Annotated in this window: 55 protein-coding genes and 1 pseudogene (1 of these 56 cut by a window edge); 28 read left to right on the top strand and 28 right to left on the bottom strand. The window is 61.5% G+C overall.

From position 1 onward, the window contains the following. The 6 genes from ACW9IN_RS22140 to ACW9IN_RS22115 form a co-directional block, all read left to right on the top strand. Positions 1 to 761, top strand: partial view of a FecR domain-containing protein gene (locus tag ACW9IN_RS22140; protein WP_457367801.1) — the 3' portion only. Its footprint begins 184 nt before the window's first position; 761 of the gene's 945 nt are visible here — the last part of the coding sequence; its start codon lies off the left edge, out of view; its stop codon occupies positions 759 to 761. Positions 762 to 996: 235 nt separating this feature from the next. After that, complete coding sequence (locus ACW9IN_RS22135; protein ID WP_457367800.1) at positions 997 to 3,639, top strand: TonB-dependent receptor domain-containing protein; 2,643 nt, start codon at positions 997 to 999, stop codon at positions 3,637 to 3,639. A 135-nt stretch (positions 3,640 to 3,774) separates the two neighbouring features. After that, the gene (locus ACW9IN_RS22130) at positions 3,775 to 4,788 is read left to right on the top strand and encodes an ABC transporter substrate-binding protein (protein WP_457367799.1); all 1,014 of its coding nucleotides are present in this window, start codon (positions 3,775 to 3,777) and stop codon (positions 4,786 to 4,788) included. Positions 4,789 to 4,860: 72 nt separating this feature from the next. Beyond that, a complete protein-coding gene (locus ACW9IN_RS22125) occupies positions 4,861 to 5,790 on the top strand; it encodes an aliphatic sulfonate ABC transporter substrate-binding protein (RefSeq protein ID WP_457367798.1) in 930 nt (309 codons plus the stop codon). A 99-nt stretch (positions 5,791 to 5,889) separates the two neighbouring features. Beyond that, positions 5,890 to 6,894: an ornithine cyclodeaminase family protein gene (locus tag ACW9IN_RS22120; RefSeq protein WP_457367797.1), complete on the top strand. Its 1,005-nt coding sequence runs from the start codon at positions 5,890 to 5,892 to the stop codon at positions 6,892 to 6,894. Next, positions 6,891 to 8,285: an aromatic amino acid lyase gene (locus tag ACW9IN_RS22115; protein WP_457367796.1), complete on the top strand. Its 1,395-nt coding sequence runs from the start codon at positions 6,891 to 6,893 to the stop codon at positions 8,283 to 8,285. The genes ACW9IN_RS22120 and ACW9IN_RS22115 overlap by 4 nt, the downstream gene beginning before the upstream one ends. Before the next feature lie 58 nt (positions 8,286 to 8,343). Here ACW9IN_RS22115 and gstA read toward each other — a convergent pair whose 3' ends face one another. Further along, a complete protein-coding gene (gene gstA / locus ACW9IN_RS22110; RefSeq protein WP_457367795.1) occupies positions 8,344 to 8,946 on the bottom strand; it encodes a glutathione transferase GstA in 603 nt (200 codons plus the stop codon). Between the two features lie 96 nt (positions 8,947 to 9,042). Between gstA and ACW9IN_RS22105 the strand changes: the two genes are divergently transcribed. The 3 genes and pseudogenes from ACW9IN_RS22105 to ACW9IN_RS22095 all read left to right on the top strand — a co-directional run bounded on the left by ACW9IN_RS22105 (position 9,043) and on the right by ACW9IN_RS22095 (position 11,396). Next, entirely contained in the window at positions 9,043 to 9,912 is an 870-nt protein-coding gene (locus ACW9IN_RS22105) for a LysR family transcriptional regulator (protein ID WP_457367794.1), read from the top strand. Between the two features lie 74 nt (positions 9,913 to 9,986). Further along, a pseudogene (locus ACW9IN_RS22100) lies at positions 9,987 to 10,805 on the top strand (PAS domain-containing protein); the annotation flags it as partial. Positions 10,806 to 10,823: 18 nt separating this feature from the next. After that, complete coding sequence (locus tag ACW9IN_RS22095) at positions 10,824 to 11,396, top strand: methyl-accepting chemotaxis protein (protein ID WP_457367809.1); 573 nt, start codon at positions 10,824 to 10,826, stop codon at positions 11,394 to 11,396. 70 nt (positions 11,397 to 11,466) lie between these two features. On the opposite strand, the gene ACW9IN_RS22090 is transcribed toward ACW9IN_RS22095, so the two are convergent. The 4 genes from ACW9IN_RS22090 to gntR form a co-directional block, all read right to left on the bottom strand. Next, positions 11,467 to 11,976, bottom strand: a complete 510-nt coding sequence (locus ACW9IN_RS22090) for a hypothetical protein (protein ID WP_457367793.1) — start codon at positions 11,974 to 11,976, stop codon at positions 11,467 to 11,469. 133 nt (positions 11,977 to 12,109) lie between these two features. After that, positions 12,110 to 13,435 (bottom strand): MFS transporter, encoded by a 1,326-nt coding sequence (locus ACW9IN_RS22085; protein WP_457367792.1) that lies wholly within the window; start codon positions 13,433 to 13,435, stop codon positions 12,110 to 12,112. Between the two features lie 33 nt (positions 13,436 to 13,468). Then, on the bottom strand, positions 13,469 to 14,101 hold the full coding sequence (locus ACW9IN_RS22080) for a glutathione S-transferase family protein (RefSeq protein WP_457367791.1): 633 nt from the start codon (positions 14,099 to 14,101) through the stop codon (positions 13,469 to 13,471). Between the two features lie 366 nt (positions 14,102 to 14,467). Beyond that, a complete protein-coding gene (gene gntR, locus ACW9IN_RS22075) occupies positions 14,468 to 15,499 on the bottom strand; it encodes an HTH-type transcriptional regulator GntR (RefSeq protein ID WP_457367808.1) in 1,032 nt (343 codons plus the stop codon). Between the two features lie 213 nt (positions 15,500 to 15,712). Here gntR and ACW9IN_RS22070 point away from each other — a divergent pair, with 213 nt between their 5' ends. Together ACW9IN_RS22070 and ACW9IN_RS22065 are read left to right on the top strand one after the other, a co-directional pair. Then, a complete protein-coding gene (locus ACW9IN_RS22070) occupies positions 15,713 to 16,246 on the top strand; it encodes a gluconokinase (RefSeq protein ID WP_457367790.1) in 534 nt (177 codons plus the stop codon). An 83-nt stretch (positions 16,247 to 16,329) separates the two neighbouring features. Continuing rightward, the gene (locus ACW9IN_RS22065; protein ID WP_457367789.1) at positions 16,330 to 17,682 is read left to right on the top strand and encodes a GntP family permease; all 1,353 of its coding nucleotides are present in this window, start codon (positions 16,330 to 16,332) and stop codon (positions 17,680 to 17,682) included. A gap of 95 nt (positions 17,683 to 17,777) precedes the next feature. On the opposite strand, the gene alaC is transcribed toward ACW9IN_RS22065, so the two are convergent. Then, positions 17,778 to 18,989, bottom strand: a complete 1,212-nt coding sequence (gene alaC / locus ACW9IN_RS22060) for an alanine transaminase (protein ID WP_457367788.1) — start codon at positions 18,987 to 18,989, stop codon at positions 17,778 to 17,780. 195 nt (positions 18,990 to 19,184) lie between these two features. Here alaC and ACW9IN_RS22055 point away from each other — a divergent pair, with 195 nt between their 5' ends. After that, entirely contained in the window at positions 19,185 to 19,667 is a 483-nt protein-coding gene (locus ACW9IN_RS22055; RefSeq protein WP_457367787.1) for a GyrI-like domain-containing protein, read from the top strand. Positions 19,668 to 19,719: 52 nt separating this feature from the next. Here ACW9IN_RS22055 and ACW9IN_RS22050 read toward each other — a convergent pair whose 3' ends face one another. Next, a complete protein-coding gene (locus tag ACW9IN_RS22050) occupies positions 19,720 to 20,220 on the bottom strand; it encodes a GNAT family N-acetyltransferase (RefSeq protein WP_457367807.1) in 501 nt (166 codons plus the stop codon). A gap of 147 nt (positions 20,221 to 20,367) precedes the next feature. Between ACW9IN_RS22050 and ACW9IN_RS22045 the strand changes: the two genes are divergently transcribed. From ACW9IN_RS22045 to ACW9IN_RS22030, 4 genes are read left to right on the top strand one after another with little or no spacing between them, the layout of a single operon-like run. Further along, entirely contained in the window at positions 20,368 to 20,787 is a 420-nt protein-coding gene (locus ACW9IN_RS22045; RefSeq protein WP_457367786.1) for a YybH family protein, read from the top strand. A gap of 42 nt (positions 20,788 to 20,829) precedes the next feature. Further along, on the top strand, positions 20,830 to 21,174 hold the full coding sequence (locus tag ACW9IN_RS22040) for a YciI family protein (RefSeq protein WP_457367785.1): 345 nt from the start codon (positions 20,830 to 20,832) through the stop codon (positions 21,172 to 21,174). Between the two features lie 34 nt (positions 21,175 to 21,208). Next, positions 21,209 to 21,688, top strand: a complete 480-nt coding sequence (locus ACW9IN_RS22035; protein WP_457367784.1) for an SRPBCC family protein — start codon at positions 21,209 to 21,211, stop codon at positions 21,686 to 21,688. Next, on the top strand, positions 21,685 to 22,908 hold the full coding sequence (locus ACW9IN_RS22030) for an RNA polymerase sigma factor (protein WP_457367783.1): 1,224 nt from the start codon (positions 21,685 to 21,687) through the stop codon (positions 22,906 to 22,908). Before ACW9IN_RS22035 ends, ACW9IN_RS22030 begins: the two co-directional genes overlap by 4 nt. A gap of 197 nt (positions 22,909 to 23,105) precedes the next feature. Here the strand turns inward: ACW9IN_RS22030 and ACW9IN_RS22025 are convergent, their stop codons facing one another. Beyond that, a complete protein-coding gene (locus ACW9IN_RS22025; protein ID WP_457367782.1) occupies positions 23,106 to 23,831 on the bottom strand; it encodes an SDR family oxidoreductase in 726 nt (241 codons plus the stop codon). A gap of 111 nt (positions 23,832 to 23,942) precedes the next feature. Between ACW9IN_RS22025 and ACW9IN_RS22020 the strand changes: the two genes are divergently transcribed. After that, positions 23,943 to 24,785 carry a LysR family transcriptional regulator gene (locus ACW9IN_RS22020; protein WP_457367781.1) on the top strand — a complete coding sequence of 281 codons (843 nt, stop codon included), beginning with the start codon at positions 23,943 to 23,945 and terminating at the stop codon, positions 24,783 to 24,785. 36 nt (positions 24,786 to 24,821) lie between these two features. Here the strand turns inward: ACW9IN_RS22020 and ACW9IN_RS22015 are convergent, their stop codons facing one another. Then, entirely contained in the window at positions 24,822 to 25,676 is an 855-nt protein-coding gene (locus ACW9IN_RS22015) for a LysR family transcriptional regulator (protein WP_457367780.1), read from the bottom strand. A gap of 89 nt (positions 25,677 to 25,765) precedes the next feature. Here ACW9IN_RS22015 and ACW9IN_RS22010 point away from each other — a divergent pair, with 89 nt between their 5' ends. Then, the gene (locus ACW9IN_RS22010) at positions 25,766 to 26,206 is read left to right on the top strand and encodes a multidrug/biocide efflux PACE transporter (protein ID WP_457367779.1); all 441 of its coding nucleotides are present in this window, start codon (positions 25,766 to 25,768) and stop codon (positions 26,204 to 26,206) included. Here the strand turns inward: ACW9IN_RS22010 and ACW9IN_RS22005 are convergent. Together ACW9IN_RS22005 and ACW9IN_RS22000 are read right to left on the bottom strand one after the other, a co-directional pair. After that, entirely contained in the window at positions 26,193 to 27,098 is a 906-nt protein-coding gene (locus ACW9IN_RS22005; protein WP_457367778.1) for a LysR family transcriptional regulator, read from the bottom strand. The two genes, ACW9IN_RS22010 and ACW9IN_RS22005, sit on opposite strands and share 14 nt — an antisense overlap. Positions 27,099 to 27,149: 51 nt before the next feature. Next, positions 27,150 to 27,908, bottom strand: a complete 759-nt coding sequence (locus ACW9IN_RS22000; protein WP_457367777.1) for an SDR family NAD(P)-dependent oxidoreductase — start codon at positions 27,906 to 27,908, stop codon at positions 27,150 to 27,152. A gap of 103 nt (positions 27,909 to 28,011) precedes the next feature. Between ACW9IN_RS22000 and ACW9IN_RS21995 the strand changes: the two genes are divergently transcribed. Beyond that, positions 28,012 to 28,908: a LysR family transcriptional regulator gene (locus tag ACW9IN_RS21995; RefSeq protein ID WP_457367776.1), complete on the top strand. Its 897-nt coding sequence runs from the start codon at positions 28,012 to 28,014 to the stop codon at positions 28,906 to 28,908. Positions 28,909 to 28,944: 36 nt separating this feature from the next. Here ACW9IN_RS21995 and ACW9IN_RS21990 read toward each other — a convergent pair whose 3' ends face one another. Both ACW9IN_RS21990 and ACW9IN_RS21985 read right to left on the bottom strand, forming a co-directional pair. Then, a complete protein-coding gene (locus tag ACW9IN_RS21990) occupies positions 28,945 to 30,561 on the bottom strand; it encodes an inorganic phosphate transporter (protein ID WP_457367775.1) in 1,617 nt (538 codons plus the stop codon). A 339-nt stretch (positions 30,562 to 30,900) separates the two neighbouring features. Then, positions 30,901 to 31,923, bottom strand: coding sequence for a transporter (locus ACW9IN_RS21985; protein ID WP_457367774.1), 1,023 nt, complete (start codon positions 31,921 to 31,923; stop codon positions 30,901 to 30,903). 264 nt (positions 31,924 to 32,187) lie between these two features. Between ACW9IN_RS21985 and ACW9IN_RS21980 the strand changes: the two genes are divergently transcribed. Next, entirely contained in the window at positions 32,188 to 33,816 is a 1,629-nt protein-coding gene (locus ACW9IN_RS21980) for a methyl-accepting chemotaxis protein (RefSeq protein ID WP_457367773.1), read from the top strand. A 49-nt stretch (positions 33,817 to 33,865) separates the two neighbouring features. Here ACW9IN_RS21980 and ACW9IN_RS21975 read toward each other — a convergent pair whose 3' ends face one another. Next, the gene (locus ACW9IN_RS21975) at positions 33,866 to 34,171 is read right to left on the bottom strand and encodes a PepSY domain-containing protein (protein WP_457367772.1); all 306 of its coding nucleotides are present in this window, start codon (positions 34,169 to 34,171) and stop codon (positions 33,866 to 33,868) included. 148 nt (positions 34,172 to 34,319) lie between these two features. Next, positions 34,320 to 35,447: a glycerophosphodiester phosphodiesterase family protein gene (locus ACW9IN_RS21970; protein WP_457367771.1), complete on the bottom strand. Its 1,128-nt coding sequence runs from the start codon at positions 35,445 to 35,447 to the stop codon at positions 34,320 to 34,322. Between the two features lie 232 nt (positions 35,448 to 35,679). On the opposite strand from ACW9IN_RS21970, the gene ACW9IN_RS21965 reads away from it, so the two are divergent. Further along, positions 35,680 to 36,003, top strand: a complete 324-nt coding sequence (locus ACW9IN_RS21965) for a DUF2025 family protein (RefSeq protein ID WP_457367770.1) — start codon at positions 35,680 to 35,682, stop codon at positions 36,001 to 36,003. A 265-nt stretch (positions 36,004 to 36,268) separates the two neighbouring features. Here the strand turns inward: ACW9IN_RS21965 and ACW9IN_RS21960 are convergent, their stop codons facing one another. Continuing rightward, positions 36,269 to 36,973 carry a CTP synthase C-terminal region-related (seleno)protein gene (locus tag ACW9IN_RS21960; protein WP_457367769.1) on the bottom strand — a complete coding sequence of 235 codons (705 nt, stop codon included), beginning with the start codon at positions 36,971 to 36,973 and terminating at the stop codon, positions 36,269 to 36,271. Positions 36,974 to 37,053: 80 nt separating this feature from the next. On the opposite strand from ACW9IN_RS21960, the gene ACW9IN_RS21955 reads away from it, so the two are divergent. Continuing rightward, positions 37,054 to 37,944 carry a LysR family transcriptional regulator gene (locus tag ACW9IN_RS21955; protein WP_457367768.1) on the top strand — a complete coding sequence of 297 codons (891 nt, stop codon included), beginning with the start codon at positions 37,054 to 37,056 and terminating at the stop codon, positions 37,942 to 37,944. On the opposite strand, the gene ACW9IN_RS21950 is transcribed toward ACW9IN_RS21955, so the two are convergent. After that, a complete protein-coding gene (locus ACW9IN_RS21950; RefSeq protein ID WP_457367767.1) occupies positions 37,941 to 38,999 on the bottom strand; it encodes a diguanylate cyclase in 1,059 nt (352 codons plus the stop codon). The genes ACW9IN_RS21955 and ACW9IN_RS21950 overlap by 4 nt on opposite strands. A gap of 188 nt (positions 39,000 to 39,187) precedes the next feature. Then, positions 39,188 to 39,814 carry a TetR/AcrR family transcriptional regulator gene (locus ACW9IN_RS21945; RefSeq protein WP_457367766.1) on the bottom strand — a complete coding sequence of 209 codons (627 nt, stop codon included), beginning with the start codon at positions 39,812 to 39,814 and terminating at the stop codon, positions 39,188 to 39,190. Between the two features lie 124 nt (positions 39,815 to 39,938). Here ACW9IN_RS21945 and ACW9IN_RS21940 point away from each other — a divergent pair, with 124 nt between their 5' ends. The 3 genes from ACW9IN_RS21940 to ACW9IN_RS21930 all read left to right on the top strand — a co-directional run bounded on the left by ACW9IN_RS21940 (position 39,939) and on the right by ACW9IN_RS21930 (position 43,482). Beyond that, positions 39,939 to 40,997 carry an MBL fold metallo-hydrolase gene (locus ACW9IN_RS21940; RefSeq protein WP_457367765.1) on the top strand — a complete coding sequence of 353 codons (1,059 nt, stop codon included), beginning with the start codon at positions 39,939 to 39,941 and terminating at the stop codon, positions 40,995 to 40,997. A 109-nt stretch (positions 40,998 to 41,106) separates the two neighbouring features. Further along, positions 41,107 to 41,835, top strand: coding sequence for a hypothetical protein (locus tag ACW9IN_RS21935; RefSeq protein WP_457367764.1), 729 nt, complete (start codon positions 41,107 to 41,109; stop codon positions 41,833 to 41,835). A gap of 141 nt (positions 41,836 to 41,976) precedes the next feature. Beyond that, complete coding sequence (locus ACW9IN_RS21930) at positions 41,977 to 43,482, top strand: amidase family protein (protein ID WP_457367763.1); 1,506 nt, start codon at positions 41,977 to 41,979, stop codon at positions 43,480 to 43,482. 5 nt (positions 43,483 to 43,487) lie between these two features. On the opposite strand, the gene ACW9IN_RS21925 is transcribed toward ACW9IN_RS21930, so the two are convergent. Then, positions 43,488 to 44,288 carry an SDR family NAD(P)-dependent oxidoreductase gene (locus ACW9IN_RS21925; protein WP_457367762.1) on the bottom strand — a complete coding sequence of 267 codons (801 nt, stop codon included), beginning with the start codon at positions 44,286 to 44,288 and terminating at the stop codon, positions 43,488 to 43,490. 113 nt (positions 44,289 to 44,401) lie between these two features. On the opposite strand from ACW9IN_RS21925, the gene ACW9IN_RS21920 reads away from it, so the two are divergent. Then, the gene (locus ACW9IN_RS21920) at positions 44,402 to 45,340 is read left to right on the top strand and encodes a GlxA family transcriptional regulator (RefSeq protein ID WP_457367761.1); all 939 of its coding nucleotides are present in this window, start codon (positions 44,402 to 44,404) and stop codon (positions 45,338 to 45,340) included. A 26-nt stretch (positions 45,341 to 45,366) separates the two neighbouring features. Here the strand turns inward: ACW9IN_RS21920 and ACW9IN_RS21915 are convergent, their stop codons facing one another. The 7 genes from ACW9IN_RS21915 to argH all read right to left on the bottom strand — a co-directional run bounded on the left by ACW9IN_RS21915 (position 45,367) and on the right by argH (position 52,253). Further along, positions 45,367 to 45,747 carry a helix-turn-helix domain-containing protein gene (locus ACW9IN_RS21915; RefSeq protein ID WP_457367760.1) on the bottom strand — a complete coding sequence of 127 codons (381 nt, stop codon included), beginning with the start codon at positions 45,745 to 45,747 and terminating at the stop codon, positions 45,367 to 45,369. Positions 45,748 to 45,840: 93 nt separating this feature from the next. Continuing rightward, positions 45,841 to 46,788: a hypothetical protein gene (locus ACW9IN_RS21910; protein ID WP_457367759.1), complete on the bottom strand. Its 948-nt coding sequence runs from the start codon at positions 46,786 to 46,788 to the stop codon at positions 45,841 to 45,843. 54 nt (positions 46,789 to 46,842) lie between these two features. After that, positions 46,843 to 48,012: an MFS transporter gene (locus ACW9IN_RS21905; protein ID WP_457367758.1), complete on the bottom strand. Its 1,170-nt coding sequence runs from the start codon at positions 48,010 to 48,012 to the stop codon at positions 46,843 to 46,845. 180 nt (positions 48,013 to 48,192) lie between these two features. Further along, entirely contained in the window at positions 48,193 to 49,014 is an 822-nt protein-coding gene (locus tag ACW9IN_RS21900; RefSeq protein ID WP_457367757.1) for an ABC transporter substrate-binding protein, read from the bottom strand. Positions 49,015 to 49,039: 25 nt separating this feature from the next. After that, positions 49,040 to 49,804, bottom strand: coding sequence for an amino acid ABC transporter ATP-binding protein (locus ACW9IN_RS21895; RefSeq protein WP_457367756.1), 765 nt, complete (start codon positions 49,802 to 49,804; stop codon positions 49,040 to 49,042). 24 nt (positions 49,805 to 49,828) lie between these two features. Further along, positions 49,829 to 50,707 (bottom strand): amino acid ABC transporter permease, encoded by an 879-nt coding sequence (locus ACW9IN_RS21890; protein ID WP_016974698.1) that lies wholly within the window; start codon positions 50,705 to 50,707, stop codon positions 49,829 to 49,831. A 118-nt stretch (positions 50,708 to 50,825) separates the two neighbouring features. Further along, a complete protein-coding gene (argH, locus tag ACW9IN_RS21885) occupies positions 50,826 to 52,253 on the bottom strand; it encodes an argininosuccinate lyase (protein ID WP_457367755.1) in 1,428 nt (475 codons plus the stop codon). A gap of 193 nt (positions 52,254 to 52,446) precedes the next feature. Here argH and ACW9IN_RS21880 point away from each other — a divergent pair, with 193 nt between their 5' ends. Together ACW9IN_RS21880 and vapB are read left to right on the top strand one after the other, a co-directional pair. After that, the gene (locus ACW9IN_RS21880) at positions 52,447 to 53,406 is read left to right on the top strand and encodes a LysR family transcriptional regulator (protein WP_457367754.1); all 960 of its coding nucleotides are present in this window, start codon (positions 52,447 to 52,449) and stop codon (positions 53,404 to 53,406) included. A gap of 170 nt (positions 53,407 to 53,576) precedes the next feature. Beyond that, entirely contained in the window at positions 53,577 to 53,816 is a 240-nt protein-coding gene (vapB, locus tag ACW9IN_RS21875; protein ID WP_457367753.1) for a type II toxin-antitoxin system VapB family antitoxin, read from the top strand. Between the two features lie 93 nt (positions 53,817 to 53,909). On the opposite strand, the gene ACW9IN_RS21870 is transcribed toward vapB, so the two are convergent. Both ACW9IN_RS21870 and ACW9IN_RS21865 read right to left on the bottom strand, forming a co-directional pair. Next, a complete protein-coding gene (locus ACW9IN_RS21870) occupies positions 53,910 to 54,554 on the bottom strand; it encodes an HAD-IB family hydrolase (RefSeq protein WP_457367752.1) in 645 nt (214 codons plus the stop codon). Between the two features lie 186 nt (positions 54,555 to 54,740). Beyond that, the coding region (locus ACW9IN_RS21865) for a hypothetical protein (protein ID WP_235369420.1) at positions 54,741 to 54,859 on the bottom strand (119 nt) is incomplete at its 5' end.

The following is a 54,859-nucleotide window of genomic DNA, read 5'->3' as shown; positions in this document are numbered from 1 at the left end:
GCGGCAAAGTCTTGCAGCAGGCGCTGGAAGCCCCGTCCAGCCGGCGGCAGGTGCTGCAAATCGCCCTGGCCGGTGCGGGTGTGGCCCTGGGGGCGACGCTGTTGGCCCGGCCCCTCGGCATGCCCCTGGCCGACCTGACCGCTGATGTGCGCACCGGCACCGGCGAGCGTCGCAGCGTTACGCTGGATGACGGCAGTGAGCTGCTGCTCAATGCCCAGAGCGCTGCGGACATCCAGTTCGACCTGCAACGGCGCCTGGTGCGTTTGCGTGAGGGCGAGTTGCTGGCCAGGGTCGCCAGTGACCGCCAACGGCCCTTCCTGATCCACACCGACCAGGCCCGTCTGCGCGCTTATGGCAACCGCTTGCTGGTGCGTGAGCGCGAAGGGCAGGGCCAGGTTGTCGCCCTCAACGGCGCCGTGGAAATCGACAGTCAGAACGGCGCGCGCCTGCAGCTGGCCGCCGGTCATGAGGTGCATTACGACCGCGCGGGCTTCGGTCCGGTGCAGCTCAGTTCGTCCGGCGCCACAGCGTGGATCGACGGCTTCCTGCAAGTGCGCGACCGCCCGTTGGCCGAGGTTATCGAGACATTGCGGCCCTATCACAACGGCATCCTGCGCCTGGACCCCGCCGTGGCCGGGTTGCGCGTAAGCGGCCTGTATCGGCTGGACAATCCCCAGCAAATCCTCGACACCCTGGCGCGCACCTTGCCGATCCACATCACCCGCCATACCGGCCTGTGGGTGAGCATCCATGCCGCGTGATCTTCTGTGGGAGCTGGCTTACCTGCGATGGCATCGCCGCGGTGTTCCTGGACAATCCGGTTGTCTGCATCGCAGGCAAGCCAGCTCCCACAAAAGATTGGTGTTCAGTTCAGGAATCGGGATGGGTTCTAAGAACATAACCAAACGATCTGCAAGTTTTCCCCCCGCCAACCCACATCACTCCCGTAAGCGCTGCGGGGAGCAGCGTTATGGAGTTTCCTTGGGGGGAGCCAAAGTGAGTCAGTTCAACCGTGTGCCGCTTCGAACCTTTGCCCTGGTGCCGTTGGCCAGCCTGGTTTTCTCGTTTGCCGCCAGTGCCGAAGAGGCGCGTCAGGTCTACCACATCGCACCCGGTCCGCTGGATGAAGTGCTGCTGGACATCAGTCGCCAAAGTGGCCAGGTGATCTCGTTCACTCCGCAACTCGGTCATTATTCCTCGGCCCGTGTCGACGGTTCGCTGTCGGCGCACCAGGCGGTCGACGCTGCGCTCCAGGGCACCGGCCTGCAAGTGCAGGTCAGCCCGGACGGTGCGTTCATCATCAAGGAAGGCGCGGCCAAAAGCGCCCAGGCCAGCAACAACGTCAAGGCGCAGACCAGCGCGGCGCAGGCGCCGACCCTGGATCGCGTAGTCGCCATCGGAACCCGTCGCAGCGATGCCACAGCCCTCACCAGCGCCGTACCGGTGGACGTAATCAACGCCGAAGAACTCAAGCAGACCGGCGCCACCAGCCTCAACCAGGCGCTGTTCCAACTGTTGCCCTCGTTCAATTTTCCGCAGAACCAGAGCGCCACCCGTGGCCAGAACCCCAAGGGCGCGTCCCTGCGCGGGCTGTCGCCGGACCAGACGCTGGTGCTGATCAACGGCAAGCGCCGCCATGCCTCGGCGGTGGTGAATATCTCCGGTGGCGTGCCGTTCATTGGCGCACAACCGGTGGACCTGGACATGATCCCCATCAGCAGCATCGACCATGTCGAAGTGCTGCGCGATGGCGCCTCGGCCCAGTACGGGTCGGACGCGGTGGCCGGGGTGGTCAACATCGTGCTCAAGGAGCGTGACAGCGGTGGTCAGGTCAACACGCAACTGGGCAAGTATGCCCAGGGCGACGGCTTCAGCAAGACCACCGATGGCTGGTATGGCCTGGGTTTGCCGGGGGATGGTTTCCTCACCCTGAGCTTCAACACCCTCAACAACAAACCCACGGATATCGGCGACCAATACGTTGCCGGTGGCCAGTTGCAAGACCCGCGCTGGGGCGGTGCCGGGCGCGACAAGTTCAACCTGGCGGCCAATGCCGAGATCGGCCTGAACGACCAGTGGCGCCTGTACAGTTTCGCCACCTTCGGCCAGGACAAATCGGTGAACAATACGCCGCCGTTGCTGGCCAGCAACCCGAACAACGTCGCGGGCATCTATCCCAACGGCACCATTCCCAAGTACCGCTATCGCTACGAAGATGGCGCGCTGACCGTCGGCACCCGCTATGAAGACGAGACCCTGGGCCGCTTCGACCTGAGCGCCACCTATGGCCGTGACAAGCACGACGAGCTGGCCTTCAACACGGTCAACCCGAGCTACGGCCTCAACAGCCCGACCAAATTCGACGTGGCCACCCTGGTCAACGAGCAGACCAACCTCGGCCTGGATTACGCCAAGGACCTGGATGTGAACTGGTCCAGCCATCCGCTGACGCTCTCGGCGGGCATTGCCTACCGCCATGAGCAGTATCGGTTGGAGGAGGGCGACTACGCGTCCTACTCCTTCGGCGGCATCAACGGTGTGCAAGTCGGTGCGGTGCAGGCCTCGGGTCTGACGCCGGATGACGCCGGTACCTACAAACGCGATGTGGGTGGCGTGTACCTGGGCCTGGAGCATCAGCTCACCGACAAGTTCCAGGTCGGCCTGGCCGGGCGCACCGAGCACTATTCGGACTTCGGTTCGGCCACCACCGGCAAGCTGTCGGCGCGTTATGACTTCACTCCGCAAGTGGGCTTGCGTGCCACGGTGAACAATTCGTTCCGTGCGCCGACACTGGGCCAGATCGGCACCTCGTGGACCACCACCACCAACGTCGACGTCAACGGCAACCCGGTGCTCACCCGCATGCTGCCCGCCGACAACCCGGCCGCCCGCGCCCTGGGCGCCGAACCGCTGAAGCCGGAGAAGTCGACCAACTTCTCCCTCGGCCTGGTCCTGCGTCCGGTCGAAAATGCTTCGCTGACGGTCGATGCCTATCAGATTTCGATTCGTGACCGCCTGCTCTACAGCGGCGGCATTTCCGGGCCGCGCGCCGAGCAGATTTTGCAGCAAGCCGGCTTTGGCCAGTACACCTGGGCGCAGTTCATGACCAATGCGGCGGACACCCGCACCCGGGGTGTCGATATCGTCGGCAAGTACAACCTGGACCTGGCGCAGTACGGCGCCCTGAGCCTGTCCGCCGGCTACACCAAGGCACGCACAACCATCGAGAAGGTTCACGAAAACCCCAACGGTTTCGACATTCTCACCCGTGAGGCCCGGGGCTTTCTGGAGCACGGCTACCCCGAAGACAAGCTGGTGCTGGGCGCGACTCACAAGATCGGTGCCTGGACGGTCGCCCTCAGCGAGACCCGTTACGGCCAATACCGCAAGTACGCCGCCAGCGAAGCCAACGCCCAGTACGACCAGACCTTCGCTGCGCAATGGACCACCGACCTGGACGTGAATTACGCGTTCACCCGGCAACTGCGCCTGTCGGTCGGCGCCAACAACCTGTTCGACAGCAAACCCGATGACTTCAACAGCCGCCTGCGCCAGACCCCGGGCCAGCAATACAGCTACCTGGCGCCGGCAGCGCCGGAAGGGGCGTTCTACTACACGCGGCTCAGTTATGACTTTTAACCCGTCCATGGCTCGTTCCCTCGCTCTGCGTGGGAACGCCTCTTGTGACGCTCTGCGTCACGCTTTGGGACGCAGAGCGTCCCCGGCTGCATTCCCACGCGGAGCGTGGGAACGATCATCACCACGAGGTACTGCATGAAAAAACTCAAAACACTGCTCGGTGGCTCGCTGCTGGCACTGGCCGTTTTATCGCAGCCAACAATAGCCGCTGAAGCGGTCAAACCGATTCACTTCGGCGATATCACCTGGGAAAGCGGCAGCCTCATCACCGAGGTGCTGCGGCTGATCGTCGAGAAAGGCTACGGCCTGCCCACCGACACCTTGCCGGGCAGCACCGTGAGCCTGGAAGCCGCGCTGGCCAAGGACGATATCCAGGTGATCGGCGAAGAGTGGGCCGGTCGCAGCCCGGCGTGGGTCAAGGCCGAAAGCGAAGGCAAGGTCCTGGGCCTGGGCGATACGGTCAAAGGCGCCACCGAAGGCTGGTGGGTACCGGAATTCGTGATCAAGGGCGATGCCGAACGCGGCATCAAACCCCTGGCGCCGGACCTCAAGTCAGTCGCCGACCTGCCGCGCTACAAAGATGTGTTCCGCGACCCTGAAGACCCGAGTCGTGGGCGCTTCCTCAACAGCCCCACCGGCTGGACCTCGGAGATCGTCAACAGCCAGAAGATCAAGGCGTACGGCCTGACCGACAGCTTCGTCAACTTCCGCACCGGCTCCGGCGCAGCGCTGGATGCCGAGGTGGCGTCGTCGATCCGTCGGGGCAAACCGGTGTTGTTCTACTACTGGTCGCCGACGCCACTGCTGGGGCGTTTCAAGCTGATCAAACTCGAAGAACCCCCGTTCAACGCCGAAGCCTGGAAGACCCTGTCCGACGCCAAGAACCCCAACCCCATCGGCACCCGTTCGATGCCGGCGCGCCTGGCGATTGGCGTCTCGGCACCGTTCAAGGCGCAGTACCCGCAACTGGTGGGCTTCTTTGAAAAGGTCGACCTGCCGATTGACCTGCTCAACGGCATCCTCGGGGACATGAGCGAGAAACGCACACCGCCGCGCCAGGTGGCTGAAGCTTTCCTCAAAGGCCATCCAGACGTTTGGCAGCAATGGGTGCCGGCGGACGTGGCGGTCAAGGTCAAGGCCGCCCTGTAACCGATCGTTCCCACGCTGTGCGTGGGAATGCCACCCCGGACGGTCTGCGTTCCGTATTCACAGGTGACAAGCATGGTTAAGTTTTTCAGTGGGCTGCTCGCCTCGCTGCTGTTGTCGAATGCCGTCTCGGCCGCCGAGCCCTCCACCTTGCGCATCGGCTACCAGAAAAGCTCGGTGAGCATGGTGCTGGCCCGAGAGCACAAACTGTTCGAAGAAGCGTTGCCCGGCACCCAGGTGCAGTGGATCGAATTCCTCGGCGGCCCGCCGCTGATCGAAGCCCTGAACAGCGGCAGCCTGGACATCGGCAACATCGGCGACATCCCGCCGATCTTTGCCCAGGCCGCCGGCATCGAGTTGCAGTACGTTGCCGTCGAGCCCAACGAGGGTAAATCCGAAGCGGTGCTGGTGCCCAAGAACAGCAACGTGCAGAGCGTGGCCGAACTCAAGGGCAAGCGCGTGGCGTTGCTCAAAGGCTCCAGTGCCCACAACCTGTTCCTCAAGAGCCTGCTGCGCGCAGGTTTGCAGTGGAAGGACGTCGAGGTGGTGTACCTGTCGCCGTCCGATGGGCGTGCCGCCTTCGAACAAGGCAAGGTTGACGCCTGGGTGGTGTGGGACCCGTACTACTCCGCCGCAGTGGTCGATGGCTCGGCGCGGGTGCTGGGGGATGGCCAGGGGCTGAACCCGGCGGGCACCTTCTTCGTCGCCAGCAGCCCGTTCATCAAACAGCATCCGCAGGCCATCTCCACGATTATCCAGACCCTCGCCAAGGCGCAGCGGCTGTCCCTGGACCAGCCCGCCGAGAGCATCGCGCTGATGGCCAAGACCCTGGGCCTGAAACCGGCGGTGGTCAAAAGCTACTTCGAGCACCGCGCCTCGATACCGATCCGGCCGCTGCAAGCCTCCGACATTGCCACGCAGCAAGGCACCGCCGACCTGTTCTTCGCCAACGGCCTGATCCCGAAAAAGGTCGATGTGCAGCAAGCCGTGTTCAAGGCCCCTTGATGCGGTAAGCCTGGATGGGGCCGCTTCGCAGCCCGGCGCAGGGCAAGCCTGCTCACCACAAGGTGATGCAGATCCCCCGACTTAATCAGTGAGCAGACCATGCAACCGATCTACATCGACTTTCTCAACGGCCTTGACATCGACGAACTGGGCCTGACCAACGACGAAATCCTCAACGCCATCGAAGCCAGCCTGGCGATCCAGGGCCGTGGCGAGGCGGTGATCGAGCCGCGCACGCACCTGATTCCCGGTGGTGCAATCAACGGCCACTTCAACGTGCTGCGCGGTGTGTTGGGCGGCGACATCGGCTACGCCGGCGTCAAGGTGGTGGGGGATTTTGTCGACAACTACCGCAAGGCCCTGCCTTCGGAACTGGCGATCCTCAACCTGCTGGACCCGGCCACCGGCATACCCAAAGCCATCCTCGATGCGTCGGCGATCACCGACATGCGCACCGGCGCCGTCACCGCCATCGGCGCCAAATACCTGGCCCGTCCCGACAGTAAGGTATTGGCGCATATCGGCGCGCGGGGTACGGCCTATTGGAACGTGCGTTTGCTTGACCACCTGTTCGACTTCGAGGAAATCCGCGTGCATTCGCGCCGCAGTGAGAGCCGCGAGGCCTTTGCCGAGCGCCTGCGTCGCGACCTGGGCAAGCCGGTGATCGTCACCGAGGATTGGGAGTCCACCGTGCGCGGGGCCGACATCGTGGTCGAGGCGTCGCGCCTGGATCAGCCCGAACCGCTGTTGCGCACCGACTGGATCAAACCCGGCGCCTTTGTGGTGCCCTACGGCACCATGAGTGCGGTGGAGTTGTCGCTCACCGACATCATGAGCAAATTGGTGGTGGACGATTGGGGGCAGTGCAAGGGCGGGCTGTTCGGCTCATTGCGTGCCCATGTGGACGCCGGAAAACTCAGTGCCGAAACCTTGCACGCCGAACTGGGACAGATCGTCGCCGGACTGAAAAAACCTCGGGAAAACCCCGAGGAAACCATTCTGTTCTGGCACCGTGGCCTGAGCCTCAGCGATATCGCCCTGGGCCACGCACTGCTGGAAAAAGCCAGGCAGCTGGGGATCGGCCAACGGCTGCGCTGGGCATGATTCACCTCGATCCCCAAGGCTTGGCACTGGCCGATTTGCTGGCCATTGCGCGTGAGGACGTTGCGGCGGACTTCACCGCGCAGGGCCGTCGGCGCATCGAGGACGGCCATCGTTTGCTGGTGCAGTTGGCGGCGCAAGGTACGCCGATCTATGGCGTGAACACCGGCCTGGGTGCGGCGGTGGATACGCCGGTGGCGCCCGTGCAGGCGAGCATTGCGCTGGGGCGCGCGGTGGGGGTCGGGCGCCTGGCCAATCGCGAGGAACTGCGCGCGATCATGGCGGCGCGCCTCGCCAGCCTGGCGCAGGGGCGCTCGGGTATTTCCTTGAATACCGCCGAGGCGTTGCTGGCGTTGCTCAACGCCGGCGCCGAGCCCGAAGTGCCGTTGCTCGGCTCTTTGGGCGAGAGTGATCTGGCACCCTTGGCCCACTTGAGCCTGGCGCTATCGGTGCCGCTGACCGGCAAGGACGGCCTGGCGCTGGTCTCGGCCAATGCCGCGAGTATCGGGCTTGGGGCATTGCTGGTGGCCGAGGCGCAACAGGCGCTCGACGCCTTGCTGGCGGCGCTGGCGCTGTCGTGCGAGGGCTATCGCGCCAACCTCAGTCCGTTCCAGCCGTGGGCCTCGCGCCTGCGCCCGGCGCCAGGGCAAACCGAGCAATCGGCAGCGTTGTTGCAGTGGCTGGAAGGCGGTGAATTGGCGGACCACCCGCGCCGCTTGCAGGACCCGCTGAGCTTTCGCTGCGGGACCGTCGTGCAGGGTGCTGCGCAGCAGGCGTTGGCGCAGTTACAGGGGTTGATCGAGTTGGAACTGCGCAGTGGTGCAGACAACCCGGCGCTGATCAGCGAAGCCGCGCAGGTATTGGCCACGGCGAACTTCGACAGCACGCACCTGGCGCTGGCCGCTGAAGGTATGGGACTGGCCTTGAGTCGCGCGGCGGCGTGCAGTGCCGAGCGCATCGCCAAGCTGCTGTCGCCCGGCTCCAGCGATTTGCCACGCTTTCTGATCACGCAGCCGGGGCATGTCGGGATGGCCGCGTTGCAACGCACCAGCTCGGCATTGGTGGCGGAGATCGGGCACCTGGCCAATCCGCTGCCGGCGGTGAGTGTACCGGTGGCTGATCGTGTGGAAGACTACGCCGGGCAAGCCCTGGCCGTGGTGGACAAGACCCGCCGCTTGACCGAACGCGTGCTATGGCTGGCCAGCATCGAGCTGATCGTTGCCGCGCAAGCGGTGGACTTGCGCGGCACGCTGCGATTGGGGCAGGGCGCGCGTCGGATCCACCAGGCCGTGCGCAGCCAGGTGGCCCATCTGGATCAGGACCGCTCGGGCTCGGTGGATCTGCTGGCACTGAGTGCCTTCATCCGCAAGGGCGGTTTGAAACCCTTTCTCTGACGCGAGGCCAGTCATCAGTGGGAGCAGGCCCGTTCCCACAGGTTGATTGCCTTTCAGATCATTGGCTTTCTGCTTCCAGGGCAGCGATCACCGCTGGCCGTTCGCCCACCCGTTGCTGAAACGCAACCAGTGCCGGCCAGGGACTCAGGTCCAGATCGAGAAACGCCGCCCAGCGCAACACCACGAACAGATAGGCATCCGCCACCGAGTACTCGGCGCCCAGCAGGTAGTCCTGACGCTCCAGTGTTTGCACCAGCACCGCGAAGCGTTTGAACAGTGTGGCCTGGAACGAGGCTTTGACCTCGCCCTGGATCGCGCTGTTGAAGAACACCCCCACGCCGCCGTGGATCTCGGTGGCGATGAAGTTCAGGCATTCCTGCAAGCGCACACGCTCCCAGCTGCCGTTGGCGGGCGCCAGGCCGGCGGCGGGTTTCAGGTCGGCCAGGTATTGCAGGATCGCGCTGGCTTCGGTCAGCACCTGGCCGTTGTCCAGTTTCAGCGCCGCGACGTAGCCCTTGGGGTTGATCTGCAGGAAATTATCACCGTCGGCGGTGGTCTTGGTCTGGTTATCCACCCGCACCAGCTCGAATGGCAGCGCCAATTCGCGCAGCACGATGTGCGGGGCGAGGGAGCAGGCGTGGGGGAAGAAATACAGTTTCATCTTGGGTGACTCCGTTGGGTTTGCGCCAGTCTCGCGGGCATGGCACCGTGGGTAAAATTAAACATTCAGACCCCTGCCATAAGGACAGCTACTGCCATGATGAACCTGATGCACTGGCGCTTGCTGGTGGCCGTGGCCGATCACGGCAGCATCACCGCCGCCGCCGAGCGCGTGGGCATGACCCAATCCGCCGCCAGCCAGGCCATGGCCGCCATGGAGGCGACCCTGGGCGCGCAGTTGTTTACCCGTGAGCCGCGCAAGACCCTGCCCACCGCTCTGGGGCTCAATGTGATCGAGCAGGCGCGGGTGATGCTCGGCGCCTTGCAGGCTATTCGCAGCACGGTGGAGGAAGCCCGCCCCACGCTGCGTGGGACGATTCGCATCGCCAGTTTCCCCAAGGTGCTGGAGACCTTTCTGACGCCGCTGTTGCAGCGTTTTGCCCAGCTTTATCCCGGTATCGACGTCACTACCCTGGATGTCACCGACAACGAAGTGCTGACCCTGCTCAAGGCCGACCTGATCGACCTGGGCGTGGTGCTCAACCCCAAGCCCGAGCAGAACGCCACGGTGCTGGGCCGGGATTACTGGATGGCTGTGGTGCCGGCGGACCATGCGTTCGCGCAACGCCCGGCCGATGCGCGGGTGTCGCTGGCGGAATTGCTGGAGCAACCCTTCGTGCTGGCCACCGGCGGCTGCACCGCCAACGCCCGCAGCCTTGGTGCGGCGGCCGGGTTGACCCTGAGCGATATTCGCGTGGAAGTGCGCGAATGGAGCAGCGCGTTCAGCCTGGTGCGCGAAGGGGTTGGCGTCACGCTGGTGCCGGAATTGGCTCTGCCGAGCCAGCGCGATGGCCTGAGGGTGATGCCGTTGACGGAGCCCCTGCACCGCGAATTTGCCCTGGTGGGCTCACCCTCTCGACCGCCTTCGGCGGCGGTCTGCGCATTGTTAAAAATGCTGGCTGACTAGTGACCTTGCATAGCGCCAAGCGCTGTCTATGCTCACCCAAACCGTGATGACGCTTGGCTTGCAAAGCGATTCGGATGGTTTTGTTCCCATACAGCTGTTCCGGCAGTCTCCAACTTATGAATGGAATGCGCCTTCTGGCGCCGGGAATCCAGGGTGATCTGATCATGTTCAACCTTCATCACAAATCCGACCTGCTTGAAATCGAGCGCTTTTCCTGTGCACTCACCGAATCCAACGCCAAGTTGGCCGCCATCAGCCGTTCGATGGCCATGATCGAGTTCGACCGCAACGGCATCGTGCTCGACGCCAATCCCAATTTCTGCAAGGCCATGGGGTATAGCGTCGAGGAGATTCGCGGCAAGCATCACCGTATTTTCTGTGAAGAGTCCTACACCCACACCGAGGCTTACGCCAAGTTGTGGCGCGACCTGGCCCGGGGCGAGGCGTTGAGCGGCACCTTCATGCGCTTGAACAAGCGCGGCGAGGAGGTGTGGCTCGAAGCCAGCTACATGCCGGTACTGGATCGCGACAACCAGGTGCAGAGCGTGATCAAGGTGGCGTCGGATATCTCGGCGCGCATTCACCGCGAGCATGAGAACCAGAGCTTGATTGACGCCATCAGCCGCTCCATGGCGGTGATCGAGTTCACGCCCCAGGGGCAGATCATCAACGCCAACGAAAACTTCCTGAAGACGGTGCAGTATTCCCTGGATGAGATCGTCGGCCAGCACCACAGCATGTTTTGTCACCGCAGCGAAGTGGACTCGCCGGCGTACAAGGCGTTCTGGGCTTCGCTCAACCGCGGCGAATATCACTCCCACCGTTTCGAGCGCAAAAACAAGTACGGCAAGACGCTGTTTCTGGAGGCGTCCTACAACCCGATCTTCGATGCCAGTGGGCGCTTGTACAAAGTGGTGAAGTTCGCCAGCGACATCACCGATCAGGTCACCACCCTGCGCACGGCTGCCGACTCGGCCCACGCCACCTCGGTGCAGAACGACGCCTGCGCGCGCAAGGGGTCGGAGGTGGTGCAGCAGACGGTGCAGATCATCGAGGAAATTTCCCGCGACCTGAACCAGGCTGCACAAAGCATCGATGCGGTGAACAAACAGTCGGACATCATCGGCGCCATTGTGCAGACCATTCGCAGCATCGCCGAACAGACCAACATGCTGGCGCTCAACGCTGCCATTGAAGCCGCGCGTGCCGGTGAGCACGGGCGCGGGTTCGCGGTGGTGGCCGACGAAGTACGCAGCCTCGCGGCCCGCACCAGCCAGGCCACGGTGGAGATTGTGGATGTGGTGCGCAAGAACCACGACCTGTCGCTGAGCGCGGTCACGAGCATGCAGTCGAGCTTGAGCCGCACCGGGCTGGGGGTGGAACTGGCGAACGAGGCAGGGCAGGTGATTCTGGAGATTCAGGAAGGGTCACGGCATGTGGTGGACGCGATCAGCCAGTTCAACTCGACGTTGCAGTTGCAATGACTTATTGAGACGGGGGCTTCTGTAGTGAGCGGGTCGCACCGCCCGCTCACTACAGGTTCCGGGGTGAGGTTTAGATCGCCGCCAGGGTTTCTTTCACACTCTGCGCCGGGTCAGTGGCTTTTGCCGCGACCTGCTGTTCCTGCTGCTGTTTCAGGCGTTCCGCGACTTCCTTGGCAATGGCGTCCTGTTTTTCCAGCGGCATGCTTTGTACATCCGCCTCGGTCAAACCCTTTTCCTTGAGCAATTGTTCGCGAATGCGCTCGGCCGGGGATTTGCTCATGTAGTCGGTGAAGTCGGCGCGTGCGGTGCTGGTGGACGAGCCGGCAGCCGGTACATCGGTCGCGGCCTTGGCGGCTTCGGTGGTGGTCTGCAATTGCACACGGGTCTTGGCGAAGGCTTCGTCGATACGGTCGTTGGCCTTGTCCAGGTCCTTCTGCGCTGCCGGCACGGTGATGCTCTGCTGTGCGGCTTGCAGGGCGCCGCTGTAGAGCGTGCTGGCGGCGGCGTTGGCCGGGTCCATGTCGGCACGCTTGAGCTGCTGTACGGTCGAGACGGCCTGGGTGTTGTTGTTAACCAGCATGATCGGTCACCTGTGGAAATGTACGGTGCCACAGGTTGAGCAAATACTGTGCCGGGTACGAAGCCCCCGGATTCATTGACGATAAGGCGGCCGACACGGCAAGTATTGTCCTGCCGGCGGCCAACCGTTGCCGTCAGTGGGCGATGTTTTCCAGCGCCAGGTTACGCGTGCGCGGCCCGAACCCACTGATGGTGATGATCACGATCAGCATGCTGCTGGCAATAAACGCCAGCACGCCCGGTGTACCCAGGTGTTCGAGGATAAAACCGATCAACAGGCTGCTGAACACCGTGGACAAGCGGCTGAACGAGTAGCAGAACCCTACCGCGCGCGCGCGGATGTTGGTGGGGAACAGTTCGCTCTGGTACGAGTGATAACTGAAGCTCAGCCAGGCGTTGCAGAAGGTGATCATCACACCGCACACCACCAGGCCCACGGCGGTGGTCTGCAAGGCGAACAGGCTGCCGAAGATCATAGCGCCCAGGGCCGAGCCGACGATCTGCCATTTGTTTTCAAAGCGGTTCGCCACCTTCACGAACAGCAGCGGCCCCAGCGGGTAGGCAAGCGTGATGAGGAAGGCGTAGAGCAGACTGTGGGTCACGCTCACGCCCTGGCCCGAGAGCAGCGCCGGCAGCCAGTTGCCGAAGCCGAAGAAACCGATGGCCTGGAACACATGGAACACGATCAGCATCAAGGCGCGGCGGCGATAGGGTGGCTGCCAGATATCGGCGAAGCGGCCGCTGCCTTGCACGCTCACGGCCTGTGGTTCCGGTTCATCCAGAGGCTGGCCATGATCCTTGCGGCAGCGTGCTTCAAGGGTGTCCATGATCGCTCCGGCTTCGTCGAAGCGACCTTTTTGCGCCAGCCAGCGCGGCGACTCCGGCAGGCGCTTGCGCAGCCACCAGGACATCAGCGCCACCGCCGGTACTGACAGGAACTGGATGAAAAACGCAAAGGCAAACGCCGAACTGCGCATGCGCTTGGGCACCAGTTCCGAGAGGTAGGCGTCGATGGTCACCAACTCGATACCGAGGCCGATGCCGACCAGGAAACGCATGCCGATGATGCCCAGTGCCGAGGTCTGCAAGCCCATCAACACCGTGGCCACGGTGTACCAGACCAATGCAAAGGTGAAGATCGCCCGGCGCCCGAAACGGTCGGCGATGGGGCTGAGCAGGCTGGCACCGAGGAACAGCCCCAGGAAGGTCGCCGACGCGAACGCAGCCTGGTCGGAAAAGCCAAACACGCCCTCGCTGCCGGTGTGGAAGATCCCGTCGCTGATCAGGCCGGGGCTTATATAGGCGGTCTGGAACAAGTCATACAGCTCGAAGAAGCCGCCGATGGACAACAGCGCCACCAGGCGCCAGACAGTGACGACGGCCGGCAGGCGGTCGATGCGCGCGCTGATATGGGCGGCGCGGACCGGATCGAGACCGGCAGTTGCAACGGGTGAAGGCATGGGTACACGTCCTGATTCTTGTAAGGTATTCGATCAATTGTGACCGTCGAGGGCGAACGTCTGGAAACCGGGACGCAGGCTGAGGCGCTGGTAATAGGCATCGATCGCCGGGAACGAGGGATGCGCCAGCGGGGCGTTGCGCCAACGGTGCACCGACAGGCCGACAAGAATGTCCGCCAGGGTGAATTCCGGGCCGGCCACGTAGGCACCGGTCTTGCGCAACTGCTGTTCGAGCAGGCCCATCTTGTCGTTCCAACCCTGCACACCGGCCTGGATGCGTTGCGGGTCCTGGTAGTCCGGGTTGCGACGTACCAGCGCGTGGAAGGCATAACCCCACGACGGATTCAGCTCGGTGGCTTGCCAGTCCATCCACTGCTCCACCCGTGCCCGTGGCGCCGGTTCGGCGGGGAGCAGATCGTGGCGCCGGTGGAGGCTGACCAGGTAGCGGCAGATGGTATTGGACTCCCACAACACGCCGTGATCGTCGATCAGCACCGGTACCTGCGCATTGGGATTCAGCGCCAGAAACTCCGGGGACTGGGTCGGCGAATAACCGATGCCCCAGTCTTCACGGACATAGTCGATGCCCAGTTCCTGGCAGGTCCACAACACCTTGCGCACATTGATGGAGGAGGTGCGACCCAGGATTTTCAGTGAGTGTGCCATGGTGCTTCCTTGACGATGGATCGGAGGCGTCATTAAGGGCTTCCGGGCGCGTATCTTCAACCCGTACGCGGTCGAATGTGGGAGCTGTGTTGAATTCACCATCGCCATCGCAGGCAAGCCAGCTCCCACATGAGTTCTGTGTTGTTGGCAAGAAAGTGCCCGGCGCGATGGTCCTGCTGACAGCGTTATCCCAGGCACTGCAAGTCCCCTGTGGGAGCAACTGTCGAGCCCCGACGAGGCTGCGAAAGCGGTGGGTCAGGTGGCAGCTGTGTCGGCTGTGCCGCCGTCTTCGCAGCGATGCGGCGACCCGACAAGCCAGCTCCCACACAAGCCCGCTCTCCCATTTGAGGGGATCCGGGTGGGTGATCAGGTGCTTTCCCGCACCTGCAATTCAAACCCCATGTCCACCACCGGCTTGGCGATCTTGTTACCGGCCATGATCGTCAGCAGATGCTCTGCCGCGCGCCGGCCAATCGCCTCGCGCGGGGTACTGATGCTGCTCAGGCGCGGCACCATGAAGGAGGAGGCCGGCAAGTCGTTGAAGCCCAGCACCGCCACGCGCTCCGGGACCTTGATGCCCTGGCGCAGGGCTTCGAGCAGGGCGCCCTGGGCCAGGTCGTCGTTGCCGAAGAAGATCGCGTCCACGTCGGGATGGGTCGCCAACATCTGCAGGAACAACTCGCCGCCCAAGCCGACTGACGAAGGGCGGGGCGTCAGCAGTTCCAGCGCCGGGTCGTACATGCCGGCTTGTTGCAAGGCGCGGCGGAAGCCTTCGCCACGCAGCAGGGTCCGTTGGTCCAGTTGCGCGCCGATGTAGGCCAGGCGTTTGCGCCCACGGGACAGCAAGTGTGCTGCCGCCGTTTCGCCTGCGCTCAGTTGCGAGAAACCCACGCAGTTCACGCCGGCGTTCGGGTCCAGGTCCATCATGTAGACGCAAGGCACGTTGCTGGCCTCGACCATTCGTCGGGCGCTTTCGGTGCGGTCGAAGCCGGTCAGCAGCAAACCCCGGGGCTGGTAGGCCATGTAGTTGCGCAGCAGGGTTTCTTCTTCGTCGCGGGAATAGTGGGAGTTGCCGATCAGCACCTCAAAGCCCTTGGGCCGCAGCACCTGGTGGATGGCTTCGAGGGTTTCGATAAACAGCAGGTTGGACAACGACGGCACCAATACCACCACCGAATGGCTCTGGGCCGAGGCCAGAGCGCGGGCGGCGGGGTTGACCACGTAGTTCAGTTCACTGGCGGCCTGCTGGACTTTTTCCACCAGTTCCGTGGCCACGGTGCTGATACCGCGCAGGGCGCGGGAGGCGGTAATCGGGCTGACGCCGGCCAGGCGGGCGACTTCGTTGAGGGTCGGGCGACCCGTAGTGCGCAATTTTTTATCGTTCTTGGAGGTCATCAGGCGGCTTGCCAAACAAAAATCGAGGCACTAAGGTAGCGCTGTCTCCAAACGGCTGCAAATGCTGAACGCCGGGTTGCCTGATCCCCGTTCAACTCATTGGAGAGGATGCACGCGTCACTCCATAAAAAAAGACAAGACGGTGCGGGAAAAGCCTGTTTTTGCACCTGCTTTGCGGCGTGCAAAGGTAGCGCTATCTGCGTTCTGAGGTGTTTCATGAGTCAACCTGTTACCGCCCTGGTGATCATGGGTGTTTCCGGCTGTGGCAAGTCCAGCGTCAGCGAGGCCCTGTGCCGTCTGAACGGCGCCACCGCCATCGAAGGCGACAGCTTTCACCCGCCCGCCAACATCGAAAAGATGAGCGCCGGCCACCCCCTCAACGACGACGACCGCGCCGGCTGGCTCGACATCCTGTGCGATGAGCTGCGCCGCTCGCTCAAGGCCGGCGAACACCCGGTGCTCACGTGTTCGGCCCTCAAGAAGAAATACCGCGACCACCTGCGCGAAGCCGCGCCGGGCCTGGGGTTTGTCTTCCTGGAACTGACCCGTGCCGTGGCCGCCGACCGCGTGTCCCACCGCCCTGGCCATTTCATGCCCGCGAGCCTGATCGACAGCCAGTTCGCCACCCTTGAATCGCCCGTGGGCGAGCCGCTGACCCTGGCCCTCAACGCCAGCGAAGACAGCGTCGAGGAATTGGCCGAGCAAACCCATGCCTGGTGGCTGCAACACGGCTTTGAACCTTCCAGATAATTTTTTGCCGGAAAGATAGCGCTATCTGCGGCAGGAAATTCGACACCCGCTTTAATAACAACAACAAACAGGAGAGACCCCCCATGTTTGGCATGTCCCACGAGTCCTACCTGCTGCTCGATGCAGTAGTCACCATTATCGGGCTGATCGTCCTGATCACCCGGTTCAAGGTCCACCCCTTCATTGCACTGATCATCGCGGCCGGCTTCCTCGGCCTGACCTCGGGCATGCCGGTGGACAAGATCATCAAGGCGTTCCAGGACGGCTTTGGCGGGGTGCTCGGTTTTGTCGGCATCATCCTCGCGCTGGGGACCATGCTCGGCAAAATGATGGCCGAGTCCGGTGGCGCCGATCAGATCGCCCAGACCCTGATCCGCGCCTTTGGCAAAGAGAAGGTCCAGTGGGCCATGATGTTCGCCGCGTTCCTGGTGGGCATTCCGCTGTTTTTCGAGATCGGCTTCGTGTTGCTGATCCCGCTGGTGTTTATCGTGGCGCGCCGCACGGGCGTGTCGTTGATCAAGATCGGTATCCCGCTGCTCGCCGGTCTGTCGGCGGTGCACGGCCTGGTGCCGCCGCACCCGGGCCCGCTGCTGGCCATCGGTGTGTTTGGCGCCGACATCGGCAAGACCATCCTGTACGGCCTGATCGTCGCGCTGCCGACCGCCATCATCGCCGGCCCGATCTTCGGGACGTTCATCGCCAAGTACATTCCGGGCAATCCGTCCCAGGAACTGGTGGACCAACTGGCCCGCGAACCCGAGTCGAAAACCCTGCCGAGCTTCGGCATTACCCTGGTCACCGTGCTGCTGCCGGTGTTCCTGATGCTGCTCAAGACCTTCGCTGACATTGCCTTGCCCGAAGGCCATGGGATCCGCAACTGGATGGACATGATCGGTCACCCGATCACCGCGCTGCTGTTGGCGTTGCTGCTGTCGCTGTACACCTTCGGCCATCGCCAGGGCATCCATTCCAAGCAAATTCTGAAACTGCTCGACGCCAGCCTGGCGCCGACGGCGGCGATCATCCTGATCATCGGCGCGGGCGGTGGTTTCAAGCAGATGCTGGTGACCAGCGGCGTGGGCGACGTGATCGGCCACATGGCGGTGAACGCGCAGATCAACCCGATTCTGCTGGCGTGGCTGGTGGCGGCGGTGATTCGTGTGGCGACCGGTTCGGCCACGGTGGCGACCATTACCGGCGCGGGTATCGTGGTGCCGGTGGTGGGGATGATCCCGGGAGTCAACCGTGAGCTGCTGGTGCTGGCGACGGGGGCGGGGTCGTTGATTCTGTCCCACGTCAACGATGCGGGGTTCTGGCTGGTGAAGCAGTACTTCAACATGACTGTGGCCGAGACGTTCAAGACCTGGACGGCGATGGAGACCATCCTGTCCGTGGTGGCGCTGGTCTTCATCATGTTGCTGTCGTTGGTGGTCTGACCGACACGCCACCTAACCTACTGTGGGAACTGGGCCAAATGTGGGAGCAGGCAAGCCAGCTCCCACATTGATTGGGTTTCTACAGGTGGATTGGGTTAGACCTTGGTAACCAAGCCATCTGCCCTGAACATCGCGCGAATCCCGCGCACCGCCTGGCGGATCCGGTCCTGGTTTTCGATCAGCGCGAAGCGCACATGATCGTCGCCGTACTCACCAAAGCCGATGCCCGGCGAGACGCACACCTTGGCTTCCAGCAGCAGTTTCTTGGCAAACTCCAGCGAACCCAGGGCGGCATACTGCTCGGGAATTTTCGCCCAGACGTACATCGACGCCTTGGGGTTTTCCACCATCCAGCCCAGTTCATGCAGGCCCTTGACCAGCACATTGCGGCGCTGGCGGTACTGTTCGGCGATGTCCCTCACGCACTGCTGGTCGCCTTCCAATGCGGCAATGGCGGCGACTTGCAGCGGGGTGAAAGTGCCGTAGTCGTGGTAGCTCTTGATGCGTGCCAGGGCACTGACCAGCTCGGGGTTGCCCACCATGAACCCGATGCGCCAGCCGGCCATGTTGTAGCTCTTGGACAGGGTGAAAAACTCCACCGCAATGTCCTTGGCCCCCGGCACTTGCATGATCGACGGGGCTTTCCAGCCGTCGTAGACAATGTCGGCATAGGCCAGGTCGTGGATCACCAGCACGTCGTACTGTTTGGCCAGGGCGATCACGCGCTCGAAGAAATCCAGCTCCACGCACTGCGCGGTGGGGTTGGACGGGAAGCCCAGGATCATCATCTTCGGCTTGGGGATCGAACCGCGAATCGCCCGTTCCAGTTCGGCGAAGAAGTCCACGCCGGGCACCAGCGGCACGGAACGCACCTGGGCGCCGGCAATCACGGCGCCGTAGATGTGAATCGGGTAGCTGGGGTTGGGCACCAGTACCGTGTCGCCCTGGTCCAGTGTGGCCAGCATCAAGTGCGCGAGGCCTTCCTTGGAACCGATGGTCACGATGGCTTCCGACTCGGGATCGATGTCCACTTCGTAGCGGTCCTTGTACCAGCGCGAAATGGCGCGGCGCAGGCGCGGAATGCCTTTGGACGTGGAATAGCCGTGGGTGTCTTCGCGTTGGGCAACTTGTACGAGTTTTTCGACAATGTGCGGCGGCGTGGCGCCGTCGGGGTTGCCCATGCTCAAGTCGATGATGTCTTCGCCGCGCCGACGCGCAGCCATCTTCAGCTCGGCAGTGATATTGAAAACATAAGGGGGGAGTCGATCGATGCGCGCAAAGCGGCGCGGCGAACCTTGGTCTGCCATTGTTGCCTCGAAGTACGTAAGCGCCCGGAACCGTCCGAGCGACGTTGGCCACTGCGGTGGCCTGCGCGGCAGACAATACGGGCGATGATGATCAGTTGTCCAGATGCGTAGGAAAATTTTCTGCGTGGAGTACCGCGCGAATATCCCCCTATACTCGATGCGGGTTTGTTCCCTCATAAGAAGGAGACTGTTCGTATGGATCAGCAGACAAAACAACCGTTGGAGCCGCGCATGGAAGCGGGCAAGGCCTTGGTGATTGCCGGTGTGCAAGGGCGTTATTCGAAAGCCACCATTGGTGATATCCCCAAACTGTGGGAGTTGTTCGATACCTGTATCAAAGACATCAAGCAGCGTGTGGGCGGGGTGACCTATGGCGTGTGCCATAACCCCAGGCATGGCGAATTCGACTACATGGCCGGCGTCGAGGTGCCCAGCAAAGGCGATGTGCCAAAAAACTTCGAATCCATCGAAATAGCGCCGCTCAACTACGCGGTGTTCCCCCATTACGGGCCGGTGCAAGCCCTTGAGCAAACGTACGAGCGCATCATGTTCGAATGGCTGCCGCACTCGGGCTACAAGGTGATGGGCGCGGATTTCGAGCGCTACAGCGCCGATTTCGATGCGCGCAAGGGCACTGGGACGGTAGAGATCTGGCTGCCGGTGGGCGAGAAAGGCTGAAGCACTGGCGGTTGTCACGCAAACAGGACATGAACGTCCTGTTTACGTGACATCAAGTGGCCGGCCTCAACACCCGTCTCAACCTGCGCTCATAGACGATCCGACCCTTGTATGCCTCTCCGCTGTCCACCCATCCCGCCGTAAGATACAAGCCCATTGCCGCCACATTGTTCGCGTCCACCGACAGCTCCAGCCCGCTGATCTGCGGCCAGGCGTGCAGCGCCGCTGCCGGCAGCGCCTGCAAACAGGCTTTGCCGAACCCGCGCCCTTGCTGATGGCGGTCCACCTGCAACGCATGCAGGGTCGCGCTGTGCTCATCCGCCCAATGGGGCAGGCAGGGCGGGCGTTTGAGCAGCAGGAAGGCCACAGGCATGTCATCGGCGAGCAGGGCGAAGCCTTTGACGCTGGCGGGGTTGGGGTTGACCAGCAGGCTGTTCAGCGCACAGTCGATATCCCCGGAATACGCCCGCTGCTCAGGATGGACTTGCAGGGTATTGAGCTGCTGTTTTTGCACAAGGCTCAGCGTCTCATAGGGGACGAGACGGGTTTCCATCGGTGGCATGTACAAAATCCTGCAAAGGGGCGCGGATTCTAGCGGGTTTGTCGGCAGCGAAATTATTTTTCAGCGGGTTGTCGATTGAGTGACGCGCCATTCGACCAAGGGTGTCTTCCGTGAATTTTTTCCCCGAGGAGTATCGCCATGAGCACCGCCATCAACACCCTGATCGAACAATGGAAACAGGCTGTCACCGCCAAGGATGTCCAGAAGATTGTCAGCTTTTACGCCGACGATATCGTCGCGTTCGATGCCGTTAACGCTTTGCAGTTCAAAGGCAAGACCGCCTACCAGGCGCATTGGCAGGCGTGTATGGAGTTCTGCCCCGGGCCCGGCGTGTTCGACTTCCATGAACTGCACATCGTCGCCGCCGCCGACAGCGCCTTCGCCCACTGGCTTGCCCATTGCGGCGGCACCGGCCCGGATGGTGTGCTCAAGACTTGCTGGATGCGTGTGACGGCCGGTTATCAGCGCATCGATGGCCAATGGAAGGTGGTGCACGAACACTGGTCGGCGCCGTTCGATATGGAAAGCGGCGCCGGTCTGTTCGACCTGAAACCTTGAAGGCCGCGAACTATAGTCAGTAGTCCGAAAACGGAGAACACCATGAAATACCTGTGTCTGGTCTACAGCGACGAAGCCTTGCTGCACAGCTTGCCCGACAGCCCCAGGGACCCGGAGTGCCAGGCGTATGCCGAAGCCGTTCACGGCAGTGGCCGCATGCTGGCCGCCGAAGCGCTGGAGTCGGTGAGCAGTGCCACCACCGTGCGCCTGCGCAACGGCAAGTTGTCGATCACCGATGGGCCCTTTGCCGAAACCAAGGAGCAGCTCGCCGGGTTCTACCTGATCGAGGCCAGGGACTTGAACGAAGCGATCCAGGTGGCCGGCGGTATTCCGGCCGCCCGGGTCGGCAGTGTGGAAGTGCGCCCCGTGCGCACATTGAATCTCTGAACACAACAACCATAAGACTCAAGAGGTTTACCCCATGTCTACGCAACCTGCCGAGTTTGAGCTGTCCATCAGCCGCGTGATCGATGCACCGCGCAGCCGAGTGTTTCGTGCCTGGACCGAACCCGCCTTGCTCCAGCAATGGTGGGGGCCCCACGGCATGACCACCCCCGAGTGCGAAATGAACCTGTGGGTCGGCGGCTTGTTCCGCACCTTGATGCGCGCGCCGGATGGCACCGAGTATCCGACCCAGGGCGTGTTCCTGGAAATCGTCGCGCCACGGCGGTTGGTCTTTACCGACGCGTTCACGCCGGGCTGGGTCCCGTCCGGCAAACCGTTCATGACTGCCGAAGTGACCTTGCAGGAAATCGAGGGCAACAAGACCCTGTACACCGCCCGCGCCCTGCACTGGAGTGCCGAAGACAAACAGGCCCATGAAGCCATGGGCTTTCACGAGGGCTGGGGCCAGAGCCTCGACCGCCTGGTGGCGCTGGTGACCCAAGGCATGCCCGATTGACCCTGTCGGTCGAGGCCATTTACCGCAGCGAATCACGTCGAGTCCTGGCGACGCTGATTCGCCTGCTGGGCGATTTCGACCTGGCCGAAGAGGCGCTGCACGAGGCGTTTTTCGTCGCGGTGCAGCGCTGGCCCACGGAGGGCGTGCCCGACAACCCACGGGCCTGGCTGGTATCGACCGGACGTTTCAAGGCCATCGACCGCTTGCGTCGCCAGGCGCGTTTCACCCCGTTGTTGCAAGCGCAGGCCGACGCGCTGGAAGCAACTGAATGGAGTGCCGAGGACGTGGAAGACGACCGCCTGCGCCTGATCTTCACCTGCTGCCACCCGGCGCTGGCGGCCGACGCCCAGGCGGCACTGACCTTGCGCGAGATCTGCGACCTGACCACCGAAGAAATCGCCCGGGCGTTCCTGGCCACGCCCGCCACCATCGCCCAGCGTATCGTGCGGGCCAAGGGCAAGATTCGTGAGGCCGGGATTCCCTATCAGGTGCCGTCACTGACCGAGTTGCCCGAGCGTCTCGACAGCGTATTGCGGGTGATTTACCTGGTGTTCAACGAAGGTTATTCGGCCTCCGCCGGCACGGATGTCACGCGTGAGGACCTGAGCCGCGAAGCCATACGCTTGGGGCGTTTGCTCATGGAGCTGTTGCCCGACCCCGAAGTCATGGGGCTGCTGGCGCTGATGCTGCTGCACGAATCCCGCCGCGCGGCGCGCACGTCGGCGAGTGGCGAGTTGGTGCTGCTGGATGAACAGGACCGTTCGGTGTGGGATGGGGCGTTGATTGCCGAAGGCTGCGCACTGGTGGAACAGGCGCTGCGCACCCGGCGCTTTGGCGCGTATGGCTTGCAGGCGGCGATTGCCGCGGTGCATGCCGAGGCGTCGACGGCGGGCGAAACTGATTGGATGCAGATTGTCGGGCTCTACGACGTATTGCTCAGGGCCGTGCCGTCACCGGTGATCGAACTGAACCGGGCCGTTGCGCTGGCCATGCGCGATGGACCCTTGGCGGGACTGCAAGAGGTGGAAGGGATTCTGGCGCGGGGCGAGCTGCTGGATTACCACCTGGCACACTCGGCACGGGGAGAGTTCTGCCGGCAGTTGGGGCGGGTGGAAGAGGCGCGGACCGCCTATGAAAAAGCCCTGTCACTGACCCGGCAAACCCCGGAAAAGCGCTTCCTCGAACGCCGCCTTGCCGAACTCAAGCCTTCCCAGCGCTGAACATCAACGCGTGGGCACTGGCTATGTGGGAGCAGGGCTTGCCCGCGATGCAGGCACCGCTGTGTGTCAGTCACACCGCAGTGATGCCATCGCAGGCAAGCCAGCTCCCACATTGGAGCTCTATTGCTGGCGAGAAAGCGTCCGGCGCGATGGCCTTGTTGGCAGCGGCTTTCCAGCCACCGCCAAGCCCCTGTGGGTTATGGCTGCTGGCGCGTGGCCGCCAGTACGATCTCGCGGATGCACACGTGCTGCGGTTGCTGGTAGGCATAGGCGATTGCCGAAGCTACGTCATCGGCGCTGAGCACGGTGCCGCCCATGTCCTGCTTCCAGGCCTGGTAGCCAGTCTTGATCGCTTCGTCGGTGGTGTGGCTCAGCAGTTCGGTTTCCACCGCGCCCGGGGCGATGGTGATCACGCGCACATTGCTCGGCGACAGTTCTTCGCGCAGGTTCTCGGAAATCCCGTGCACCGCGAATTTGGTGCCGACATAGGCCACATGGTTCGGGAAGGTCTTGCGCCCGGCCACCGAGCTGACGTTGATGATGGTGCCGCTCTTGCGCGCGACCATGCCGGCGGTCACCGCGTGGATGCCGTTGAGCAGGCCCTTCACGTTGACATCCAGCATCTGGTCCCATTGCGCCGGGTCCTGCTCGCTGATCGCGCCCAGCAGCATCACGCCGGCGTTGTTGATCAGGGCGTCGGCCGGGCCGAACTGCGCTTCGGCTTCTTTCACGGCAGCGACCAGCGCGGCGCGGTCGGTGATGTCGACGCCACTGCTCAAGGTGTTGGGCAGGGCCAGTGCGTTGAGGCGCTCAATGCGACGGGCCAGCAGCAGCAGCGGGTGGCCGGCGGCGGACAAGCGGCGGGCAGTGGCTTCGCCGATACCGGAACTGGCGCCGGTGATGATGATCAGTGGCTTGCTCATGAATGAACTCCTGAGATAAGAAAAATCGATAGCTTGTTCGTGGGTGCAGTATATTTATCGCGTTCAAGGCTGAAAAATGCCTTATTCCTCTGCCTGCCATCGGAGAATCCTATGGATGTGCGTCACCTCAAGGCGTTTCTCGCGGTGTTCGAAGAGCGCAATATCACCGGCGCCGCCCAGCGCCTGTTCATCAGCCAGCCGACCTTGTCGGTGACCATTAAGCAACTGGAAGACGAACTGGGCGTGGCGCTGTTCGTGCGCCAGCCCCGGGGCGTGGAGGTCAGCGACGAGGCGCGCATGCTGTACCCCCAGGCGCGGCGCATGGTGGCCGAAGCCGAGGCGCTGAGCCGTTTGTTTCGCGGGCGCGAAAACCGCATCGCCCTGGAGCTGGGCGTCGAGGGCGATATTGCCGACAGCCAGATCGAAACCTTCCTGCGCATGGCTCATGCAGGGCTGCCGGGTTTGCTGCTGACCCTGCAGGAAGGTTGCGTCGGCCAGGGGCGCCTGGCAGTGGAAGAAATGTGCTGCGAGGACGAGTTGTTCCTGCCGCTCTGGGAAGAGTCCTACGTGATGGCTTTGCCCACGGCCCATCCCATGGCGCAGGGCGTCAAGGAACAGGCCTGGGCCCCGATCGAAGACTGGATCACCTGCCCGCAACACGATTCCCATCAACGCCTGATGGCACTGTATGGCCGTTCACCGCAGGCGGTGGCCGGCCATGCCGGGTCGCTGACCCAGGCGTTGCACATGGTGGCGGCGGGCGTGGGCGTGGCGATGCTGCCGCAATCACTGGCCGCCGAACGCGCCGGGGTGGTGATTCGCGAATGGCATCTGCCCGCGCCCACGCGCCGGGTGGGCCTGTGCTTTGCCGCGCAGGCGCTGGAGTTGCCGGCGCTGCGTGCGTTGCACGAGTACTTCCAGAACCACCGGCCGCCGCAACTGTCGGCGGCCTGACCGCGAAGGCAGGTGTTTTCTTGTGGTGAGCGCTGATTACTTCAGCATCTCGCTCAACAACCAACTCCCTGCCGGGCCCGGTGGGTGTTGGCGTGACCACAGCGCATCCACGGCCACCGAGCGCGGCCAGCCGCGTACCTTGAGTTCCAGCAGGCTGTCGTTGCCGAAGCGCTCCACCAGCCAGCGGGGCAGGGGCGCCCAGCCAAAACCCAATTGCGCCATTTCCATCAGCATCAGGTAACTGGCGGCTGACCACACCCGTCCTGCCGCGCGGTTGTCATAGGGTTTGACGATGCTCGCCAGGCGCAGCTCGCGGTGTTGTTTCAGGGCCTGCTGGTCGACAGTCGCCAGGCTGGCCAGCGCATGCTGCGGCGACACAAACAACGCCGTCTGCGTACGTTCCTGCACGGGCGAGCTGGTCAGGTCCGGCGGGTACATCTCCTGCTGCTCGATAAACGCAATATGCGCCCGGCCACTCTGTACCAGGTCGATCAGGTCATCGCATTCGGCGATCAGCCATTCCAGTTCCAGGTCGGGGTAGCGCTCGGCGAAGGCGATGATGGCGGTTTCGAAACGCTGTGATTGGTAGGTATCCGACATCGCAACCGTCAGCTTGGGTTCCAAGCCCCGGGATAACAGGCTCGCTGCCAACGCCAACTGGCTGCTGGCCTCCAGCACCTGCTCGGCGCGTTGCAGCAATACATGGCCTGCCGGGGTCAGCGTTGGCTTGCGGCTGCTGCGGTCGAACAACACCACATCCAGATCAATCTCCAGGCTCGCCACCGCCGCGCTGACGGTGGACTGGCTCTTGCCCAGCTTGCGCGCCGCCGCCGAAAACGAGCCTTGGGTGGCGGCCTGGACAAACGCCTGGAGCACTTCATGGGAGGCCATGACTATCGCCTTGATCGATGGTTATTGGTTATGAAGTATCGAGCTGAAAGGTAATGATGGCAACCGTTGCCACTTTCTGGAGCCGGGTCATGCACCCTACCAAGTCGATGACTGAACGCGTTTGCCAAGCCCTGGGTTTCGAGGGGTTGGCCTTGTTGATCTGTACCCCGTTGCTGGTGTGGATCACCGGCCGGCCAGCGCTGGAAATGGGCGCGGTCACCCTGGGGCTGAGCCTGTTGGCGCTGACCTGGAACATTATCTTCAACAGCCTGTTCGACCGCCTGAAGGTGCGCCTGCAATTGGCCGGTGGCGTGGGGACGCGCGTGCTGCATGCGCTGATGTTCGAAGGCGGGCTGATTATCGTCGCCGTGCCGTTGATCGCGGCGTGGCTGGGGATCAGCCTGATGCAGGCGTTCTGGCTCGATATCGGCGTATTGCTGTTTTTCCTGCCGTATACCTACCTGTATCACTGGGGGTATGACGTCATTCGGGGAAAAATCGTACAGCCCCGGGTGCCTAGCCAAGCTTGAGTGCGGCGACAAAATCCAGGAAGGCCCGCACCTTGGCGGCGGGCAAGTGTCGCGATGGATAATAGGCGTACAACGGAAAACGTTCGTCCGGCCAGTCGGGAAACAATTCCACCAGGCTGCCGGCCTTGAGTGCCGGGGCCAGTCCCAGGTCGAGCATCTGCGCCACCGCGTGTCCGTGTTCGCACACGCTGTACAAGGTGCTGGCGTCGTTGACCACCAAACGGCCATCGGTACGCACAGTCACCTGCTCGCCAGCACGGTGGAATTCCCAGGCGAACGGTCGACCGGTTTGTGAGTCGCGAAAGTCCAGGCACATATGCCCGTGTTCCAGGTCCTGGGGCATGGCCGGTCGACCGTATTGCGCAAGATAGGCGGGGGAGGCCACGGTGATGACACGCACTTCCATCAGCTTGCGCGCGATCAGCGAAGAGGATTGCGGGATGCCGAAGCGAATGGCCAGGTCGAAGCCGTCGGCTACCAGGTCGCCCAACTGGTCGCGGGTGTGCAGGTCCAGTTGCAGCTGCGGGTAGCGGCGCATGAAGTCGCCCAGCACCGGGCCCAGCACCAGTCGCGAGAAGTACGGGTCGATATTGACCCGCAGGCGCCCACGGACTGTGAGTGCACTGTCGGCCGCCGAGTTGGCGGCCTCTTCGAGACCGGCCAGCAGCGGGGCGATTTCCTGGTAGAAACGTCGGCCTTCATCGGTGAGTTGCACCGAGCGTGTGGTGCGGTCGAACAAGCGAATCCCCAGGCGTTTCTCCAGGCGCGAGATTGCCCGGCTGACGCCCGACGGCGTCATGTCCAGGCTGTCGGCGGCGCGGGCAAAACTGCCGCTGTCCACCACGGCTGCCAATACGCCCATGCCGCCGGCCAAACCTGGATCGAAACTCATCGGTGATTGCCTGTCAGTGATCGGTAGGCATCAATGCTAGCGCACGCGTGCCTACAGAAACATACCGCCCGAGGCTTCGATACGTTGCCCGGTGATCCAGTGGCTGCCATCGGCCAGCAGCGTCGAAATGGCCCCGCCGATGTCGTCCGGCAACCCGGCGCGCCCCAGGGCGGTGTTCTGGGCGACCATCGCGTTCACTTCCGGGTTGTCCCGTACCACGCCGCCGCTGAAGTCGGTGGCGATCGCGCCCGGCGCCAAGGTGTTCACGCTGATCCCGCGTGGCCCCAGTTCCCGAGCCTGGTAGCGCGACAGCACTTCCACCGCGCCCTTCATCGAGGCATACGCTGAGTACCCCGGCAGGCTGAACCGTGCCAGGCCGCTGGAGATATTGATGATGCGCCCGCCGTCGCTGATCAGCGGCAGCAGTTTCTGCGTGAGGAAAAACGGTGCCTTGAAATGGATCGCGACCAGCCGGTCGAACTGTTCTTCGCTGGTGTCGGCAAAACTGGCATGGGTGCCGATCCCGGCATTGTTGAGCAGAAAGTTGAAATGATCCTGTGCGAATACGTCCTTGAGCACGTGGCCGACTTCGCTGACGAAGTCGTTGAAGGTGGTGCTTTGGCTGACATCCAGTTGCAGCATGGCGGCGCGGCCACCCAAGGCCTCAACCTGTTCCACCACCGCTTGCGCCTCAGCCGCTGCGCTGTGGTAGGTGCCAATGATGTCGACGCCTTGTGCGGCCAGGTGCAGGGCGGCGCTTTTACCCAGGCCGCGGCTGGCGCCGGTGATCAGTGCGATTTTGCGAGACATGGTGCATTCCTCCGATTGATCGTGGAAGAAGTGTATTTGTCCGCCTGGAACGTGATAAACAGCGCTATATCGGAATCACTGGCCGGATAAGGCGAACAATCCCATGAACAAACTGGAGTTGCTGCGCACCTTCGTGCGCGTTACTGAATTGTCGAGCTTCACCCAGGCCGGCGAGCGCCTGGGTCTGCCGCGCTCCACCGTGTCCGAGCATGTGCAGGCCCTGGAGGAACTGGTCGGCACGCGCTTGTTGCAGCGCACCACGCGTCAGGTGCAGGCGACCCAGGATGGTCGCGTGCTGTATGAGCGCAGCAAGGATTTGCTGGCCCATATGGAGGAGCTGGAGGGGTTGTTTCGCCAGGATGAGGCGCAGCTGACCGGACGCATTCGTGTGGACATGCCCAACGTGGTCGCGCGGGAGCTGGTCCTGCCGCGCCTGCCGGCCTTCATGGACGCCCATCCGCTGATCGAACTGGAAGTGAGCAGCACCGACCGCCAGGTCGACCTGCTCGCCGAAGGTTTCGACTGTGTGCTGCGGGTGGGCGCGCAGCCGGACCAGACGGTGGTGGCGCGGCGGCTGTACAGCATGCCGATGATCAACTGCGCGACGCCGGCGTATCTGCAACGTTATGGCGTGCCCCTGACCCTGGCTGACCTGGCGCACCATCAACTGGTGCACTACGTGCGTACCCTGGGCGCGCGTTCGGCGGGCTTCGAGTACGTGCACGCCAACAAGGTGCATCGGGTGCCGATGGCCGGGCGCGTCACGGTCAACAGCACCGACGGCTACCGCGCGGCCTGCCTCAGTGGGTTCGGGATTACCCAGGTGCCCGAACTGGGCATTCGTGATCTGCTGGAAAGCGGCGAGTTGGTGGCCTTGTTGCCGGAGTACCCGGCGCCATCGTTGGACGTGTCGTTGCTCTATGCCGGACAGCGGCATCTGCCGAAACGGGTGCGAGTGTTCATGGACTGGCTGGCGACAACGCTGCAATCCATGTTTTGAACGAGGGGAGCCGTAGGTCCGGCTCCCGTTGCGCGATCAGAACAGTTTGGTGAACAGCCAGTACAGGCTGCCTGACAGCAGAATCGCCGCCGGCAATGTCAGCACCCAGGCCATCAGCAGGTTGCGGATGGTCCTCATCTGCAAGCCGCCACCGTTGGCCACCATGGTGCCCGCCACGCCGGACGACAGCACATGGGTGGTCGACACCGGCAGGCCGTAAATGTCCGCCGCGCCGATGGTCAGCATGGCCACCATCTCCGCCGAAGCGCCCTGGGCGTAGGTCAGGTGAGTCTTGCCGATCTTCTCGCCTACGGTCACCACGATGCGCTTCCAGCCGACCATGGTCCCGAGGCCCAAGGCGATGGCCACCGCGATCTTCACCCACAGCGGGATAAAACGCGTGGAGTTATCGATCTGGTCCTTGAACAGTTTGAGTTTGCCCTGGGTGTCGGCGTCGAAGTTGCCGACCTTGCCCTTGTCCATCAGGCGAATGGTTTCGCTGGTCAGGTACATATCGTTACGCACGTTGCCCACGGCTTCGGCAGGCACTTTGGCCAGAGAGCCGTAGCCTTTCACTTCGTCACCGATCTGGCCGGCGAGGGCGGCGAGGGCGGGCACCAGTTCCGGAGTGGCTTCCTTGGTGCGCACATAGGTGGACAGCACGGGGCGTGGGTCGCCCGAGAGCACTTGCGGCGCACTTTTCACCAGCGCGACCTGGGTCACTTCGGCCACCGCCGCAAATTGCAGCGACTGCTCGGCCGGCATGGTGCGGTTGAGCGCATAGGCCATCGGCAGGGTGCCCACCAGGATCAACATGATCAGGCCCATGCCTTTCTGGCCATCGTTGGAACCGTGGGCGAACGACACGCCGGTGCAGGTGGCGATCAGCATGCCGCGGATCCACCATGGCGGCGGCGTGTCGCCTTTCGGTGCCTTGTACAGCGCGCGGTTCTTCACAAAAGCCCGCAAGGCCAGCAACAGCAGGGCGGCGAAAGCAAAGCCGATCAAGGGCGACAGCAACAGCGCGTAGCCGATCTTGATCGCCTGGCCCCAGTCCACACCGCTGGTGCCGTCACGCCCATGCATCAAGGCATTGGCCACGCCCACGCCGATGATCGAACCGATCAGGGTGTGGGACGACGAGGCCGGCAACCCCAGCCACCAAGTGCCCAGGTTCCACAGGATGGCGGCGATCAGCAGGGCGAAGATCATCGCGAAACCGGCCGATGAGCCCACCTGCAGAATCAGCTCCACCGGCAGCAGCGCGATGATGCCGAAGGCCACCGCACCGCTGGAGAGCAGCACGCCGAGGAAGTTGAAAAAGCCCGACCACACCACCGCGAAATGCGGCGGCAGCGAGTGGGTGTAGATCACCGTGGCCACGGCGTTGGCGGTGTCGTGGAAACCGTTGACGAACTCGAAACCCAGCGCGATCAACAACGCCACGCCCAACAACAGGAACGGCGTCCAGGTGGTGACGACCGTGCCCAGCTCATGCATATCGTGCATCAGGCTGTAGGCGGTGAATAACAGGCCCATGGCGAGCACGGCGACAAAAATGATCACCGTCAACAGGCCGGGTTTTTTATCCAGCCTGGGTTTGGGGTCTGCGTGTGCGGCGGGGGTGGAGGCAGTCAGGGAAGGGGTGGCCATGCCGGAGCATCCAGGGTTGGGAAGGATGCCGTTCATGATCATTGCAGAATGTTACAGAGATGCTGCGGCAGGTCAGTGTTTAAGGCATTGAGGGTGCCACTTGTCCAATAAACACCTGAACCACCGTCTTCGCAGCCTCGCCGGGGCTCGACAACGCCCACAGGGGATTGGCAGTGGTTTTGATTGTTCCCACGCTCCGCGTGGGAATGCCGCCCTGGACGCTCCACGTCCGCTGTTGCAGTCGTGACGCGGAGCGTCACAGGATGCGTTTCCACGCAGAGCGTGGGAACGATCGCTCAACCACCGCTTTCGCAGCCTCGTCGGGGCTCGACAGTAAGGTCAGTAATCCTTGCGTTTGCGGAACGCCCAGCGCCCGGCAATCAGCGTGAAGGTGGCCACCAGTGCCACCAGAATCCAGAAACCTTCGGGGTCCTGGGCCAGGGGCACGCCCCCTACGTTCATGCCGAAGAAGCCGGCGATGATGTTGATCGGCAAGGCCAGCACCGTGACCACGGTGAGGGTGAACAGCGTACGGTTGCTTTGCTCGTTGAGGTTGGCGGCGATCTCTTCCTGGAGCAATTTGATGCGTTCGCCCAGGGCCATCAGGTCGTTGATGATCAGTGCAAACTCCTCGGTGGATTTGCGCAACTCCTTCACGTCTTCCTTTTGCAGCCATTGCGGTGGGCGGTTGAGCAAGCGCAGCAGCGAGCCCGGCTCCAGCGCCAGCAGGCGTTGCAGACGCACCAGCACCCGGCGCATGGCGCCCAGTTCGGCGCGGTTGGTGGAGAGGCGCGATGACAGCAACTGGTCTTCGATATGGTCGACGCTGATGCTGGTTTTGCGCACGATCTGGGTCAGTACTTCGCCCTGGTCGCGCAGCAGATGCACCAGCAGCTCCAGGGGCGAGCGAAAGCGCTCACCGGCCTTGACCGACGAGCGCAGCTTGTCCACCGAGTGCAAGGGTTGCAGGCGGGCGCTGATCAGCAGGCGGCTGCGGGCGCAGACCCACAGCGTCGAAATGTCCGACGACATCATGCTGCTGAAGTTGAACACCACGTCGTTGACCACCGCCAGCAGCGCCGAGTCGACGTGTTCGATGCGCGTGGAACGCGAACCTTCGTGCAAGGCTTCGAAGAACTCTTCGGGCAGCGACAGATGGGTTTTCATCCAGCGCTCGCAGGCGGCGTGCGCCAGGTTCAGGTGCAGCCAGAGAAACTCGTCCGGGTCGGCCGGTTGTTGCAAGGCCTGCAAGGCGGTAGCCGAATCGATTTGCTCGCCCTTTTCACCGGGGCGAAAACGAAAACCATAAAGCAAGCCAAACAGATCGGAGTCCTGGTGGCTGTGGTCAATGCTGTGGTTCATGGAGGCTCGCAGAGAAAGTGCCTGTAGGACGTTTCACAGGTTCGCGTGGGCGAATCATTGCAAGGTGATTTGACAGTTTTGTGACCGTTTGGGGTTTATTTCGCAGCGGTGACATTTTATTGACCGTTTGTCAGGATTCGTTCAAGAAGCCTCTGGCACAGCCGATTCAGGCCGTTGAGAACCGCTGTGGACTGGCGGTGCCTTTGATGACAGGGACGTTATGGCGTGTGTGCGCCACTTCCCATGTGTCGAGGCTTTACCCCGATGAATGTTTTACGAACCTCCTTGAGAGCACAGATTCTGTCGTTGCTCGGTGGCAGTCTGCTGGCGATGTTGTTGATCGCCCTGGCCTGTTTCAACTTCCTCTCCAGCGGGGTGCAGAGTTATCGCACGTTGATGGACGGGCCGTTACTCACATCCCAGTTGATCGATGAAGCCAACCTGCAATTCAAGGTGCAGGTACAGGAATGGAAAAACGTCCTGCTGCGCGGCAAACAGCCCCAGGACCTGGAAAAATACTGGGGCCAGTTCCAGGACCGGCAACGGGATGTGCAAGGCATCCTCACACGGCTGGTGAACCAGACCCGGGAAGACCCGACTCTGAGCCAGCGTATCGACACGCTGCGCCAGGAACACCAGCAACTCGGCGTGGCCTATCAGCGTGGTCGTGATGCCTTTGTGATGGCGGGCGGTGATGCAACGGTGGGCGACGCGGCGGTGAAGGGGGTGGACCGTGCTGCCAGCGAGCAGATGAGCGCCCTGGTCAGCGACCTGCGGGAGCAAGGCAGCCGGCAGTCCAGTGCCATCAGCGCCTACGTTGAGCGCACGGTGCTGGCAGGTCTGGCGATCATGGTGTTCTCGGGTGTCTTGATCGGCTTGCTCAGCCTTTGGCTGATCAACCGCAATCTGATCTTGCCGATCCGTGGTTTGATCGACTATGTGACCCAACTGAGTCATGGTCGTTTTGCCGAACGTGTGGCCAGTCGCCGTCAGGATGAGCTGGGCCATTTGGCCACCGCTGCCAATACCTTGCGCGATTTCCTTGCCGAAACGTTCAGCCGTTTGCAGCGCAGCGCCACCGACCTGGTCAGTGCCAGTGGCGAGTTGAATGCCATCGCCGGGCAGATGGCGACGGGTACTCACGATCAGTTCAACCGGACCGACCAGGTCGCGACGGCCATGACCGAAATGTCAGCCACAGCCCAAGAGGTTTCACGGCATGCGGCCAGCGCTTCGCAAGCTGCCGATGAAGCTGACCAGTCGGCTCGGGAAGGCGGCGAGGTGATGAAAGTCACCATCGCCACCATTGGCCAGATGCGCAACGAGATTCTCAGTACCGGCACCATCATTCGACGTCTGGAGACCGACAGCGCACGGATTGGCAAGGTGTTGGAGGTGATTCGCGGGATCGCCGAGCAGACCAATCTGCTGGCGCTCAATGCGGCGATCGAAGCAGCGCGTGCAGGCGAGGCCGGGCGGGGTTTTGCAGTGGTGGCCGATGAAGTGCGCAGCCTGGCGCAACGCACGGCGACGTCAATCATCGAGATCAACAGCATTATCGAAGCCGTGCAGACGGGCGCGGTGGACGCGGCCGAGGCCATCGTAAGCGGCCAGTCATGCAGCGATGAGAGTGTGGAGAAAGTCACCCAGGCAGGTGCCATGCTGGCCCACATCACCCAGGCGGTGGAAGCCATCCGTGACATGAACCGCCAGATCGCCACGGCTGCCGAGGAGCAGACGTCGGTGGCGGAGGATATCTCACGCAATATCACCCAGATCACCACGGTCGCCACGGCCAACCTGAGCAACGTGCAGCGCACGGAAGCGGCAAGTCAGAACCTGCGAGGGTTGTCGGGGGAGCTGAATGAAGTGACGGCACGTTTGAGTGCCTGACCGGGCATAAAAAACGCCACCCATGGGTGGCGTTGTTTTGCGTTGCGAATTACGTGTCTTGCTTGTTTTCCAGCACTTCGCCGGTCTTGGCGTCGAGCTTCACATCCCACTGTTTGCCAGCGGTGTCGGTCAGGTCCACTTCGTAGACCAGGCGACCGGCTTCATGGTCCAGCTCGGTGTCGTTGATGGTGGCGCCGGCGTGTTTGGCCAGAGCGTCTTTGTTGAGGTCTACGAAAGGCTTGACGGCGCCGGACTTGAGCAGGCCTTCGATCTGGTCCGGGCGAACATCGGCTTGGGCGAGGCCCGCGGTCAGGGTCAGGGCGGTGGCGGCGAACAAAGCGGTCAGGGTTTTCATGGTGTATGTCCTTCTCGGGTGAGCTGTTTAAGTGGGGCCAGATTAACCAGCGCAACTTAATTCACCCTTAAATTGATTCAGACGTTTGCACCGTTTATTCATGCCGTCGGGCGCGGTGATCAGGCCCAGCCTGACCACCGGCCTTCGCTCAGTATTTGTAGTCGTTCAACAGATCTTGCACGCTGGAGGACGGCCAGCGCTTGTAGAACTTCAACAGTTCGGCGGCGCGGTTGGTGAAGATGCCATCGACGCCGGCCTTCATCACTTTGTCGAAGTCCACCGGTTCGTCCACGGTGTAGACGTGCACCAGCAGGCCCTTGTCGTGGGTCAGCTTGTTCATCTCCGGTTTGACCAGGTCGGTGTAGCTCTGGTCGCCGTGATTGGTCAGCTCAGCGGACGGGCCGGTGCCGATGGCACCGAGGCTCTTGGCTTCGTCGACCCATTTTTCGAACTCGGCGGCGTCCTTAGGCTCCTGCTTGGCGTAGTAGGCGGCCTTGGTGGCCTCGCCGGACTCGGCGAAGGTCTGGGTGGATTTCGGCTCGATGCTGCCCGGGCCTACCCACAACAGCAGGATTTTCGGGGTGTTGGGCATCTCTTTTTGCAGCTCTTTGAGGCTGGCAACTTCAAAGGTCTGCAACACGACACGGCCCTTGCCCTGGCCTACGCCGGTGTTGCTCTTGCCCAGCTTGGAGCCGGCCGAGCTCAACCAGCCTTTATCCAGCAGCTTGTTTTTCAGATCGGCCTCGATACCCGGGAACTGCTTGGGCTCCTTGGTCTCGATGTAGAGGCCGGGTTTGTGCTGCGGGTTGCCCTCGGCAATCTTGATGATGTCGTCCAGGCTCTGGATTTTCAGGCCGACGAAGCCTGGGCGTGCACGGTCCGGGTAGGCGGCGTTGAACCAACTGCCGGCGTCGAGGGTTTGCAGTTCTTTCCAGGTGAACTCGTTGGCCGGGGCGTCCTTGCGGTCAGGAAACTTGGTGGCGACGTCGGTGGTGCGCTGCAGGTTGTTGTCGTGCAGGGCGAACAGCACGCCGTCCTTGCTGCGTTGCAGGTCCATCTCCAGGTAGTCGGCCCCCAGGTCGCGGGCGATCTTGTAGGCGGCGGCGGTGGATTCGGGAGCATCAAAGGACGCACCCCGGTGGGCGATGACCGCCGGGTACGGAATGCCTTCGTTGGTTGCCAATTCAGCCGGGCTGATCGGGTCTTGCGCCTGTGCCTGGCCAAGGCCGAGCATCAGTGCGAGCAGCAAGGCGCTCTTGGTAAACGTGACAGGCATAGGCGAAGTCCTTTCGTGGAGGTAGCTTTGAGAAGGCCTCCTTTTTAACAATTGATTGCGAAAGGCGCTATCACCAAACCGACATTAACGTGCGCAGGGGCCAATTTTCTCGGTTTTTTTGCGCTGTGTTGCAGTACGCTTGCCTGAAGCTGCCCCGTCAGAGGGCGCTACTTTCCGCCACGCGTGCAAACCATCTTTCCAGTCCCGATGGGACTTTTCAGTGAGGTTTAGCATGCGCATCACTTCCGAACTCATCTGCCAGGCCGCCGATCAACTCCAGGGTTTTGTCGGCCTGAACCGCAAGACCGGCCAGTACCTCGTGCGTTTCAGCGAAGACGCCTTCGGCATGGACGTGGCCGACGACGGCATCATTCCCACCACCGAATTCGTCTGGCTACCGGCCGCCGGCCAGGCCATGACCCTGTCGCGTGAGCGTATCCAACTGTTGCTGGACCAGAACATTGACGAACGTATCCACATCACCGAGCCGTTGCGCGTGTATATGCGCAGGGTGGAGATCCCGCAGATTGTGGCGTTGCGCCGTTTGGTGGGGTGAGCGGAGGCAAAACCCCGGCGAATCCATCTGACTCAATACATAGCCACTGTGGTGAGCAGGCTTGTCCTGCGCTGGGTGGCGAAGCCGCCCCAATAAGGCCACTGCATTTTTTCAGGAAGAAATGCGGTGCCTGGTTTAGGGCCGCTTCGCGCCCCAGCGCGGGACAAGCCCGCTCACCACAAGCATCCCCCTCTCATCACAAAAAAGGGCAACACCAAAAGTGATTGGTCACCACAATAAGCCCCATTCACCACAGCAAACTTATTTATTGCAGGCGCTGGCAGGCCTCGAGAAACGCTATCGCCAGCGGTGGCGTGACGCCCTTGAGCGCCGCACGTTCGGGCTGGAACAAGGTGGCGACGAAGAACGGATGGTCGAGCAGTTCGACCGCGCGCAGGTCGCCCGTGGCGTCATGACCGCTGGGGATCAGATCGCCTTCCAGCAAGGCATCCAGAAATTCAGGATTCACACCGAAACGGCAGCGATACCCCTCCTGCAACTCAAGGGCGCCATACGCCTCGGCAATTCGGGTGTAGGGGGTCAGGCGCACGCTGTCGATCGCTTCCACCAGTGCACAACTGAGAGGGGCGATGACAGCGCGTTTGGCCTCGGGTGCCAACTCGCCATGTTCGGCGTCGGCCCAGCCCAGCACATTGCGCGCGTACTCCAATACGGCGTGCTGAAAACCCGCGCAGGTGCCCAGGTAAGGACGGCGCTGTTCCCGGGCGAAACGGATGGCCCGCAGTGCGCCCTCGGTATCGCGATAAGGGCTGGCGGGTACGCACCAGAAACCGTCGAAACCGTGCAGGGGCAGCGTGGATGTGAGGTTGTCGGTGTCGAGCCAGTGCAGATGAATGTCCAGACCCAGGGTGTCGGCAGCCCGTCGCAGGGCCACGGGAATGGCTTGGTGTGCAGTGACATGGGGATCGTGATCACCGATCAAGGCGATGTGCAGTGGAGTGGTTTTCATCGTGGGCATCCCATGGCTTGTTGTGTCCTGGCGCGCACTATAGATTGGCGTTCACGCAATCAATATTGGCGTTTGCCCACATGTTCAATGCAGCAGCGCACTATCGAATCGACTACCCGGACCTTTCGCTGATCCTCGCCCTCGTGCGCGGCGGCACCCTGGCACGCGCCGCGGCATTGCTGCGGGTGGATGTGTCGACGGTGTTCCGTGCGGTACGGCGCCTGGAGGCGGCACTGGGTCAGTCGCTGTTTGAAAAGAGCCGCTCTGGCTATTTGCCCACCAGTCTGGCCAGCCACCTGGCGCAGCAGGCCGAGCGCGCCGAGCAGGCGCTGGATGCCGCGCGTATCGGTGTGGAGCAGGGCGGTGAAGTGGTCAGCGGCACCGTGCGCCTGACCTGCACCGACTCGGTGTTGCAGGGCCTGTTGCTGCCGGCCCTGGCGCAGTTCATGCCGACATATCCGGGCTTGACGTTGGAGTTGAGTACGTCCAACGATTTTGCCAACCTCAGCCGCCGCGACGCAGACATTGCCCTGCGCTTGACCAAGACACCGCCCGAGCACCTTGTAGGGCGTTGCCTGGGGGCGGTGACGTATCAGGTGTGCGCCAATCCCGATTACGCGCGCCGGCATCAGGACCGGGCATTGACTGAGCTTTCCTGGATTGCGCCGGACGATTTTCTGCCTGATCACCCCACGGTGGTCTGGCGCCGCGAACACTTGCCCGGTGTGCGTCCTGCTTATCGCTGCAACAGCATGCTCGCGGTGGCCGAACTGGTGCGGGCAGGGTTGGGGGTCGCAGCATTGCCGGCGTTCATGCTGGCGCCGGACCTGCAACCCATCGGTCCCGCACTGGCAGGGCGTGACACAGCACTGTGGTTGCTGACGCGTCCCGATTGCCGGGCATTACGCTCGGTGGTGACGCTGTTCGACGAGCTGGGACGGCATGTGCGCTGGCCGTCACGCGATGCCTAGGCCGAGTGGGCGATCGGCTCGTCGCTGACATTGACTCGGTTGCGCCCGGTGTCCTTGGCGGCATACAGGGCACGGTCCGCGGCATTGAGCCACATGGCGGCGTCGGTGAACCAGGGTTGGAAGTCTGCCAGGCCGATGCTCAGGCTCACCCGCAGTTCGGGGATCTGCGGGTTACGGTAGTTGCTGAAGGTTTCGCGCATGTGTTCCATCACGCGTGCCGCTTCTTCCGAGGGCATGAGTGGAAGAATCACACAGAATTCATCGCCCCCGTAACGTCCTGCCAGGTCGTTTTCCCGCAAGTGCTTGCGCAGTTCCACGCTGAGTTGTCGCAGCACCGCATCACCGACGATATGCCCGTGGCTGTCGTTGATCTGCTTGAAGTGATCGATGTCGATCAAGGCGATGGTGGCGTGGCTTTGCTGCTGCTGGCATTTGTGGAACTTGAGTTGCAGCAGGTCTTTCCACGAGCCGTGGTTGAGCAGGCCAGTAAGGCTGTCAGTACGGCTCAACGCACTGAGGGCGCGTTTGTGTTCCGAGAGTTTGATTGCCAGTTGATAGCAGACCATGCCGATGGCCATCGGGTAGAGGGTGAGCATCGGCAGGCAGGCATAGACCTGGGTCAGGCTCACATTGGGGTTGAACTTCATGCCGAACAGCAGCCAGGCCACCGCAACGCCGGCTGCTTGCGCGAGCACGCCACGCAGGAAAAGGCGCTTGCCGCCGGCGGCGACGTTGTTCATGGTCATCATCGACAGAATGGTCACCGCCGTCAGCGGGGTGAACTGCGTGGCGGCGGCCCAGAACCCGCCGAACAGCGAGTCGTAGATCAGGTTGCGTTGTTCGGCCTGGTAGGGGAATTGCGAACGGCTTGAAAGCTGATAGGCCACGTGGGCCCACCCAAATCCGTTGAATAACAGGAATACCCAGACCCAGTCGGGCATCGGCAGGGGGGAGAGGGCCGCAGCAACACTGATGCTGCCGATACCCAGGCCAATGATCCTTGGCTTGTAGATACGCCTGGCAAATGAAAGCCCTTTGCCTCGTCTGTTTTCCATAGCTTTCCGGGTCAACTCTTTTTTGCAGGTACGGCAACGTGCATTCGCGGGATTAACCGTTGATCGGATAATACCGGTGAATATTGTCAGTTATTCGCGCGGGAATAATCAGTGTCCTTCCGGGCCATTTGCGTGAAACAGAGGGCGGATGCGTCAAAAGCGACGTGCAATGTCGCTCATGCAACCGTTTATCGAGGGGCTGGCGGGTGAACTTCGTACCCGGCGAGGAATAGATCGATGGCCGACTCGATCACATTGGCCTGGTCAGCCACTTCGAGGGTGGGTTGGCCCAGCGTGATCTGTGGCCAGAAGGCGAAGGCTTTGAGCAGGCTTTGTATCTGGTGCGCGGCGAAGGCCGGATCGGGACAGTCAAGGCGGCCGTCTTCCTGGGCGGCGCGTACCCATTGGGTAAAGCCTTCCTCGCGTTTGCTCAGGCGGTTGACCATGTCTTGCGCACGCTCCGGGGAATGGATGGTGGCGGCAATGGCGACCCGGGCCAGGTCGAGAAAGTTGGCGTCCGACATCATCTTCATCTTCGCCTCCAGCAAACCCCGCAATTGTTCGCGCAGCGGACGCTCGCTGGTGTAGTTCACGTCCAGTTGCGCCGCGCTGCTGGCCCAGAGCTGGTGGAGAATCTCTGCGAACAACTCTTCTTTGCTGGGGAAGTGGTTATACACCGTGCGCTTGGAAACGCCGGCGGTGGCGGCGATTTTGTCCATGCTGGTGACCTCGAAGCCGTTGTCGCGAAACTCGGCAATGGCCGCTGCCACGATGGCTTCGCGCTTGCGGTCGGTGAGGCGTTGAGGGGCAGTCATGGGCGGCGCTCGGCTCTTCAGAGAAAATTACACTCGGTAGTTTACTTGCTCCGCATTTTGTTGCAATCTTGAAACTACACTGTGCAGTGTAATTTTTTGAGCGGTCCCTCGGAGTAACCTTGTAATGGCCACGATCTCATCCCGTCTCGATCCATCGCCTGCGACACACAAGCCTGCCGAGCAGGACCAGGGCCACTTCAGTAATGGCACCCCCGTGCAGCACGGCGGCTTTGGCAAGACCCTGCGTATTTTCTGGAACATGCTGTTTCACAAGCCGCGTACCACGCGACCGACAGGCCAGATTCCGGTGCAACCGCTGACCCGTGAACAATTGCTGGCCGCGCCGGATCACAGCGTATTCCGCCTGGGACATTCCACCGTGCTGTTGAAAATGCGCGGCAAGTTCTGGCTGACCGACCCGGTGTTTGCCGAGCGCGCGTCGCCCTTCAGCTGGGCCGGCCCCAAGCGGTTCCATCAGCCACCCATCAGCCTGCAGGAGTTGCCTGCGCTGGAAGCGGTGATTCTTTCCCACAACCATTACGATCATCTTGATCACAAGGCTGTCATCCAACTGGCCGACAAGACCCGCTATTTCCTGGCGCCATTGGGCGTGGGCGACACGTTGGTCAAGTGGGGGATCGATGCGAGCAAAGTTCGCCAACTGGATTGGTGGCAGGGTACCGAGGTAGAGGGCATTCGTTTCGTCGCCACGCCCGCACAGCATTTTTCCGGTCGCGGGCTGTTTGATGGCAACCAGACCTTGTGGTGTTCCTGGGTGATGATCGACGGTACGCGGCGGATCTTTTTCAGTGGCGATACCGGTTACTTCGACGGTTTCAAGCGCATTGGCGAGCAGTACGGTCCGTTTGACCTGACGCTGATGGAAACCGGTGCTTACAACGTCGACTGGCCTCATGTGCATATGCAGCCGGAGCAAACCTTGCAAGCGCACATTGATCTGAAGGGGCGCTGGCTGCTGCCCATTCACAACGGCACCTTCGACCTGGCCTTCCACGCCTGGCATGAACCGTTCGATCGCATCATGGCCTTGGCCTGGGAGCGCAATGTGTCGATCACTACGCCGGCAATGGGGCAGGCATTCAGCCTGAACCAGCCTGAGCGTGGCCATGCGTGGTGGCTGGAGGTGGAAAACCAGGGCGCGGAGGAGCGTCTTGTAAGCTGATCGCGGAGCGTTCGGAAAAAAGGAAATTTCAAGGTGTTTCAGGCCTGCGACAAGTGCCGGAATAGGGTGCGATGATCCCCGGAAATTCATTTTCCGGGGGCAGGTTCTGATGGATGAAGAATGTAAGAAATATTGGCGAGTGGGTATGGCCTGTCGGCTGGGCCAGCCCTTGTCGTCGCTGTTGGAGCCTTCGGGAAAGGCCTTTGAATCGCCCGGTTCAACGGGTGAAAGCGCCAGCCCACGCGGCATCGCGTTCGGCGTTCAGTCGAAGGGCGGCGTGCCTATTCCCGGGTATGACGCTCCCACGCTGGCACTCAAGCCTTCCCGTGACCCTTCGTTATCACTGATCGCCTTGAGCGGTGTCGATCCTTCCGGACCGGTGATGGTTGAAGTTCCCCTCGTGCAGAACAACACCACCTTTACTGCCTCCCAGCCCCTGACAGGCCGACGCCTGGGGTTCGCCAACCGGTGGGTGCGTGGCCATGAACGTGAGCCGATCGAACACAGCGCTGCTTTCCTGAAAGCGCTGGACGTTCTGCGCCGCGCCGGGGCGCAGTTGGTGGCGGTGCCGGCCCAGCGGCCTGACGAAACCCTGCGTTTCAGCCTGCAGACGCACAACGAAATCGATGCCCATGTGAGCGAGCATCGTTTGGATGCTCTGGTGTCTGACAGCCACACCGCTGCGTTTCGTACGGCCTGCTGGAATGGGTATCCACATGTCGGTGAGCCGCTTGGGAACGGTGCGACGCTGTGGTTCTACGGCACGCGTTGGTCCGGGGACTCGCTGGCGTCGATGATGCAGGCGTATCGCAGGGTGTGTTGTCTGTCAGATGTTTAGGGAGCACACACAACATGCAGTGAGCAATCACGCAAACTGAACGACCTGCGTCTTGCAGCCTGGAAGGATCAGGGTTTTTAGACTGGCGCCCGCCCCCACAGGGGGGCTTCGTCATTTCTTACCCCTCTTAAAAGGTGCTTTATGTTTGGAATCGGTCACGGTGTACACGCGTTTATTCATCTTGCCTCGCATTTTTTGGGGGCATCGTCCCTGACCGGCTCGTTGAGGCCGATGCCGACCGGCTTGGAGTACGCCAGCGTCAGTGAGTTGGGCAGGCAAATGAGCAAGCCGGGCGGTCTGACCTCAGTCGATCTGGTCAAGTACTTTCAGGACCGTATCAACAGGCAGAACCCTAACTTGAATGCGGTCATCGAGCTCAATCCCCAGGCGGTGGAAGATGCGCGCAAGCTGGACCAGGAACGTGCCGAAGGCAAAGTTCGAGGCCCGCTGCATGGGATCCCCATCCTGATCAAAGACACTATCGAGACCGAAGGCATGCAAACCAGCGCAGGGGCTTTTGGTCTTGTCGGTGATCCAGCTGGCAAGAATGCGCCGCTGGTCCAGCGTTTGATTGAACAAGGGGCTGTCATTATTGGTAAAACCAACCTGACCGAACTCGGTGGTTTTCGCGGCGGCCCTGATGGCTGGAGCAGTCGGGGCGGGCAAACCCGTAATCCGCTCAACCCGAGTTGGGACGTAGGTGGATCCAGCTCCGGATCAGCCTCCGCGGTAGCCGCAGGACTGGCCCCTTTGGCAGTCGGCGCCGAGACCAGTGGCTCAATCGTCGTACCGGCAGCATTCAATGGTGTGGTAGGGCTCAAGCCCAGTGTCGGCTTGCTGGACCGCAACGGCATTATTCCCGCGAGCCATCATCAGGACACGCCGGGGCCGATGGCACGTTCGGTGTTTGATGTGGCGTTGATGCTCAACGCCATGTCGGGTCGCGACCCGAAGGATCCGGCCAGCGTGGGCGCACCTGAAGGCATCGATTACACCAAGGCCCTCGTTCCCGGAGCGCTGATGGGCAAGCGTATCGGCTATCCCGCCAACTTCATCGTAGAAGGTCTACTGGGATCGGTGGTTAACAGTGAGCAGTTCACCAAGACCCTGGAGGTACTTCGGGAGCAAGGTGCGATTCTGGTGCCGGTGAGCATGCGGCTGGGAGACGCCTCTCGCTACGAGGAACTGGTGCTCTCGGATGTGAAACAGGAACTGAATACTTACCTGAGCCAGCGTAACGGATTACCGGTCAAGTCACTGACGGAACTGATCAAATTCAACGACGAACGCGACGGGACAGAGACTGATCATCAGCCGACACTCCACGAGGTGAGTGGCTCGACCCTTACGCCTGAAGAACGCGAGGAGGCCTGGACCACCTTGGTCACGGACTTTCGTGCAACGGTGGATAAGCCGATCAACGAGGAAAACCTGGACGCCATGGTGGCGGATTTCGAAACCAATAGTTATTTCGGCGTAGCCGCCGCAGGCTACCCGGGCATCACCGTACCTTCCGGTACCGATGAGGAGGGCAAGCCCACCAGCGCGTACTTCTTCGGTACGCGCTGGTCTGAAGAAAAACTGCTGGCCGTGGCCTATGGCTATGAGCAGGCAGCGGCCCAGGCCGGGTCGAAGCCTGGGCGCTGAAAAGGTCAGGCGCTTTCCAGGCTATAACGTGCGGCTGGCTTTTGGTGGGAAAGGTTCGGCCCCAACGCCAGGCGCGCGCTTTCATAGGCGTTCCAGTCCACGAGATCCGGCAGGGAGGGTATCGTCACTTTTTCGCCCAGGGCAAGTCCGGCGAGGGCCGCATCCACCAGGTTTTCGGCGCTCATGATCAGGGCTTCCGGCAGGTTGTTCACGGGCAATCCTGCCACGTCCCAGAACTCGGTGGCGGTCACGCCGGGCAACACCACTTGTACGGTCACCCCCTTGTCGCTCAACTCATGGTCCAGGGATTCGCTGAACGCCTGCACGAAAGCCTTGGAACCGCTGTACACACCGTTCAACAGCTTGGGTGCAACCGCGACGATGGAGCCGATATTGATCAACGTACCGCGCCCCTGAGCAACAAAATTGGCGGCTGCCGCTTTGGCCAGACGCGTGAGGGCGAGGACGTTGAGCAGGATCATGGCGTCCATCCTGTCGGCTTCCGAGGCCAGCACCGAGGCGGTGGCACCCACCCCGGCGTTGTTCACCAGCAGGCTGATGCGGCTGTCGTCGTGCAGGATCTGTTCAATGCGCGCCAGGTCGGCCGGCAGGTTGAGGTCGGCAACCACCACCTGGATTTCTCGTTGGGTATCGGCCGTCAAGCGTGTCGCCAACCGCTCCAGGCGCTGTTGGTTGCGTGCGACCAGAATCAGGTCATAGCCCTGGCGGGCCAGACGGTCAGCGTAGATGGCGCCGATACCGGATGACGCGCCGGTGATCAGGGCAAAACCTTTGGATTGACTCATTGCAGCAGCTCCAGAATGGCCGGGGGAGGGCGGCCTTGTTGGATCCAGATTATGAGCGTAATGTGTTGGCGGCAATGTCGTATATCCCTCTTTTTGAGACATGGGGTTTGACCATGGTGTCCATCGGTATCTTGTTGTTTCCCGGGTTTCAGATGCTCAGCCTGAGCACCAGCACCGTGTTCGAATTTGCCAACCTGGAAAGGGAGCAACCGTTCTATCGGGTGGACCTGGTGTCGGAGCAGGGCGGGCCGATCAACAGTTCCATGGGGTTTGCCATCGACAGCGTGCCCTTTGGCCGCCGTCACTACGACACCCTGATGGTGGTGGGGGACAACGAAGTACTTAAGGCTACGCCCGGCATGCTGACCTATTTGCAGGAAGGCATGCAGACGTCTCGCCGCGTGACGTCCACCTGCACGGGCGCGTTTCATCTGGCTGCCGCCGGATTGCTGGAGGGGCGCAAAGCCACCACCCACTGGTATCACGCCCGCGAATTCCGCCAGGCCTACCCCAATGTAAAGTTGGAAGAAGACCGGATCTTCACCGTCGACGGCCCACTCTGGACCTCGGCCGGCATGACCGCCTGCATCGACTTGGCCCTGGCACTGGTCGAGCATGACCTTGGCGTGGAAATCGCTCGTGAAGTGGCACGCAAACTGGTGGTCTATCATCGCCGCGCGGGGGGCCAGTCGCAGTTTTCCGCCCTGCTGGAAATCGACCCAAAATCTGACCGCATACAAACCGCCTTGGCCTATGCCCGCCGGCATCTGCAAGACGAATTGTCGGTAGAGCGCCTGGCCGAGGTTGCCCATTTGAGCCCGCGTCAGTTCAGCCGTTTGTTTCGCACCGAAACTGGCCAATCACCGGCGAAGGCCGTCGAACGGTTGCGTATCGAGGCGGCGCGTTTGTTGCTCGAGTCCGGTGACCATTCCATCGACATCATCGCCCGTGAAACCGGCTTTGGTGACCCCGAACGCATGCGCCGCGCCTTCCTGCGTGCCTTTGGCCAACCGCCGCAAATGATGCGTCGCGCGCTGCAATTGCAGGCCTGACGTCGCTGCGGTGATTCGGTTGGATGCTAGGCGCCATTCGGCTGAGGGTTTGACGACTCCAGGGATACGCCTGTGGAGCCCATCAATCGCGAGATAAGGCCGGGCGTGACGGGGTCGGTTGGTGTCGTTTCAAACCGGCGGGCACTCATTCCCCATCCCGGAGCAAAGCCCGGAAAAAACACCAGCCCTTCGGCTTCCAGCCGAAATGCCAGATTCAAACGGGTTTTATCGTCCACATCGCCCAGGTTCTCGAACCGTTGCACCGCCTCCACCGTCACCTCGGCTTGGCGGGCCAGCTCTTCGCGGCTCCAGCCCAGCATTGCACGGGCCTGGGCACTGTGTTTGGCGGTGAATTGATGCAGGACGATCTGCTGTTCTACGAAAGAGCTCATTGCCAGAGAGGACATGGGGTTTCTCCAGGATTTGACGGTGAGGGCAGACTATACTGTGTTTTTATACAGTTGTTCTGACCGCTCATCACCTGGCTGTTTCAGCAGCCCTTATTCCACCCCTGGCGCCTCGCGGATGATCAAGTGGTCCAGGTTCTCGATATTCGCACTGAACACCCCGAAGGTCTGCTCGGGGTTCTTCTTGCTCGGCACCTGTTTCAGCTCCGGCGTCACACCGTAGAAGAAGCAATACAACACTCGCTCACTGTCCACCGCGGCCTTGATCTGCTCCAGGAACGCATTGCGCTTGCGGTAGTTTTCGATGAGCTTTTTGCTCAAGTAAACGTTGACCGAATACGGCTTCTTGTCGAGCCACACCTTCTTTTCGAAGTCGATGCGAAAGCTGCTGGTGTAGTCCTTGATCGCCTTGACCTTGCCCCAGTAGATCAGCCCCTTGTTGTCTTGCAGGTACTCGATTTTCTTGAAGAACGTCCAGTAGGTCGCGGTGTGCTCGCCGATCTTCAGCGGCATGCGCTTGAGCTTGTCCTTGTCATCGATGTTGGACACGTAACACTCCACCGGATGGGCAAATACGCTGGTCTTGTCCGGGGTGCTGTCACCGATGCTGTGGGAGCTGCTGGCGTGGAGTGAAGGTGCCTTCGCTGGTTCTTGTGGGAGGCTTCCCTCGACTCCGGCCGGAAGAGTCTTACGTTCATACTGGCGCCGCGTCAGTACCCATTCCGATGGGAAATTATCCTCGCGCTCGTCGTCACTTTCGCCGGTCGCGTTCTTGTGAGTGCTGGCATAGCGGCAGCCTTCGATATGCCGGGTGGTGGTCTTGTTCTTGAAGTGGGGAGTACGCAGGTAATTGACGTTCTTGGCGTTGAAGGTGCTCAAGACGTTGTCCGTATCGAACGCTGCGCGGCAGTCGTCGTTGGGGCAGAGAAAGCGATCCTTGTCGGAGTCGAAATCGCTGGTTTCGTCGAAATTCAGGTCTCGAACGTCATAGATCGACAGCTTGTCGTCGAGACTCAGGCTGTAGGCCGTGTCGAATTTCATGGGGCTCGGGTCCGTGAGAAGTTTCGCTATTAATAGCGGGATCCGGCTTAAATATCAGCAAGAACGTGCAACCCGCCTGCCACTCAAGAAACACAGTGTGCCGCCCACTGCCGTCAAACCGGCCAGCGCGTAAAACATTGTGGTGGGAGGTGAGTTGATCAGCAGATAGCCGCAGATCACCGGGCTCAATGCGCCGCCAAAGGCCGCCAGGTTCTGTGCGCCGTAGTAACTGCCGCGCAGCGACTCGGGGGCGAGGGTGTCGATAAACAGGAACTCGGAAGGGAAGATGATCATCTCGCCCAAGGTAAATACGAACATCGCGACGCACCAGGACAGCAGGCTGTCGGCCTGGCTGAAACCGATCAGGCCAGCGATGAACAATGCCGTGCCGAGCAGGATCCAATAGCGCAATTGTTCACGCTTGAGGAAGCGGCCAATCTGGTATTGCAGCAGCATGACCGTGATGGCGTTGCACGCGAGCACGGCGGACAGAATTTTCAGCGCATCATCCGGGTTGTGAATCACCAACAGAAATTGCGACAGGTACAGGGTGTAGCGGCCATGCACGATGGTGCTCAACAGGCTGCCGCCGGTGAACAACACCAGGCTTTTGTCGTTGCGCAGGGTTTTGAGGGTGGTGAGAAAACTCAAGGGTTTGCTGCTTTCGTCGCGCTGGGTGGGCGGAATGCCAATCATCAGAAACACGCTGATAAACGCAATGGCGCTGGACAGCATGAACGGCAACAGCGGCATCTGCCCGGCAATCACCACACCCACCATGGGGCCCGTGGCGTAGCCGATATTCGTGAGGGTGTAGCGCAGGGAAAACACCTTGGCGCGTTGGTCCACCGGCAGGTTCTCGCTGATGATCGCTTTGGAACCGATCAGGAACAGCGCCGACGCCGACTCGGTAATCACCAGGGTCAAGGTGGTGAGGTAAAGGTTGGTGGCAAAGGTCAGTAACAGAAAACCGATGGAGCTGGAGAGCATCGCCAGGATCAGCAGCTTGCGCTTTTCCATGCGGTCGATGACGTAGCCGCCATACAGGCCCATCAGTGTGGCGGTGAACACCGCGATGCCCATCAGCAAACCGATGTCCTGCTGATTGAGGCCCAGGCGACGGCTGAGCAACAAGGTCATCAAGGGGCTGGTCATCGCCCGACTGATCACGATGGTCAGCGAGCAGATCATCAAGCGGCGGATTACCAGGGAGTAGGTGGCCACGGTGGAGGCGAGCGTCCTTGTTATTTCTCAATACAACACAAATCAGGAGTGAACACAGATCAACTGTGGGAGCTGGCTTGTCGAGTCGTCGCACCGCTGCGATAGCGGTGGGTCAGGCCATGAATATGCAAGCTGACCTGCCGCCATCGCGGGCAAGCCCGCTCCCACAATCAGAGTGAGTTACTGGCCGGAATTGATGGTGATTTTTTCTACAGCACCTTGCTCCAGATCCCACTTCTTCAGGATCTTGCCGTAGGTGCCGTCATCGATCATGCCCTGCAACGCCTCACTGATCGCCGTGACCAGCTCGGTGTTGCTCTTCTCGATCCCAAGCCCTGTGAACTGCTTGGAAATCGCCAGGCCCACTGGCTTGTACTTACCTTTGTCCAGCGACATCAGATAAGGAATGGTCTCACTACCCTGCATCGCCGCATCCAGACGATTCTGCTGCAACTGCGCCCGCGCGTCCGCGGAGCCTTCGGTGCCGATCACCACAATCGCTGGCTTACCGGCGGCTTCGCAGTTTTCCTTGCTCCATGCGGTAATTTCCGACGGCCAGGTAGTACGGCGGCTGGTGCCGACTTTTTTACCGCACAGGTCAGTCAATTCTTTGAGGTCTTCACGCTTGGCCATCGTGTACAGCTGCGGGCCGCTGGTGAAGTAGTCGATGAAGGTCACCGCCTTCTGACGCTCGGCGGTGTCGGTCATGCCCGACAGCACGATGTCCACGCGTTTGGTGGTCAGGCCGCTGAGCATCTGCTCGAAGCCGGTTTCCTGCCACTTGATCTTCACACCCAGGCGCTCGGCCAGGGCGTTGCCCAGGTCGAAGTCCAGGCCGGTGATCTGGTTGGTGGCCGGATCCTTGAAATCCATCGGTGGGTAGTTCGGCACGATGGCTGCGCTGATCTCGCCCTTGTCCTTGATGGCCGCCGGCAAGGCCGCGAACACACCGGTGGAGGCCATCAGGCCTGCGAGCAACGTTGGGATAAACAATTTTTTCATGGGGGCGTTCTCGTTTGTTTTTTAGTTAAGTGCGAACGGCAGAAATAAAGCTTTGGGTACGCGGGTTTTGTGGGCTTATTAGAATTTCTTCGGGGCTGCCGGCTTCCACAATCTGGCCTGCATCCATGAACACCATGCGGTTGGAGACTTCACGGGCAAAGCCCAATTCATGGGTGACCACGATCATGGTCATGCCCGTGGTTGCCAAGTCACGCATCACCGACAGCACTTCGCCTACAAGCTCCGGGTCGAGGGCTGACGTGGGTTCGTCAAACAGCATCAACTTGGGGCGCATTGCCAATGCACGGGCAATCGCCACACGCTGTTGCTGCCCTCCGGACAACTCCACCGGGTAGGCATTGCGTTTGTCGGCCAGGCCGACGCGGGCCAGCAGTTCCAGCGCGTCTTCGATGGCTTCCTTGGGCGAGCGCTTGAGTACCTGGCACGGGCCTTCGATGATGTTCTGCAACACGGTCATGTGCGGGAACAGATTGAAGCGCTGAAACACCATGCCGGTGGCCAGGCGCTGGCGAGCGATCTGGGATTCATTCATCTCATGCAGCTTGTTGCCGACGACGCGGTAACCCACCAGTTCGCCGTCGACCCACAGGCCACCCTTGTCGATCTTTTCCAGCTGATTGACGCAGCGCAGCAGGGTACTTTTACCCGAGCCCGACGGGCCGATGATGCACATCACTTCGCCTTGCTCGACCTCGATATTGACGTCGCGCAGCGCGTGATACTGGTCGTAATACTTGTTCAGGTTGACGGCCTTGACGATGCTTCTCATGGGGCAATTCTCCTCAACCCAGACTTACGAACGCTTGCCGGCGCCGCGGGCAAAACGACGCTCGAGGCGGCTTTGACCAAATGAAAGAACAGTCACCACCGCCAGGTACCAGATGCCGGCCACGATCAACAGCTCCATCACCCGTGCGTTGGCGTAGTAGATGTTTTGCGCGTTGTGCAGCAGCTCCGAGTACTGGATGACGCTGGCCAGACTGGTCATTTTCACCATGCTGATGAACTCGTTGCCTACGGGCGGAATGATCACGCGCATCGCCTGCGGCAGAATCACCCTACGCAGCGCTTGCAGGCTCGGCATGCCGATGGACTTGGCGGCTTCGTACTGGCCGGTGTCCACGGAGAGCAGACCGGCACGCACCACCTCGGCGGTGTAGGCGCCCTGATTGATACTCAGGCCGAGCAGGGCGGCCACGAACGGCGTCATCAGGTCGACGGTGTCGATGCTGAACAGGCCGGGGATCGCGATCACCGGGAAGATCAGCGCCAGGTTGAACCACAGCAGTAGTTGCAGAATCAGCGGCGTGCCGCGAAACAGCCACGTATAAGTAATGGCCACGTAGCGCAGGATCGGGTTGGCCGACATGCGCATGATCGCCGTGATAACCCCGATCACCACGCCCAGCGCCATGGCCAGGATCGACATGACGATGGTATTCACCAGGCCCCAAAGGATGGCCTCAGACGTGAGGAACTGACCGATGTAGGACCATTCGATCTGGCCATTGGCGAATGCGCGCAACAGCGCGGCCAACACGATCACGATCAGCGTGGCGAAAAACATCCGCCCGTAATAGCGACGCGGCACGTGCTCGTACTGCGTGATATCGAACTGGTTCTCGGACAACTTGCGCTCGGCTTCCAAGCGCTCTGCCGGGGTTTGGTTCATGGTGATTCTCCAAAAAAGCGATTACCGCTGTACTCGGTGCAACTGTTGAAACCCGATCCAGTGTGGGAGCTGGCCAGCCTGCGAAAGCGCCCGACCAGACACCTCATCACCTACAGGCTTAAATGCGAAATCCCTGATAACTCTCTGTCCATTTCTGCTGTTCGGCCAACGCCACTTTCAACCGCTCAATTTGCTCCCTGACCCGCTCCGGCGCCGTCCCACCCCATCCACTGCGCGCCGCAATCGCCGCTTCCAGGGTCAGGCAGTCGCGCACCTCAGGCGTCAGCCGTGCATCCACCTCCGCCAACATTGCTGGCGAGGCTTCCCACAATTCGATCTCATGCTTCTCACAGGCCTGCACCAAAGCGCCCGTAATCTCATGGGCCTCTTTGAACGGCACACCCCGGGTCGCCAACCAGTCCGCCACCTCGGTCGCCAGGGTAAAGCCCATCGGCGCCTGGCGCCGCAGCTCTTCCACTTGCACCTTCATGGTCGCAACCATCCCGGCCATTGCCGGAAGTACCAGCAACAGGGTGTCCACACTGTCCAGCACGCTGTGCTTGTCTTCACTCAAATCACGGTTGTAGGAGAGTGGCAACGACTTGAGCGTCGACATCAACCCGGTCAGGTTGCCAATCAACCGCCCAGCCTTGCCCCGCGCCAATTCGGCAATGTCCGGGTTCTTCTTCTGCGGCATGATCGAGCTGCCGGTGGCGTAGGCATCGTCCAGCACTACCCAGCGAAATTGCCGCGAAGACCACAGGCAAAACTCTTCGGACAGGCGCGAAATATTCACCCCGAGCATGCCTGCCACAAACAGAAATTCCGCCACATGGTCACGGCTGGCGACGGCATCGATGGAGTTTTCGCACGGCCCGGTATAGCCCATTTCCTGGGCCGAATGCTCAGGCTGGCGGGCAATCGCGGAGCCGGCCATGGCGGCAGCACCCAACGGCGACAACGCCGTGCGCGTATCCCAATCCACCAAACGCTGCACATCGCGCAACATCGACTGAGCATGGGCGAGCAAGTGGTGGGCGAACACAATGGGTTGCGCCTGCTGCAAGTGGGTAAAACCTGGGCAGATGCTTTCCACATGCTGCTCGGCTTGCTCCACCAGCGCCTGCTGCAAACCCAACACCTCGGTGGTGATGGTACGCGAATGGTCACGCAGGAACAGGCGCAGGTCATTGGCAGTCTGGTCGTTGCGCGAACGCCCGGCACGCAGCTTGCCGCCCAGGGCGCCGAGGCGTTCGGTGAGTACACGTTCGATGAAGGTGTGCACATCCTCGTCATCCAGCGTGGGATGCAGGTTGCCGGCGGTGAAATCCGCGCCGATACCGTCCAGGGCGGCGAGGGTGCGGGCGGTTTCCGACTCGTCCAGCAGACCGGCGCGCTGCAACTCACGGGCATGGGCGCGGGAGCCGGCCAGGTCGTAGGGCGTCAGGCGGAAATAGCGCTCAGGGCAACGGGACAACGCGGCCAAGGCAACCGAGGGACCGGTCTTGAAACGAGCGCCCCAAAGGCGGTCGGTGGGCTGGGACATGGGTGTTCCTCACGCTTGTTTTTAGAAGAGTCGGAGGCAGTAAAAATAAGTTTTCAACTAGACTGAACCAGCGTCTGACGCGCCGTATTCAAGGTTGCCAAGGGCGGATGTTTATGTTCATTATCGCCGCCTGGCTATGTTCAAGGATTGGGTTGAAGCCTGTTGAATATGGCACTTGAGGTCAACGCGTATTATGGAAACCCCACTTTCCACTTCTGGAAACCTACCGCCCAAACCCGGCACAAGACCGCCCCTGCAACTGAGCGGGCTGGACTTCAAATTGCTGCGTGTGTTCATGGCCGTGGTCGAGGCCGGCGGCTTCAGCGCCGCGCAAAACGAGCTGAACGTGGGCCTGGCGGCCATCAGCAAACAGATCTCCGACCTGGAAATCCGTATCGGCATGCGCCTGTGCACACGGGGCAGGGAAGGCTTCGGGCTGACCGAAGAAGGCAAGCTGGTGTATCAGGCGTCCATCGAGTTATTTACCTCGGTGGACAGTTTTCGCGACAAGCTTAGTTCGGCGCAAAACGAGCTTATTGGCGACCTTAGTGTGGGCGTTATTGATAACACCGTGTCCGATGTTAATTCCCCGCTCATTGCCGCGTTGGGAAAATTACATAGCGAGTCGCCGAAAATCAGGCTGCGCTTACATGCCTCGCAATTGGACGAAGTTGAGCGCGGTGTGGTGGAAGGGCGCTTGATCGTCGGCATTGTGCCGGTGTACCAGCGTCGTGAAGAATTTGACTACTTCCCGCTGTACGAGGAAAAGGCCCACGCCTACTGCGCCGTAGGCCATCCGCTGTTCAATGCGAGTGAAATTACACCGGAAGTGCTGCGCCAGTACGAAGTGGTGAACCATCGCTACGCGATTCACCGCGACAAGAGCCAGTTCGTCAACTACGACAGTCAGTCTGCGTCGGCTTCACAAGTGGAAGCTGTCGCCATTCTGATCCTCACCGGCCGCTTCCTCGGGTTCCTGCCGGAACACTATGCAACATCCTTGGTGAGGGAAGGACGCCTGCGCGCACTGTGCCCGGAGCAAGTGCACTTGAGCACAGTCTTCAACCTGATCCTGCGCCACAACGCGCCGAGAAGCCCGATGGTAAAAGCCTTCGCCACAGCGTTGGGCGTGGACCTCAAGGCCGCCACATAACGCTCAGCGCCTGCGCAGATCAAATGTGGGAGTTGTCGAGCCCCAGCGAGGCTACGAAGGGATCGCCTCGGTCCACCCGCCGAACTCGCTATTTGTATCGATACATTTTCTGCCTAGGCGGCAAGCCATCTGACTTGTATTGTCTTTAACCAACCAGGAGGAGTACGCCTATGCATCAAACAAAAATTAACTCAGGCAACCGAGAACAAACAGTCTGCATCCCAGCAGATTTGCATTTCCCGGCAGAGGTAGAAGATATAACGGTGCGCGCGATGGGCAATGAGCGAATCATTGCTCCTGCAGAAAATACCTGGGACAGCTTCTTCCTAAACCCTGAATTCGTCTCCAGCGACTTCATGCTTGAAAGGACCCAGCAGAAACACCAGGACCGAGAGTCCTTAGACGACTAGGCCTCTAGCACCGATCAAATGTGGGAGCTCTCGAGCCCCAGCGAGGCAGCGATGGGGTCGCCTCGGTCTACCTGCCAACCCCACCCACCCGCATCACCGCTGCAACCGAGCCCGCTTCTTCTTCGCATGAAAATGCCGAAAATGCGCATCCTGCGCCGCCGCCAACAGCTCCCGATCCCCACGCGTATCGCCCCAGGCCCTGAGCCGATACTCGCCCAAATCCCCATACACTGCTTCAAGCCGCAGCACCTTGTTCTCACACCGGCAGTTGTTCCCGGTGAGCTTGCCGGTCAACACCCCGTCCACCACTTCAAGCTCAGTGCCAATCAGCTTGATCCCCAACCGATCGGCAAACGGCTGCAACACCAACGCCGGCGACGCCGAACACAGCGTCACCACCGCCCCGGACTTCAACTCATCCGCCACCGACTGCAAGCCCGTCGGCCGCATCAACCGCGGCCACGTCTTCTGGCAATACGCCTCAGCCTTCTGCTGAACCCACGCCTTCTCCACCCCCGTCATAAAGGTGCGGATCAACTGCGCCTTCAACTCATCCCGGCTGATCTGCCGCACCAAAAAACGCAGCCCCGGCACCGCCAGCTTGACCATCCGGCCATAGAACTCACCAGGGCCAAAGGCGAATTTCAGGAAGGGCACGAAACTGTCGTGATGGGTCAGGGTGCCGTCGAAGTCAAAGACGGAGAGTACTTTGGCGTCAGTGGGGCCGGCTTCGAGCATGTCTGGGTTCACGGGTGGCCTCGGTCCTATCTAATCGGTTGGGGTACAAGGCTACAGCATCGAGGGGGCGATCCGAACCCTACTGGGCAATGTGTTTAGTAGGATCTGCTGCGAAAAATGCCTCAGCAACGTGCATAAAAAAGCCCCGAACGTGTCGGGGCTTGTCGATGTTGCGTCGCTCAGGAATCAATCCCAGCTAAGCGCACCACCGGTCTGGTACTCAATCACCCGAGTCTCAAAGAAATTCTTCTCTTTCTTCAAGTCCATGATCTCGCTCATCCACGGGAACGGGTTGGTGGTCCCTG

It is taken from the genome of Pseudomonas sp. SDO5271_S396 (assembly GCF_054071795.1).
This window is presented reverse-complemented; position numbering and strand designations above follow the sequence as displayed.

What these genes read in the sequence shown, in the direction of transcription:
- ACW9IN_RS22130 (WP_457367799.1), top strand. Translation starts at nt 3,775, where the DNA reads ATGAAAAAACTCAAAACACTGCTCGGTGGCTCGCTGCTGGCACTGGCC.
- ACW9IN_RS22125 (WP_457367798.1), top strand. Translation starts at nt 4,861, where the DNA reads ATGGTTAAGTTTTTCAGTGGGCTGCTCGCCTCGCTGCTGTTGTCGAAT.
- ACW9IN_RS22120 (WP_457367797.1), top strand. Translation starts at nt 5,890, where the DNA reads ATGCAACCGATCTACATCGACTTTCTCAACGGCCTTGACATCGACGAA.
- ACW9IN_RS22115 (WP_457367796.1), top strand. Translation starts at nt 6,891, where the DNA reads ATGATTCACCTCGATCCCCAAGGCTTGGCACTGGCCGATTTGCTGGCC.
- gstA (WP_457367795.1), bottom strand. Translation starts at nt 8,946, where the DNA reads ATGAAACTGTATTTCTTCCCCCACGCCTGCTCCCTCGCCCCGCACATC.
- ACW9IN_RS22105 (WP_457367794.1), top strand. Translation starts at nt 9,043, where the DNA reads ATGATGAACCTGATGCACTGGCGCTTGCTGGTGGCCGTGGCCGATCAC.
- ACW9IN_RS22090 (WP_457367793.1), bottom strand. Translation starts at nt 11,976, where the DNA reads ATGCTGGTTAACAACAACACCCAGGCCGTCTCGACCGTACAGCAGCTC.
- ACW9IN_RS22085 (WP_457367792.1), bottom strand. Translation starts at nt 13,435, where the DNA reads ATGCCTTCACCCGTTGCAACTGCCGGTCTCGATCCGGTCCGCGCCGCC.
- ACW9IN_RS22080 (WP_457367791.1), bottom strand. Translation starts at nt 14,101, where the DNA reads ATGGCACACTCACTGAAAATCCTGGGTCGCACCTCCTCCATCAATGTG.
- ACW9IN_RS22070 (WP_457367790.1), top strand. Translation starts at nt 15,713, where the DNA reads ATGAGTCAACCTGTTACCGCCCTGGTGATCATGGGTGTTTCCGGCTGT.
- ACW9IN_RS22065 (WP_457367789.1), top strand. Translation starts at nt 16,330, where the DNA reads ATGTTTGGCATGTCCCACGAGTCCTACCTGCTGCTCGATGCAGTAGTC.
- alaC (WP_457367788.1), bottom strand. Translation starts at nt 18,989, where the DNA reads ATGGCAGACCAAGGTTCGCCGCGCCGCTTTGCGCGCATCGATCGACTC.
- ACW9IN_RS22055 (WP_457367787.1), top strand. Translation starts at nt 19,185, where the DNA reads ATGGATCAGCAGACAAAACAACCGTTGGAGCCGCGCATGGAAGCGGGC.
- ACW9IN_RS22050 (WP_457367807.1), bottom strand. Translation starts at nt 20,220, where the DNA reads ATGGAAACCCGTCTCGTCCCCTATGAGACGCTGAGCCTTGTGCAAAAA.
- ACW9IN_RS22045 (WP_457367786.1), top strand. Translation starts at nt 20,368, where the DNA reads ATGAGCACCGCCATCAACACCCTGATCGAACAATGGAAACAGGCTGTC.
- ACW9IN_RS22040 (WP_457367785.1), top strand. Translation starts at nt 20,830, where the DNA reads ATGAAATACCTGTGTCTGGTCTACAGCGACGAAGCCTTGCTGCACAGC.
- ACW9IN_RS22035 (WP_457367784.1), top strand. Translation starts at nt 21,209, where the DNA reads ATGTCTACGCAACCTGCCGAGTTTGAGCTGTCCATCAGCCGCGTGATC.
- ACW9IN_RS22025 (WP_457367782.1), bottom strand. Translation starts at nt 23,831, where the DNA reads ATGAGCAAGCCACTGATCATCATCACCGGCGCCAGTTCCGGTATCGGC.
- ACW9IN_RS22020 (WP_457367781.1), top strand. Translation starts at nt 23,943, where the DNA reads ATGGATGTGCGTCACCTCAAGGCGTTTCTCGCGGTGTTCGAAGAGCGC.
- ACW9IN_RS22015 (WP_457367780.1), bottom strand. Translation starts at nt 25,676, where the DNA reads ATGGCCTCCCATGAAGTGCTCCAGGCGTTTGTCCAGGCCGCCACCCAA.
- ACW9IN_RS22010 (WP_457367779.1), top strand. Translation starts at nt 25,766, where the DNA reads ATGCACCCTACCAAGTCGATGACTGAACGCGTTTGCCAAGCCCTGGGT.
- ACW9IN_RS22005 (WP_457367778.1), bottom strand. Translation starts at nt 27,098, where the DNA reads ATGAGTTTCGATCCAGGTTTGGCCGGCGGCATGGGCGTATTGGCAGCC.
- ACW9IN_RS22000 (WP_457367777.1), bottom strand. Translation starts at nt 27,908, where the DNA reads ATGTCTCGCAAAATCGCACTGATCACCGGCGCCAGCCGCGGCCTGGGT.
- ACW9IN_RS21995 (WP_457367776.1), top strand. Translation starts at nt 28,012, where the DNA reads ATGAACAAACTGGAGTTGCTGCGCACCTTCGTGCGCGTTACTGAATTG.
- ACW9IN_RS21990 (WP_457367775.1), bottom strand. Translation starts at nt 30,561, where the DNA reads ATGGCCACCCCTTCCCTGACTGCCTCCACCCCCGCCGCACACGCAGAC.
- ACW9IN_RS21985 (WP_457367774.1), bottom strand. Translation starts at nt 31,923, where the DNA reads ATGAACCACAGCATTGACCACAGCCACCAGGACTCCGATCTGTTTGGC.
- ACW9IN_RS21980 (WP_457367773.1), top strand. Translation starts at nt 32,188, where the DNA reads ATGAATGTTTTACGAACCTCCTTGAGAGCACAGATTCTGTCGTTGCTC.
- ACW9IN_RS21975 (WP_457367772.1), bottom strand. Translation starts at nt 34,171, where the DNA reads ATGAAAACCCTGACCGCTTTGTTCGCCGCCACCGCCCTGACCCTGACC.
- ACW9IN_RS21970 (WP_457367771.1), bottom strand. Translation starts at nt 35,447, where the DNA reads ATGCCTGTCACGTTTACCAAGAGCGCCTTGCTGCTCGCACTGATGCTC.
- ACW9IN_RS21965 (WP_457367770.1), top strand. Translation starts at nt 35,680, where the DNA reads ATGCGCATCACTTCCGAACTCATCTGCCAGGCCGCCGATCAACTCCAG.
- ACW9IN_RS21960 (WP_457367769.1), bottom strand. Translation starts at nt 36,973, where the DNA reads ATGAAAACCACTCCACTGCACATCGCCTTGATCGGTGATCACGATCCC.
- ACW9IN_RS21955 (WP_457367768.1), top strand. Translation starts at nt 37,054, where the DNA reads ATGTTCAATGCAGCAGCGCACTATCGAATCGACTACCCGGACCTTTCG.
- ACW9IN_RS21950 (WP_457367767.1), bottom strand. Translation starts at nt 38,999, where the DNA reads ATGGAAAACAGACGAGGCAAAGGGCTTTCATTTGCCAGGCGTATCTAC.
- ACW9IN_RS21945 (WP_457367766.1), bottom strand. Translation starts at nt 39,814, where the DNA reads ATGACTGCCCCTCAACGCCTCACCGACCGCAAGCGCGAAGCCATCGTG.
- ACW9IN_RS21940 (WP_457367765.1), top strand. Translation starts at nt 39,939, where the DNA reads ATGGCCACGATCTCATCCCGTCTCGATCCATCGCCTGCGACACACAAG.
- ACW9IN_RS21935 (WP_457367764.1), top strand. Translation starts at nt 41,107, where the DNA reads ATGGATGAAGAATGTAAGAAATATTGGCGAGTGGGTATGGCCTGTCGG.
- ACW9IN_RS21930 (WP_457367763.1), top strand. Translation starts at nt 41,977, where the DNA reads ATGTTTGGAATCGGTCACGGTGTACACGCGTTTATTCATCTTGCCTCG.
- ACW9IN_RS21925 (WP_457367762.1), bottom strand. Translation starts at nt 44,288, where the DNA reads ATGAGTCAATCCAAAGGTTTTGCCCTGATCACCGGCGCGTCATCCGGT.
- ACW9IN_RS21920 (WP_457367761.1), top strand. Translation starts at nt 44,402, where the DNA reads ATGGTGTCCATCGGTATCTTGTTGTTTCCCGGGTTTCAGATGCTCAGC.
- ACW9IN_RS21915 (WP_457367760.1), bottom strand. Translation starts at nt 45,747, where the DNA reads ATGTCCTCTCTGGCAATGAGCTCTTTCGTAGAACAGCAGATCGTCCTG.
- ACW9IN_RS21910 (WP_457367759.1), bottom strand. Translation starts at nt 46,788, where the DNA reads ATGAAATTCGACACGGCCTACAGCCTGAGTCTCGACGACAAGCTGTCG.
- ACW9IN_RS21900 (WP_457367757.1), bottom strand. Translation starts at nt 49,014, where the DNA reads ATGAAAAAATTGTTTATCCCAACGTTGCTCGCAGGCCTGATGGCCTCC.
- ACW9IN_RS21895 (WP_457367756.1), bottom strand. Translation starts at nt 49,804, where the DNA reads ATGAGAAGCATCGTCAAGGCCGTCAACCTGAACAAGTATTACGACCAG.
- ACW9IN_RS21890 (WP_016974698.1), bottom strand. Translation starts at nt 50,707, where the DNA reads ATGAACCAAACCCCGGCAGAGCGCTTGGAAGCCGAGCGCAAGTTGTCC.
- argH (WP_457367755.1), bottom strand. Translation starts at nt 52,253, where the DNA reads ATGTCCCAGCCCACCGACCGCCTTTGGGGCGCTCGTTTCAAGACCGGT.
- ACW9IN_RS21880 (WP_457367754.1), top strand. Translation starts at nt 52,447, where the DNA reads ATGGAAACCCCACTTTCCACTTCTGGAAACCTACCGCCCAAACCCGGC.
- vapB (WP_457367753.1), top strand. Translation starts at nt 53,577, where the DNA reads ATGCATCAAACAAAAATTAACTCAGGCAACCGAGAACAAACAGTCTGC.
- ACW9IN_RS21870 (WP_457367752.1), bottom strand. Translation starts at nt 54,554, where the DNA reads ATGCTCGAAGCCGGCCCCACTGACGCCAAAGTACTCTCCGTCTTTGAC.